This window comes from Thalassospira sp. UBA4513 (genome assembly GCF_002388495.1).
Taxonomy (GTDB): domain Bacteria; phylum Pseudomonadota; class Alphaproteobacteria; order Rhodospirillales; family Thalassospiraceae; genus Thalassospira; species Thalassospira tepidiphila.
In genome coordinates, this window is sequence record NZ_DGMR01000030.1 from 68,253 (window position 1) to 112,824 (window position 44,572).

Consider the following 44,572-nt stretch of genomic DNA (forward strand, 5'->3'; position numbering starts at 1 on the left):
TTGCCGGCGCCTATTGGCGTGGCAATTCGGATAACGAAATGCTGCAGCGTATCTATGGCACTTGCTGGGAAAGCAAGGAAGACCTGGATGCGTATCTGCACATGCTCGAAGAAGCCGAAAAGCGCGATCACCGTCGCCTTGGCCGTGAAATGGACCTGTTCCACATGCAGGAAGAGGCCCAGGGCTCTGTGTTCTGGCATGACAAGGGTCTGAAGCTTTATCGCAAGGTTGAAACCTATATCCGTGATCGCCTTGATGCGGCCGGGTATCAGGAAGTGCGTACGCCGCAGTTGGTTGATCGCGTGCTTTGGGAAAAATCCGGTCACTGGGAAAAGTTCCGCGAGAACATGTTCACCACGACCCCGGATGAAGACGATCCCGAGAAGGTTCTGGCGCTTAAGCCGATGAACTGTCCGTGTCACGTGCAGATCTTCCGTCTTGGCAGCAAGTCCTATCGTGACCTGCCACTGCGTATGGCGGAATTTGGCTGCTGTCACCGCAATGAGCCGTCTGGCGGTCTGCATGGCATCATGCGTGTCCGTCAGTTCATTCAGGATGACGCCCATATCTTCTGCACTGAAGACCAGATTGTCTCTGAAACCAAGATTTTCTGTGACCTTCTGAAATCGGTCTACAAGGATTTCGGCTTTACCGACATTCTTGTGAAATTCTCCGACCGTCCGGAAGTGCGTGCGGGTTCTGACGAGATTTGGGACAAAGCCGAAGCGGCGCTCCGCGAAGCGGCTGAAGAAGCGGGTCTGGCACTTGAAGTCAATCCGGGTGAAGGCGCGTTCTATGGGCCGAAGCTTGAGTTCGTGCTTCGTGATGCCATCGGTCGTGACTGGCAGTGCGGCACGCTTCAGGCTGACTTCGTTCTGCCGGAACGTCTTGATGCATCCTATATGGGTGAAGACGGTGAAAAACACCGCCCGGTCATGCTGCACCGCGCGATCCTTGGCTCGCTTGAACGCTTCATCGGTATTCTGATCGAAAACTATGCCGGTCGTTTGCCGCTGTGGCTGTCCCCGGTTCATGCGGTTGTCTGCACCATTACCAATGATGCCGACGACTATGCCCATGAAGTTAAGGCAGCACTTGAAGCCAAGGGCCTGAATGTTGAGCTCGATACCCGTAACGAGAAGATCAACTACAAGGTCCGCGAACACAGCCATGCAAAGGTTCCGATGATCCTTGCGCTTGGCAAACGCGAAGCCGAAGAAAAAACCGCTTCGGTCCGTCGCATTGGGTTCAAGCACCAGAAGACGTTTGGCATTGAAGAGCTTGGTGATGCGATGGCGGCCGAAATCCGCGATCGCGTGATCGAAGCCGACTTCTGATCGACGTTAGAAACACAACCAATAAAGCCCGCAAGTTAAATACTTGCGGGCTTTTCTTTTGGCTCAAGGTGACCTTATTCAGGCGGAAGTTTGGGTTTGTCCGATGGTGGCAAAGCTGATCCGCCTGCCCCGGACAGATTGAGTTTTGGCAGCCCCGTACCAGTGCTTGCTTGTTGCGCACGCGTTTGGGCGTAGGCCACGGACGGATGGCGCGCATTGCCAAACACCTGTCCAATGAACCGCCAGATCTTTGGCACCAGCCAGACCAGAAGCAGAACGAACAGGGCAAACAACACAAAGAAAACCACCGGATGGAAAGCGACCGTGTACAGCGCGCCAAATACGGCGACATCCTCGGCGACTGAGGCGATGCTGTTGCTAAACGGTTCAGGCGATGTATTGATTGCCGCGCGGCTGCCAGCCTTTGTAAAGTGGCTCCCGGCCGCGACCGTCCCGCCAACCAGCAATGCAATCGCAGTTTGAAGGCCATCGCCCATGCCGGTATCAAGGCCGCTCATGGCGCCTGCGGCAAGAAGTGCGCCGGCGGGAATCCTGATGAAGGTATGAATGGCATCCCAGACACTATCAACGATCGGAATTTTGTCGGCCACAAATTCGATCAGATAAAGGAATATCGCAAGAGCCAGCACCCACCAGCTTCCCAGAATCTGAAGCTCCGGCGGCAAATCAAGCAGCCCGAAATTGTTCATAAGACCAAGAATAACCACTGTGCCATAGAGGTTTACACCACTGGCCCAGGCCCCGCCCATTCCCAACGCAAGAGTTTCAATTACCCCCACAGATTATGCCCTTTCAAAGCCATAATTCTCACCAACAAGTGAACAGGAAAAACGTTCAGTTGTGATAAATCACACTTTCAGCGCGTCCCGACACACGTATTAATGCCAAACCAGATCACAGAAAGGTACGACGATGGACCGTAACGGTGAAACCCCAAAAATGATCAAGGCATGTGCTGTTATGATGATGCTTGCCGCCCCGCTTCTGGCAGGCAACGCTTTTGCAATGGGCAGTTCGGATAGCTGGAGTTCGGAAGGTACCGACCTTTCCGCTGTTACGGAGCTTGTTGATACCGGCATGTACGACATGGCGATCGACAAGATTGAAACCATGCTCGAAGAAGATCCGGAAAATGCAGATCTTTACAATTACCTTGCCTACAGCCAGCGCAAGATGGGTGACTTTGACAGTGCGGCGCAAAACTATGAACGCGCCCTGATGATTGACCCTGAACATGTCGGTGCTCTTGAGTATCAGGGCGAACTTTTCCTTCAGACCGGGAAACCTGAAATGGCTCAGGAAAACCTTGCGCGATTGGAACAGCTTTGTGGCATGGACTGCGAAGAGTACAAAACGCTGGCCAGCAGCATTACGAACTGATCTCTCCCGTTTGACCGTCAAGAGAACCTATTCTTTAGAATAGGTTCTTATTTTTGCACTAACACGCCATATGTCTGTCAAAGTTGTACACAAAAAACAGGAATAAAGATGGCCGACGCGGCACTTAGCAAAAGTTATACTGTGGTTTGCCTGCGCAAGACCGGGAACCTGATGGAGCTCGAACCGGTATCGGACTACAGTTCGGCCCTGAAGACTGCCAAGGATGCGATCAGCAGCAAAGGCAATTCTGAAGTACGGATCGTTGAAAACAAGTATGACCAAGATACCCGCAAGGAAAAGAAGCAGGTCATCAAGATTTTGACATCCGAGAACGCGGGCGGTGCGTTGGGTGCCTCCGGCCGATCTTCTCAAAGCCGTGGCATGACGCGTGAAACGGCAAACAAGGCAACAAAAGGCATCATAAATATCGTCATCGCCGTAACCGTGCTGATTCTGCTTATCGGGATCATGGTTCCATTGGCCATGCGGTGATTATATCTGCCTGCGGTTCCGCCCTTCCGAAGGCTATACCGCTTGCCGTCGAATTTGCTATCTCCCTGATTTCCAAAGACAGCTGATCATCATCGTTGCATTAGCAGGAGTTGTTTTTGCTGGCGATGAAAGATATAACTTTCTGCAATACAGCGATGATCAGGTGAAGCGTGAAAATCAGGTTTGCGACAACAAACACTCCCCTTCGACGCAACTGGGGAAGAATAACTGCCGCAGCTCTCTTGCCGCTCCTGACTGCTTGCAGCACTTCTGATTTTTCGGGCCTTTGGTTCGGTTCATCCACTGCCTCGCAAGAACTAAGTTCTCCATCGAACGAACAATTGCCTGCGGCGGAAAAAACAAGCTTTAACCGGGCCGCCTGTGGTTTGTTTTTCGGCCACACGGCTTCCACCGGCACCGGAATGGCGAAGGATGGCTCCACCCCATCCGAACCGATTTCACTTGATCGAAGCCCCGAGGATAACTTCCTGCAGGCAATTTCTTATGACATGGACGGCAACTATGAAAGTGCGCGCAAACTTTATGTTTGGCTGACCGCGACGCCGCCCGACGCCAAGATCGATCTTGATTGCGGCCAAGATGTGCGGCTTTCAGGCAGCATCAACAGCCTCGCCCAACGACGCCTTGTCACGCTTGATGCGTCTTCTCCGAAATATGCGCGATCCAAAGAAATAGATGCAGTTGTCGCATCCGCCACTGTTGCACCAGGTCCAGAATTACCAAACCCGCCAAAGGTCGAACGTGACCGCCGGTTTTATGAAACCGGTGGCGTGGTAGAGGCAGAACCCGAAGCGCCTACCAGTCCCGTGGTTCGGATGGAGATGGAAGTCAGCGAAAACACGGCGCGACTGACGCGTGTTGACCGACAGGCCGCTGCACCCAATGCGACGCCAGAAGCGACGCCCGTCCCCGCAGCTGAGCTAACCGATGGGCCGGCGAGCAGTGGAACGGAAACGGCAGTGTCGAAACTTGCCCCGGTTGCAGCCCCTGCGCCGGTGCCCAGTCAGTCAGTGCAATCCGCGGCACCGGTACCCGTCATTGCTGCGCCGACGATTGCCGGCGACGCAGCATCAACAGAACATAAGGGTGCAATGGTCACCTCAAACGCGCGCCCGACCGAACAGGGTGAACTTGATATTGTTGATCCTAAACCCGATGCACCCATGATCGAACTTCCGATCACCTCGACAGAGCCGGTAGCAACACAAAACGCGATGGCGCCATCAACCGAAAACTCGGCGCCAGCGCAAACTGCCGGTAGCCAAACCGCACAAAGTGATAGCCCCTACTACGCTGTTCAGCTTGCAGCGTATCGTTCGCGCGGACGTGCGGAAGATGCATGGACGAAGTTCCAAAGCGCATCGCATGGCATGCTGGCGGCCGCAGACCATGAAGTCGTCAGCATCGCGATTGAAGGCAAAGGTTTGTTCTTCCGCCTGCTGACCGGAATGTATGCTTCCTCTGGCGAGGCAACGCAGGCTTGCAACAGCTTGAAATCTGCCGGGACGGATTGCCTGGTTCGACGCGTTAGTCCTTAGACCGTTGTCTGGCGGATGCCGCCATCTTTTCAGACCGCATCAAGCCATCCGGGCGGGTTTTCCGACCGTGTCTTCGAACGAAACCGGGCATCTTTGCCAAAAAAAATTCGATCTTAGTGTTGTGCCGGTAATACCGCCAACGCAGATGCTGGATAAATCGCCGCGTTCGTTTTGATCCGGCTGCCAACAATGGAATACCAAGCGCAATAAACACCATGCCAAAAAATGGTGGTGGCAATGGCAGGAACAAAAGCCCGACCAGCAAACTGAACGCCCCCAACAGCATCAAAGCTGTCGATTTCAAATGCTTGAACCTGTGCAAAGCCATTCCATCATGCAGTTCCATGAACTTTGGGTGCGGATTATCCGCGTGATCGCGGGTGCCGCCAAAAGAATGTTCAAAGACATTTGATCAAGACGGGAATTGCTATTGTGCGCTTCTGGAGTACATTGCAGGCATGAACGCAAATTCTTCTTCGGGAAATCAAGACATGTTCTCCGTGCTGAAATCAGACAAACCCAAAATGCCAACCGCTGACACCGCGCTTCCGGGACGCGAAGAAGCACTGCCGGTTGCCGATGCCAATATCGTCACAGGCAATCCGATGAAGGGCCCCTTCCCGGGTCATCTGGAAATTGCCGTCTTTGGCATGGGATGCTTCTGGGGGGCGGAACGCCTGTTCTGGAAAGCTGAAGGCGTTTACAGCACTGCTGTTGGCTATGCTGGTGGCTTCACCAAGAACCCGACCTATCGCGAAGTTTGCAGCGGTATGACAGGTCATGCCGAAGTGGTGTTGGTCGTCTTTGATCCTGCTATGACGTCCTATTCAGCGCTTTTGAAGCTGTTTTGGGAAAACCACGACCCGACTCAGGGGATGCGTCAGGGCAATGACATCGGCACCCAGTACAGGTCCGTCATCTACACCTTTACGCCTGAACAACAGCAAGCGGCCGTTCAGTCACGTCAGGACTACAACGCTGCACTGAAAGAAGCAGGTCAAGCCGACGTGACAACCGAAGTCACCGGGGCACCGGAATTCTTTTATGCCGAGGACTTCCATCAGCAATACCTTCACAAGAATCCTGATGGCTATTGCGGGCTCGGCGGCACTGGCGTTTCCTGCCCGGGTATGTAAACAGCAATCCGACTGAGCAGGATCGCTTTGGTCCGTGGAAGAACGCCGGTCTTTAGACCGGCTTTCCTCCATATTCACGGCTCAGGTCGGCGCAGACACGGCGTATTTTAAGCCCCAATTGCTCGATATGGTCGTTTGGAATACGGGCCGCGGGCCCCGAAAGTGATAATGCCGCGATTGGCAAACCCGTTTCATCACGGACAACGCCCGCAACACAACGCAGACCAACCGCGTGCTCTTCATCATCAAGGGCATAGCCACGCTGACGGCAACGCTCCAGATCCTTTTCAAGAGCTTCCTGGGTTATCAGGGTTCGTTCGGTAATTTTTGGCAACCCGTGCTTTGCGACGACCGAATGCAGTTCTTCTTCAGGCAAAAAGGCAAGCAAGGCCTTGCCAACGCCCGAGCAGTGCATCAACGCCCGGCGACCGGGTGTGACGAGTGCGCGCATCATTTTGCGGCATTCCACCTGCGACAGGAAGATGACCTCCCCACCGTCTGCGACAGCAAGATTGACCGTTTCACCGCTGTCTTCCATGAGTGCGCGCATATAGGGGCGCGCGATCTGGCTGAGATTGCGATTTTTGGTAAACGAATTGCCGACGCTGAAAGCCTGAACCCCTACGAACCAAAGGGTGCGCTCCCCCTCGAACGATACATAGCGTTCGTGCTGCATGGTGGTCAGCAACCGGTGTGCTGTCGAGGGCGGCAATTTCACCTGATGGGAAATTTCGGTCAGGGTCATCCCGTCTTCGCTTTCGGCAAGCGCGTTGAGGATACTTAACGCCCGTACCAGTGACTGGACTTGCTGCATTCAGCGACTACTCCCTGTGTGCGGTCGATTTGACCGACCATCATTGTCGTGTTCTCTGAATGTTAGGAGATCATTGCACTGCTTGCACGGACTTTTGGCGGACCCAGACGAAAGTGGTGTACCCGACCAGATAGACCGTAGCAGCACCAAAGGCGCAAAGCGTGCCCAAGCCAAGCCCAAGAACAGGGTAACCAAGGGTCACGGCAAGGATATAAACCCAGAGCGCCCCCATTCCCCTTGGAAAGTTTCGAATAACCGTATGCACCGGTTCGGCCCCATAGGTGAAATGAAGGATCAACATCATGGGATAGAGTGTGACGGGGAAACCTGACAATAACCCTGCCCAGCGCGGACCAATCCACGCCGCCATGCCACTGATGACCAGAACGATGATGGCCGCCAGTGAAGCACGAAGCAAAACAACCCGCTTGGTCAGGCGAACCCGATTGAGAATGCGCACATTCTCGATCTTGCGGAAAAGGATGAGTGCCACAACGATCGCAACCAGCAAAATCACCGCCGCCTGCGTCAAGCTCATCGGTGCGAGCTGAAACAACCAGGAGACCGACAGATAAGTGACAAACGCCCCGAGCGAACTGAGAAGAATCTGTGGAAAGACAGGCAGGCGGACGCATTGGCGCGACACAATGAAATAGGCATACAGAAAGGTTAAGGTCGCAATCAGGCCGGGCAAGGCGTACACCGCGCTTTCACTTGCGAAGGCAACACCCTGCTCGATTGCGATGAAATACAAAAGGATGGCTGTTCCCAACGGGTAACCTGACAACACACCGGCCACACGTGGTCCTGCCCGTTCTGCAAGCATCGAAAGCCCCAGCACCGTTCCAATTGACACGGCAATTTTGGCAAGGATCAGTTCCAACAGCTTTCATCCTTTAAGGCAGATACGATGACATTTTATCAATAAAGTGACAGCATCGTTATCTCTTTTCATGCCAAGGGGCAAGCGCAAACACCTGAGCACAAAACAAAAGAAGACGGGCACTAACACAAGGTACCCGTCTTCGTTTAGCAGATCGATATCGCCGTTTTCCTGGACGTCGACGTTTAGGCGGCGGCATTTTCCGCTCTTGGTGTTTGAACGATAACCCCACGCCAGCCGAGCCCTTGATAGGTCTCGTAACCTGGTGTCAAGGCGTAGGCCACAAGGGATCCGTCTTCAAGCAGATAGGCCCCGCGAGCAGGATCATCGACCCGCAGATTAAATGTTTCGCTGAGCACGCCGCGGTCATCGGAAGCAGCAAGGACCCGATTTTTTGCGTCGATCAACATCACCCGGGTACGTTCACGTTCTTCCGCGTTGAAGTTCAGCGATTTGACGATCATCGGCGCCTGGCTTTCCCAGTCAAAGAAGACCCCCAAAACACCAATAACATCGCCATCAACAGAACCGCCCCTGCGCACGGCGGTCGCATAAGTCGGGGTTGCGGCATTGTTTAACAGCGAATTGGCTGCCACATCCGCGACGGCATAATGTCCGCCATCGCGACAGCGCAACGCTTCCTGAAACCAGCCCTGACCAGAAACATTTTGCCCCATCACGCGATAGGAGTCCGGGCGTCCGTTGGCAATAACGTTCCCGTTCCTGTCAGCCACCCAAAGATCAAGATACACAGTATAGGAATCAAGGATCACACCGAGCCGTTCCGATGCACGCAACGCAAACGCAGGGTCTTGCAGATTTTCACAAACATCGACCACGGCTGCGTCAGTTGCCCACCAGCGCACATCGCAAGATCGTTCGTACAGGTTGCGGTCCATCAATTCGACAGAATAGCGGGCAAGGTCGGCAAAACGATCACCGCGAACCGTCTGCGCTGTTTTCTCCAGATCGGAGGCAAGCGTCAGAAACATGTCTTCAAGTTCTTCGGTAATCACGTTCACACGCTGCGAGATTTCCTTGACCTCGTTGGCAACAACGCCAAAACCCCGGCCCACTTCGCCTGCGCGCGCAGCCTCGATCAACGCATTCAGTGCAAGGGTTCGTGTTGCCCGTGTAACGGCCTTGATTTCGGTAATTTTATCATTGGCTTGCCCGGAAATTGCTGTCGCAACCTGCAGAATTCTTTCTGGCATTTAAATAAAGCTCCCATATGCGCATCAGGTTTCCTCCTGGCTGCTGATCGCGTGCTTTTATTCGCCATCCATTCTGCTTGTCTTTGCAGCACTGATATCTAATAAGCCACTTATACCATTACGTAAATACAGGATTATACCCGGACCACACGGCTATCTAATGGGCATATGCCATGTCCACCCTAAAGCGAGTGGACATATAGCATCAAAACCACTGATCGATACGCCGATAGTTAGTGTGGTGCTGTAAAGTACCGCGCAAACCGATGCGATGTTCAGGCTGTAAATTCGAGGATCGAATCCGCAAGCAGCTTAATCCCGGTCAGGAACAACAGGCTGTAGCAAACCCGGTAGAACAATTTGACACTGACTTTGTCATGCGCCCACAAGCCAAGCCATGTCCCGAACAGCGCGATCGGCACGAACAAAAGTGATGTTCCGAGGTTGGATGCATCGAATTGCCCAAGCAGCGCATAAGGGATCAGTTTGACGTAATTGACGACAATGAAGAACATGACTGTCGTGCCGACAAAGATCGATTTGTCCATTCGCTGCGGCAGCAGATAAACCGATACCGGTGGCCCGCCCGCGTGGGCGACGAAACTGGTAAAACCTGCGAGTGCACCAAGAACTGTACCCTTGCCGATCGTTGCCCTGCCCGGTGCACCGGTTTCCTTCCGGCCACGAAGCCAGTGATCAAGGGTAAAGATGATCGCGATCATTGCGATGATCAATTTGACGGCTGCCTCGTTCAAGTAGCTGAAAGACAATGTCCCGACAAGAATGCCCAACAATGCAGCCGGCACCAGGATCTTCATGTTCCGGCGATCCCAGCGATTGCGATATGCCCAGACATTTGCAAGGTCCATTAGGCACAGAATGGGAAGCATGATCGCCGCGGCTCCCTGTGGTGATACCGCCAAGGCCATCAAAGGCACAGCCACAACACCGAGCCCGCCGCCAAAGCCGCTTTTTGAAACACCGGCAATCAAGACGGCGGGAATGCCGACAACATAGAAAAACGGATCCGAGATAAATTCCATCGGAAGTCCTTGTTAATTGGGGAATTCAGGGATCGCGGGCAATGGATATGGACGGCGTGCGCCTTTATTCTTCAAGAAGACGCGGCATGAGCTCGACGAAGTTGCACGGCCGATGGCGGATATCAAGCTGATAGGTCAGAATTTCGTCCCAGGCATCTTTGCATGCCCCGGTCGATCCAGGTAACGCAAACATATAGGTTCCCATACACACCCCTGCAGTCGCCCGTGATTGCACCGTGGATGTGCCAATTTTCTGATATGATATCCAGCGGAACAGTTCGCCGAAGCCCGGTATTTCCTTTTCGTAGATTGCCCGGTGGGCCTCTACCGTCACGTCGCGCCCGGTAACACCTGTGCCGCCGGTGGTAATGATCACATCGACATCCGGGTTTGAGCACCAAGCACCGAGCTGCTTGCGCAAGGCCAATTGATCGTCTTTCAGGATTTTGCGTTCATAGACGTGATGGCCCTTGGCGATGATGCGTTCACAAAGAACCTCGCCCGAGGTGTCGTTATGGAGATCGCGCGTATCGCTGACAGTCAATACGGCAATATTGATCGATACAAAGGGTTGGCTTTCGTCAATACCTGCCACGGTTATCTCCATGTCTCGTAAAATGCTGTGTCAACCTAATATGCCCAGACAGGCGTGCAAGCGTTTTCACGTGCAAGACACGCCAGCATCGCAACCCAACGAATCACGATAGAACAAAAACTGGCCGCCATTTGATATTTTATTAGTCTTGCGGGCTATTTTTATGCTCCAACCCGCAATATTTTTGAGCATCACAATTTCGTATATTTATAACTTTTAGACAGGTACTTATGAAAATAATCTCACCTTATATATGATGAAAAACAAGACAATTGGTATTACCAGTTAAGGACATCTGTGTTACTTCACTTGCTGGTCCGCATTTTTACGCCTAGAAAAGCGGTAAAGGACTACCAATTTGGCGCCCTCAAAGGATGCGCCGACGAGATCGAAACGTTCGGCAGGAAACAGAGGACTCATGATGAGCGACTTTCTTTGGCAACCGACGAAAGAACGCGTTGAAAATGCAAACGTCACCCGCTTTCGCGACTGGGTGAATGAAAAGCATGCGCTTAACCTTCAGAGTTTCACCGAACTCTATGACTGGTCCGTTGCAGAGATTGAGCGTTTCTGGCCTGCTCTTATCGAATATGCCGATTTGAAAGCGGAAACATGGGGCGACCGTGTCCTGATCGACGGCAACAAAATGCCGGGCGCCCAGTTCTTCCCGGATGCGCGCCTGAACTTTGCCGAGAACCTTCTGGTCCGTGATGACAACATCGACGCCCTGATCTTCTGGGGTGAAGACAAGGTCAAAAGCCGCCTATCCTGGGCGGAACTTAATATTGCGGTATCAAAATTCTCACAGGCTCTTCGCGTAGAGGGCGTTGGCAAGGGTGATCGCGTATGCGGCTATATGCCAAACATGTCTGAAACCGTGATTGCGATGCTGGCAACGGCAGCCATCGGGGCAACCTGGTCTTCCGCCTCACCTGATTTCGGCGTTCAGGGTGTTGTAGACCGCTTTGGCCAGATCGAACCAACCGTGATGATCACCGTTGACGGTTATCACTATAACGGCAAGCAACACGACATCCGCGAAAAGGTTCACGATGTTGTCGAGCGGATCGACAGCCTTAAAAAGGTCGTCATCGTGCCCTATGCCTTTGACGGCGCCAACACGACGGATATCCGCAGCGCCGTCACCTATGACGACTTCATTGCCCCCTTCCGGACCGAGAAAATCGTCTTTGAGCAAGTCGAGTTCAATCACCCGCTTTATGTAATGTTCTCGTCTGGGACGACGGGCAAGCCGAAATGCATTGTTCACGGCACGGGCGGAACGCTGCTGAAACAGGTTTCGGAACATATCCTGCATTGTGATGTCGCGCCCGGTGATCGCGTTTTCTATTTCACCACTTGCGGCTGGATGATGTGGAACTGGTTGATGGCGGGCCTTGCGGCCGGTGCAACCCTTCTGCTTTATGATGGCTCGCCCTTCTATCCGAGTGGCAATATCCTGTTTGATTATGCCGATGCAGAAGGCATGACGCTGTTTGGCACATCTGCCAAATATATTGATGCGTTGGCCAAGGCCGAACTCAAACCGCGAGAAACACACGATCTGTCCACTGTGCGTGCGATGACGTCAACCGGCTCGCCGCTTGCACCGGAAAGCTTCGATTACGTTTATCGCGACATCAAAGAATACATCCATCTGGCGTCCATTTCGGGCGGCACAGATATCCTTGGCTGCTTTGTGCTGGCTTGCCCCGTCCTGCCAGTCAAACGTGGCGTCATCCAGACCCGTGCCCTTGGTGTTGCTGTCGATGTGTTTGACGACGATGGCAACTCCGTGCGGAACGAAAAAGGTGAACTGGTTTGCACCAAACCATTCCCATCGATGCCGGTCGGCTTCTGGAACGACCCGGATGGTTCGCGGTATCACAGCGCCTATTTTGACCGGTTTGATAACATCTGGTGCCATGGTGACTATGTCGAGCTTGATGATGATGGCGGCATGGTCATTTATGGGCGCTCGGATGCGACCCTTAACCCCGGCGGCGTTCGCATCGGCACGGCAGAGATTTATCGCCAGGTAGAAAAACTACCTGAAATTCAGGAATCGATTGTGATCGGCCAGGACTGGGATAACGACGTTCGGGTGATCCTGTTTGTTGTGCTCCGCGACAATTACGAATTGGATACCGCACTTATCGACAAGATCAAGAAGCAGATCCGCAACAACTGCACCCCACGCCACGTCCCCGCCAAGGTGCTTGCGGTTGCCGATATCCCGCGGACAAAATCGGGGAAAATTACCGAACTCGCTGTTCGTGATGTTGTCCACGGACGGCCGGTAAAAAATCAGGAAGCCTTGGCCAACCCGACGGCACTGGAACTGTTTTCCAACCTGTCGGAACTGAAAACCTGATCAAGACAAGCCCCGCATCTCAAAGCGGGGCTTTTTCGTGCCGATCCTGTTTTGCAAGATGCTCGACCGCGCTGCTTAACGAATGCCGCTCCCGATTCCGCACTGCACCCATGCGTATTTTTTAAACAGCGTGAACTGATGCACTTTTTTTGACCATGACCGATTTTTTGGTGAAAAAAAGTTCGTGCAATTCTCGGTCTTGCCGGTGATCAGAACGAAACTACTACTAGGTTATTGAATATATGAGACAAACAAAGTTTTGTATATTTTATGTGATCGTATGTCCGCGCGATATAACCGCAGAAAAAGCCTCAATTTTTAGCCAGCACCGTAGGTTCTAATGTTGCCAAAATTTTTTCACACTTGACACAAGGCGGCCTAAAATTTCTTAATTTGGCGGTCCGATGTTCTTCGGACGAATGGATATGCGGCTGTGCATATCCAGGGTGGCACAAAAGCTAAAAACAATGCTTTGCTAATAAGGGAGCTATCTTATGAAAATCCAGACGATCCTTGCCGCTGGCGCAATGACCGTTGCAGCCGTTGCCGCGCAGAACGCACAGGCAGGTGCCGTTCTTGACGGCATCAAGGCCAAAGGTTTCGTTCAGTGCGGCGTGAACACCGGTCTTCCGGGTTTCTCCGCTGCCAATGCCGAAGGTAAATGGGAAGGTATTGACGTTGACGTCTGCCGTGCAGCAGCTGCTGCAGTTTTTGGTGACGCAAACGCCGTTCAGTACACCCCGCTGACCGCAGCACAGCGCTTCACGGCTCTGCAGTCCGGTGAAATCGACATCCTGTCGCGTAACACCACTGCAACCACCACCCGTGATGCGAAACTGGGTCTGACCTTTGTCGGCATCAACTACTATGACGGTCAGGGCTTCCTGATCCCGAAAGCTCTCGGCGTTTCCAGCGCAACCGAGCTTGACGGTGCGACCGTCTGCGTTGAGCCGGGCACCACGACCGAGCTGAACCTCGCTGACTACTTCCGCGCCAAAGGCATGTCCTTCGAGCCGGTCGTTATCGAGAACATCAACGAAGCAACCGCAGCCTTCTTCTCTGGTCGTTGCGACGTTTACACCACCGATGCTTCGGGTCTTGCTTCCATCCGTACCCAGATGGCTGAAAATCCGGCTGACTATGTGATCCTTCCGGAAATCATCTCCAAAGAGCCGCTCGGCCCGGTTGTCGCCCAGGGCGACGAACAGTGGTCGGACGTTGTTCGCTGGGCTTTTGCTGCGATGGTTGAAGCAGAAGAGTATGGCGTCACCATGGAAAATGTTGACGACATGAAAGCAAACAGCACCAACCCGGGCATTCAGCGTCTGCTGGGCGTTTCGCCGGGCATGGGTGAAGCTCTTGGTCTTGACGAAGCTTGGGCATACAACATCGTCAAGCAGGTCGGTAACTATGGCGAAAGCTATGAGAAAAACGTTACCGCCAAGCTCGGTCTTGAGCGTGGTCTGAACGCTCTGTGGACCGATGGTGGCCTGCAGTATGCATGGCCGGTTCGCTAATCGCTAGCAAACCGACTGCCTAAACCTACGAAGCTCCGCCCCACTGCCTGAACGCATGGGCGGAGCTTTTCGTTAGGTGCTTGCTGATTTTGGATACAATCTACACCTGAGGGTCATATGAGTAAGCCTCAAAATGCCCCGGGGGATGTTCGTTCCAAGGGCCTCGTTGATTATCTCAATGACGAAAACGTCCGTGCGGTGCTTTATCAAGTCGTCGCAATTGGACTGATCGTTCTTGCGGGCTGGTACCTGGTGTCCAACACCTTGTACAACCTTGAACAACAGAACATCTCAACCGGTTACGGGTTCCTTGATCTTGAAGCTTCCTTCGAGATCAGCGAAACCATGATCGACTACAGCGCCCAAAGCGACTATGCGACGGCGTTGATGGTCGGTCTTCTGAACACTGTGAAGGTGTCACTGCTTGGGATCATTTTGTGTACGATTATCGGGACAATCTTTGGCGTTGCGCGCCTGTCCTCGAACTGGATCGTTCGCAAACTTGCGACTGTGTATGTTGAAACGTTCCGGAACATTCCGGTCCTGTTGCAACTCTTCTTCTGGTACGCACTTATTCCAAGCGCTTTCCCGCATCCACGCGACGCGCTGGAGCCTCTGCCCGGTGTTTTGCTGACGTCGCGCGGTATGTATTTACCGGTGCCGGAACCTGATAACGCCTACACCCTTATGACCATTGCGGCCGTGATTGCCTGCGTTGTGATCTATTTCGTCAGGAAATGGGCCAAGAAACGCCAGGACGCCACAGGTCAGCCCTTCCCGATGCTTCTTGCCGGGATCGGTATTTTTGTCGGTCTCGTCCTTGCTGCCTATCTGGCAGGTGGCGCACCGACCGACATGAGCATGCCGGCCCTCAAAGGCTTTAACATTCAGGGTGGCTACAACATTTCGCCTGAATTCATGGCAGTTCTGATCGGTCTTACGGTTTACACCTCGACCTATGTTGCCGAGGTTGTTCGTTCCGGTATTCAGGCTGTTCCGAATGGCCAGTGGGAAGCTGCCGACAGTTTGGGCATTCGCCGTTCTATTGCGCTTCGCAAGGTGATCCTGCCGCAATCGATGCGTGTCGCGATCCCGCCACTGACCAACCAGTATCTTAACCTGACCAAGAACAGCTCTTTGGCTGTTGCCGTCGGTTATCCGGATCTGGTTTCTGTTTCCAACACGACCATGAACCAGACAGGTCAGGCGATCGAGGCCATCTCGATCTTCATGTCGATCTATCTTGGTTTGTCCTTGTTGACCTCGCTCTTTATGAACTGGTTCAACAAGAAAATGGCACTGGTGGAGAGGTAACATGTCAGAAAACGCAAAATTACCTCCTCTTCCGACCGGCACCTTTTCCGAGCGTGCCGTGGCATGGTCGAAAAAGAACCTGTTTGATGGATGGTTCAACACCCTCCTGACCCTTGGTTCGATTGCATTCCTCGTTTGGCTGATCCCGCCAATCGTCGAGTGGGCCATCATCAATGCGACGTTGGCGCCATCAATTGAGGCCTGCGCGGAAGCGACAGGTGCCTGCTGGGGGTTCGTTAATGCCAATTTACGACTGATCCTGTTTGGCACCTACCCGTTTGAAGAACAGTGGCGGCCGCTTCTTGCCATGATCCTTCTGATGGGAATCATTTGCGGCAGTCTGGGTGCGGTTAAGTATCCGAGCCTGCGCAAGGCAATCATTCCGATGTGGGTCATTGGTGTGCCGATTATTGCCATCCTCATGTGGGGTGGTGTGTTTGGCCTTACCTATGTCCAGAACAGCTATTGGGGTGGCTTGCCGCTGACCCTGATCCTGTCCTCGATCGGTGTGATCTTTGCTTTCCCGTTCGGGCTGCTGCTGGCACTTGGTCGTCAGTCGCACATGCCGGCCATCAAAACCGTTTCCGTGGTGTATATCGAAGTCATTCGTGGTGTGCCGCTGATTACGGTTCTGTTCATGGCATCGGTCATGTTCCCGCTGTTCCTGCCAGATGGGGTTACCATCGACAAGCTGCTGCGTGCGCAGATCGGTATCATCCTGTTTACCGCCGCCTACCTCGCCGAGGTATTCCGTGGTGGTCTACAGGCCGTTCCGCGTGGTCAGTTTGAGGCTGGTGACAGTCTTGCGCTGTCTTATTGGCAATCGATGCGTCTGATCATTTTGCCGCAGGCACTGCGTCTGGTGATCCCGCCGACCGTTAACAGCTTTATTTCCATGTTCAAGGACACCACACTGGTCGTGATTATCGGCCTGTTTGACTTCCTTGGCACGGTGAAGCTGGCACTGCGCAGTGACCCGGCCTGGACCAAATATTACGTCGAAGGTTATGCCTTCGCCGCGGCAATATTCTTCCTGATCTGTTTCTCGATGGCGAAATATTCCGCCTATCTTGAAAAAGAGCTTCGCAAAGGCGAACAAAGGTAAGGAGTGAGGAAAAAACAATGACTGTAGCAACTGAACCCACTACCGGCGCTGTGCCTCCTCCGTCCAAAGAGGATGTCATCACCGTCAACAAGATGAACAAATGGTATGGCAATTTCCATGTTCTTCAGGATATTGACCTGTCTGTTCGCAAAGGTGAGCGTATCGTTATCTGCGGCCCGTCCGGCTCAGGTAAATCGACGCTGATCCGCACCCTGAACCGCCTTGAAACCTATCAAAGCGGTGAAGTCTACGTCGATGGCATTTTGCTTGGCGACGATGTCAAAAACATCGAAGCCGTGCGCCGCGAGGTCGGCATGGTGTTCCAGCACTTCAACCTCTTCCCGCATCTGACCATCCTCGAAAACTGCACCCTCGCGCCGATCTGGGTTCGCAAGATGCCCAAGAAGCAAGCCAACGAACTGGCCATGCATTACCTTGAGCGTGTGCGAATTGCCGAGCAGGCCCACAAATTCCCGGGTCAGCTTTCCGGCGGTCAGCAGCAGCGTGTGGCGATTGCCCGCTCGCTCTGCATGCAGCCGAAAATCATGCTGTTTGATGAACCGACCTCGGCACTTGACCCGGAAATGGTCAAGGAAGTTCTCGACGTGATGGTCGAACTCGCCAAGGAAGGTATGACCATGCTTTGCGTGACCCACGAGATGGGCTTCGCAAAAGAGGTCGCTGACCGTGTGATCTTTATGGATGCAGGCCAGATCGTCGAAATGGCAGGTCCAAAGGAGTTCTTTGATAACCCGAAAAGCGATCGTACAAAGCTGTTCCTCAGCCAGATCCTGTCGCATTAATCGGCTATCAAACACCCAATCTTTGCAAAACGGCCCCCATTTGCGGGGCCGTTTTCATTTTTGTAAAAATGATCCTTGCCCAGACCCGCGCAATTGCCGAAACTCGGCCCAACACGTTCATCATCCGGATTGCCAATGACCACGCCTGAAACCAGCTCCGCGACCCATCCGGCCTTTATCTCGGTTGAAAATCTCAGCAAACGGTTTGGCGACAAGCTTGCCCTTGATGATGTCAGCTTGCATCTTCCCAAGGGCGAAACCATGGCCATTATTGGTCCGTCTGCCGCAGGCAAAAGTGTTCTGATGAAATGTCTGGTTGGGATTTACGGGGCCGATGCTGGCAAGATCCTTTTGGATGGCGATGATGTCAGTCAAACCAATGCACCCAAACGCGCCGCATGGGCGGAACGCATTGGCATGCTGTTTCAACAAAATGCCCTGTTTGACAGCCTGAAGGTTTGGGAAAACATCTGCTTTCGTCAGATTGAAACCGGTACTCTCAGTCGCAAGGAGGCGCGGGAACGTGCCCTTGATCTGTTGGGCCTTGTCGGTCTGGCATCGGAAAGTGCGGATCTGACGCCAAGTGATCTGTCTGGTGGCATGCAAAAACGCGTTGGTGTCGCAAGGGCGATTTCCACCGATCCGGCGATCCTGTTGCTGGACAATCCGACCGCCGGACTTGATCCGGTTCTTTCGAACCATATCGAACGCATGATTGGCAAGATTGCAGAACAACGCGGGACCACGGTGATATCAATCACCAACGATATGCAGATTGCCCGCACCCGCTATCAGAACCTGATGATGATGCATGACGGCAAAGTCTATTGGGCAGGTAAAACCAAAGATATCGATGACGCACATAATGCGCATCTGACCCAGATGCTGAACGGATCGTCACAGGGTCCGATCACCATGCGAACCGGCAAACGCGAAGACCACGTCTATAGCTAACGGCACACACACCCTGCCCCGTGCCGGTTCTAGTTGGCTGTATAGACCGAAACGTCGGCTTCGCGGATCACATCGGCCCAAACCGGCCCTGGATGACGGTCGGTAAACAGAGCGTCGATTTCGGAAAGATGTCCCAGGCGCACCATCGCACGACGACCGAACTTCGATGCATCCGTGCACAGGAATGTTTGGCGGGCGTTGGAAATAATCGCCCGCGCGACGCGCACTTCACGATAATCAAAATCCATCAGACTGCCATCCTCATCGACGCCGGATATCCCGACAATCGCATAATCAACCTTGAACTGGTTGATGAAATCAATGGTGGCCTCGCCGATGACACCAAAATCGCGCTGTCGCACAACGCCGCCAGCAATGATCACTTCAAAGCCCTGGTTCGCGGCACAGATTTCTGCAACATGCAGGTTATTGGTAATGATCTTAAGGCTTTTATGCCCCAGAAGCGCGTGCGCGACTTCTTCGTTGGTCGTTCCGATATTGATAAACAGAGACGCGCCTTCGGGGATATGTTGCGCCACCAGCTTTGCGATCTCGCGCTTGCTGCCAAGGTTCAGAACCTGACGGTCGGTATAGGCGGTATTTTCGGTGGTCGAGACACTGGCAGCCCCGCCGTGATAGCGGGCAATCAGGCCTTCCTCGGCCATTTCATTGATGTCGCGTCGGATGGTTTGTGGCGTGACAGAAAAATGTTCGGCAAGGGTATCAATGGTCATAAAGCTGTTGGAGGCGACAAGCTCCAAAATCTCTCTACGACGCCGATCCAGTTTCCCCATGCCTCTCTCCTTCTGTTTTCAATTTTCATCTTTATTGGAAAATTTTCATTCCTGATCAAAATGCTTTCTCTTGAGCCATTTGGCAAGCCTTGTCCGCCGAAAGCGAAATGCTCGCAGAACGCCAGCGGCGAACTTCGATAAGCGCAGAAAACAAAAAAGCCGGGTTTCATTCCCGGCTTTTTGCTTTTGACTTGGTGCCTATCACGCCTTTTTGCGTGCCACGATCCGTTCCCGTACAGCTGGTTCGGTACCTGTCGGATCGACATGCCCCTCGCCAATCACGATAGCTTCACGCAGCAAGGCGGTTGCTTCTTCAAGCTGTGCCTCGTCACGGGTATGGGCCAGGCATATTGGTGTCTCAGCCGATACCGGCTGTCCAACCTTGACGAAATCGGTAAAGCCGACAGCAAAGTCGATCTTCTGATCTGCCCGCGTCCGTCCGCCTTTAAGCGACACCAGCGCAAGACCGACCTTTCTGGCATCCATCGAAAGAACACGTCCGGTCTTGGCGGCCGTTACCGTGTTGATCATCGGGGCGGCTTCAAGATACTTGTTGGTGTTTTCGACAAAGTCCGCAGGACCACCAAGACTTGATACCATCTTGCCAAATGTCTCGGCTGCCTTGCCGCTCTCAAGTGCCTCTGTTGCCATACGCAGGCCATCGGAAACGTCGGCTGCCACACCACTAACGGTCAGCATTTCTGCCGCCAGCGCCATGGTGACGTCATAGACACGTTGTTCCTGGTGCTTGCCGGTCAGGAAGTCGATTGCTTCCTGCACTTCGAGTGCATTGCCAACTGTGTCACCGAGCACCTGCTCCATATCAGTCAGAAGTGCGACCGTGGGAACACCGTTGCGGGTGGCAACTTCGGTGATGCTTTCGGCCAGTTCACGGGCGCGCTCATACTCGTTCATAAAGGCGCCAGAGCCGAATTTCACATCCATGACAAGGCTATCAAGCCCGGCTGCCAGTTTCTTTGACAGGATGGACGCCGTTATCAACGGGATGCTCTCAACCGTCGCTGTCACGTCGCGAATGCCATAAAACCGTTTATCCGCCGGTGCCAGATCGGCTGTCTGCCCGATAATGGCGCAGCCGACTTCACGGGTGACCTTGGCGAATTCGTCAAGACTTGGTGTGGTGCGATAGCCCGGAATGGAGTCAAACTTGTCCAGCGTCCCGCCCGTATGGCCAAGGCCACGGCCGGAAATCATCGGCACGAACGCCCCGCAGGCACCAACAATCGGACCCAGCATCAGGCTGACCTTGTCACCAACGCCACCGGTCGAATGCTTGTCCACTACCGATCCGTCAAGGCCAAGCGCCTTCCAGTCCAGAACCGTACCGCTATCGCGCATGTTGCGCGTAAGGGCCGCGCGTTCGTCCATGGTCATGCCATTAAAGAACACAGCCATGGCAAGGGCGGCAACCTGCCCTTCGCTGATGCTGTTATCTGTGATGCCCTTGACGAAAAAGGCAATCTCAGCGTCTGTCAGAACATCGCCCTCGCGTTTACGGCGAATGATTTCTTGGGGCAGCATGTGCTGTCTCCTGCGCACGTGTCGTTAATTCAAATTAGCAGCCTTGAAGTCATGCGACTTCAGGAAGCGCTTGAAAAATATTGCAGTAATATCTTGATAAGATTGGCCGAACCGGACTTCGACATTTCCAATGTCTGCTCGTGGCTAAGCGGTGTCGCGCTCATGCCGGCGGCCAGATTTGTGATGTTTGAAACCGCGGCGACCTTGAATCCAAGACGGCGGGCCAGAATGTTTTCCGGCACGGTCGACATACCGACCGCATCCGCGCCAAGGATCTTAAGCGCGCGGATTTCCGCTGGCGTCTCAAAGCTTGGCCCTGTGCACCAGCAATAGGTTCCCTCAAACAGTTTGATGCCAAGCTTGGCCGCCGCACCATGCAGGCCAGAACCAATTTCAGGATCATAGGGCACATCCATGCCGACGAAACGGTCATTTCCGTGATACCCGATCAACGGATTGGGACCAAACAGGCTGATATGATCAGTGATCAGCATCAGACTGCCCGGCACGGCATCAGGGATCAGTGAACCGGCAGCATTGGTCAAAAGCAGACGTTCCGCGCCAAGTTCGCGCATAATTTCAAGCGGTTCGGCCATCAAATCCGATCGGCCATGCTCGTAATAATGCGCCCGGCCCTGCATCACAGCGACCGACACACCGCCAATACGGCCAAGAACAAGTGTCCCGCCATGTCCGACCACCGTGGGGCGCGGGAAGCCCGGGAGTTCTTCGTAGGCAATGCTGATCGCATCACTTACGGCGTCAACCACACCACCAAGGCCGCTGCCCAGAACCAATGCGACTTCTGCCTTGAAACCCGGCGCCCTGGCGGCAATGACATCAAGCGCTGCTTTTACATTGCTCATTTGAGGTTCTCCGGCCCGAAGGAATGGGGAATAAGTTCTTCACGGCTGAGCGTCAGAAGCGTTTCACCTGCATCATTGATGATAAAGATGGTCGCATCCGGACCGGTAAATTCGCGGATCTTCTGGCGGCACCCACCACACGGGGTACAGGCGATATCGCCCAGCCCGACAACGACGATTTCATTAAACCGGGTTTCCCCTGACAGTACCATCGCCGAAATCGCGCCGGCCTCGGCACAGACGCCTTCGGGATATGCCGCATTTTCAACATTGCAGCCCGAAATGACCTTACCCTCAGTCGTGCGCAGCGCGGCACCGACAAAGAACTTCGAATAAGGCGCATATGCCTTGTCACGAGCCGCAAGTGCCGCGTCAATCAGATCGCGCGGAGCCTGTTTATGAGCAACCATTTGTTTGATCCTGTTTTGATTACCTATCGCGCCTGACCAAAGCGCACATTTTTCGAAAAGTGGTTCGGGACTGCCTGTATGATAGGCCGAGACCCGAACCACGAAAAGCTCAGCGTTCCTTGACGTATGCCCGCCCAAGTGCCTTTGGCGGAATGGCCCGGCCAATGAAACCGGCCAGAAGAATAACCGTCAGGATATAGGGCAATGCCTGCACCAACTGGACCGGAACTTCGCCGATACCGGGCAAAACAACGCCCTGCAAACGTGTGGCCGCCGCATCTAGGAAGCCAAACAGAAGGCAAGCTGCCAATGCCGGGAATGGACGCCACTTGCCAAACACCATCGCGGCCAGCGCGATATAGCCCTTGCCTGCGGTCATGTCCTGCAGGAAGGATGCACCTTGCGCCGTTGAAAGATAGGCGCCTGACATGCCAACAAGCACGCCACTGCAAATTACAGCGCGATAGCGCATGGCGACAACACCAATGCCGGCCGTATCAACAGCGCCCGGGTTTTCACCAACCGCGCGCAGACGCAAGCCAAACCGGGTGCGATACATCACCCACCAGGCTGCCGGAACGGCAAGGAAGGCGACATAAACCAGAATGTTATGACCGCTCAGCAGTTCCGAGTAAATCAGGCCCAGAACCGGAACGTCCTGAACGGCGTCGGCACCCGGGAACGTGATCGGCTGGAAACGCGATCCTTTATCAAGCGCTGGCGTTTTGCCGCCTTGTGCGAAAAGTGCAATCCCGACAAGGGCGGTCAGACCCGACATCAGGATATTGATCGCCATGCCCGAAACCACTTGGTTGCCCTTGTGCGTGATGCAGGCAAAACCATGCAGCAGCGACAGCGCAATCGTGGTTGCAATCGCGGCCAGAAGCCCGACCCACGGGCTTCCGACATAGAAGGCAACCGCAGCAGCCGAAAACGCACCGCCCAGCATCATGCCTTCAAGGGCAAGGTTAATTGTCCCGGACCGTTCGGAAAACATCCCGGCCAAGGCCGCAAGAATAAGCGGTGTCGAGGTCCGCAGCGTCGCATCAAACAACAGGATAATTAGCTGAAATGTATCCATTACGCGGCCTCCCCGGCATCCTGGCGCAGACGCCAGGCTGTATAGATCTTTGTCACACGCGGACGGAACATGTGTTCCATCGCACCGGTAAACAGGATGACAAGCCCCTGAATAACCACAACCATGTCATTCGAGATGGTCGGAATTTCAAATGAAAGCTCCGCCCCGCCCTGATAGAGCATCCCAAACAACAATGCTGCCAAGAAGATGCCAAATGGATGGTTGCGCCCCATCAGCGCCACAGCGATGCCGACAAAGCCATACCCGGCGGTAAAATCAATCAGCAGGCGGTGCTGAACACCCATGACTTCGTTTAGCGCCACGAAGGATGACAGCGCACCTGAGATCATCATCGCAATGATAATAAAACGCCCGGGTTCAAGCCCGGCATAGGTTGCCGCCACCGCATTGGCACCGACTGTCCGGATGGCATAGCCCCAACGGGTATGCCAGATAAACAGCCAGACCATGACGCTGATGACGATGGCATAGACAAATGACAGGTTCAGCGGGCTTGACGCCATATCAATGCCCAGCGCGCCTGCAATGTCATGAATGAATGGCAATCGCAAATGTTCGGCGATCTGTTCGCTTTCGGGCGTCATCGAGCCTTCCGGACGAAGCACATTGACCAGCAGATACACCATCAGCGATGAGGCGATGAAGTTGAACATGATCGTCGTAATAACGACGTGCGATCCGCGACGCGCCTGCAAGTAGGCCGGGATATAAGCCCACGCCGCGCCAAAAATCATCGCCGCCAACATCGCCACAACCAGCATGATCGGGAATGGCAGGAAGTCGAGATAAAGGGCTGCCAAAGTTACACCAAGGCCACCGATATAGGCCTGCCCTTCGGCACCGATGTTAAACAGCCCGCAATGGAACGCGACGGCAAAGGCAAGGCCGGTAAAGATGAAGTTGGTGGTGTAATAAAGCGTATAACCCCACGCCTCTTCATAGCCAAACGCGCCATAAAGCAGGATTTCAACCACCTGAACCGGGTTTTCACCAATCGCCAGAACCACAAGCCCGGACACAACAAGAGCAAGCAGCAGGTTCAGTAAAGGTAATGCGCCAACATCAATCCAGCGCGGCAGTTCGACAGTCTTGCTCATGCCTGCCCCTCCGCTGCCTTGGCTTCATTTGGGTCAACGCCCGCCATCATCAAACCAAGCACGCGTTCGTTGGCCTCGGACGCAGCGACTTCACCAATGATGGCACCATCGCACATCACCAGAATGCGGTCGGCAAGCGACATAATCTCGTCAAGCTCCACTGACACCAGAAGGACGGCTTTGCCAGCATCCCGCATGGCGACAATACGTTTGTGAATGAATTCAATGGCACCGATATCGACACCACGGGTCGGCTGGCCCACCAGAAGCAATTCCGGATCACGCATGATTTCACGCGCCAGAACAAGCTTTTGCTGATTGCCGCCCGAGAAATTGGCAGCTTTCAAATCCGGATTGTCCGGACGAACGTCAAATTCCGACATCATATTGGCTGTGGCAGCTGAAATAGCATCCCAATCCAGAAGCCCGCCCTTTTGATAGGCAGGATCATCTTCATAGCCAAGAATGGCTGCCTCTTTGGCTGAAAAGGCCGTGACCATTGCCATGCGATGGCGATCCTCGGGCACATGCGCGACACCGCGACGACGGAGCTCTGCGGCATCTACCCCTTTACCGGGCGTTACATCTTGCCCGTTCAGTTCCACGGTCCCTTCGCTGGCAGATCTGATTCCACCAAGCGCTTCAAGCAGTTCGCTTTGCCCGTTACCGGATACCCCGGCAATGCCGACGATTTCGCCTGCGCGCACCGTAAAGGTCGCATTTTTGACCTTGCGAACGCCCTGCGCATTATCAACGCAAAGATTATCGACTTTCAGCACCGTTGCCGCCGGATTGGCTTCACCTTTTTCCAAGCGCAACAATACCTTACGGCCGACCATTAATTCCGATAGTTCTTCCGGGCTGGTTTCGGCTGTCTTGCGATGTGCCACCATTGCGCCTTGGCGCATGACGGAAACATTGTCCGTTGCGGCCATGATTTCGCGCAGTTTGTGGGTAATCAGAACAACCGTCTTGCCCTGTTCTTTCAGGGTATCAAGAATTCTGAAAAGATGATCTGCTTCTTGGGGTGTCAGAACACCGGTCGGCTCATCCAGAATAAGAATTTCCGCCCCGCGATAGAGCGCTTTTAGGATTTCCACACGTTGCTGGAGCCCGACCGAAAGATCACCCACCGTGGCATCGGGATCGATGTTGAGCGAATATTCGCGTTCAAGACGTTTGAGTTCTTCGCGTGCCTTTTGCACACCATCGCGCAGAACAGCACCGCCTTCGACGCCAAGAATAACGTTCTCAAGCACCGAGAACGTCTCAACCAACATGAAATGCTGGTGAACCATCCCGATCCCGACCGCAATCGCGTCTTCTGATCCGTTGATTTCACAGAGCTTGCCATCGACGTGAATGGTTCCTGCATCGGCCTGATAAAAGCCATACAGAATACTCATCAGGGTCGATTTACCAGCCCCATTTTCGCCCACGATTCCGTGGATAGTTCCTTTGTCGACCTTAAGGTCGATTTCTTTATTGGCATGTACCGCACCGAACCGCTTGTCTATACCGCGCAGTTCAATAGCGGGTTGCACGGCACCGGTTTCCCCGGCGCCGTGCATTTGATGCATCGTATCCGACACGACAAATCCCCGATTTGCTTTGACGTCTGCCTTACATTGGGCAGGCGCTATCGCTCATGTAATCGTGTACTTCAAGGTTACCGGAAATGATTGCTTCCTTGGCCTCGGCAACGGCTGCTTTCATTTCGTCGGTGATCAGGCTTTCGTTGTTTTCATCAAGTGCCCAATCAACGCCGCCCTCTGCAAGACCCAGAATGGTCAGGCCCTGCTCCCAGGTATCGTTGGCAGCAGCCTCGAAAGCTTCGTAAACAGCAACGTCAACGCGTTTCAGCATAGACGTCAGAACCGAACCCGGATGCAGGCCGTTCTGGTTGGAGTCCACACCAATACCGAGTTTACCGGCATCTGCAGCAGCCTGAAGCACACCAACGCCAGTACCACCTGCAGCATGGTAAACAACATCCGCACCACGGTCGAACTGCGATTTCGCAAGTTCACCACCCTTTACCGGATCGTTCCAGGCCGCACCGGTGGTACCGGTCATGTTCTGGAAGACTTCCGCATCACCGTTCGAATACTTCACGCCCTGTGCGTAGCCGCAGGCGAATTTGCGGATCAGCGGGATGTCCATACCACCAACGAAACCGACTTTGCCGGTTTCAGATGCCATAGCCGCCAGAACACCGACAAGGAACGAACCTTCATGTTCCTTGAAAACCACCGACTGAACGTTCGGCAGGTCTACAACCATGTCAACAATGGTAAATTTGGTTTCAGGGAATTCTTTAGCAACTTTTTCAAGTGCAGAAGCCTGGGAAAAACCAATCGCAACAATCGGATTCATGCCGCGGCGCGCAAAGTTGCGCATTGCCTGCTCGCGCTGTGAATCGTTCTGGATTTCGAAGTCACGATACTCAGTACCGGTATCTTCCTTGTACTTCTCGGCACCCGTGTATGCCGCCTGGTTGAATGAGCGGTCAAAACGACCACCAAGATCGTAAACCACAGCCGGATTGATTTCTGCAGCCGAAGCAACGCCTGCATAGCAAGCAACAGCCGCGACCACCGAGGTCAGAAGCTTTTTCATTCCGATGCCCTTCTTTGTTTGAATTCTGATTATCTTTCCGCCAATGCCCATCTTGTTTGGCGGAACTCCCTCATCGAAAACACATGTCTCGCAACATAAGCAAAGCGGCGTTGGTCAAGGACCAATGCAGCGCAGTTTGGCATGCTGCGAATGCTCATGGTAACTACAAAATATAGTGCCCTGTAAATAGCTGAGCACGCAACACGTTGCACAGACCTGTCCACTTGGTCAGCACCAATGCACTACAACCGGAACTTCAAATCGCATATCTGCGGGGTTTCCCTTAGTTTCGGACCAATCAGGCTCAAACCTGAACCAACCTTTTCTGCACGTTAATTTATCTTTGTCGATACGCGTAAATGGCATCAAATCGGGACCATTGAACCTCGAATGACTGAAATTGGTGCGTTTCCGATTCTTCCCGACATAAATGAACCGGTGCGGACCTAAGACCACAACCGATGTGTAATTTTAACCACACCGTCAACAACCGGACATACCGTTCGCGAAAGTTTGGTGCTAGCATTCCGCGGGGCAAAGATTTTCCGACCCACAGATTTGCGTTTTCATACTTTCCCTCCCGATCGGGACAGGAAGAGTGGATTATTGTTGGAGAACAGGAATGAAAAGAACAATTGCAGGGCTGCTGTCGGCCTGCACCATGCTGAGCCTTGGTGCCGGAAGCGCGTTGGCCGATTATGATTTGCGTCTGATCCATACCAATGACGTCCATGACCGCGTTGAATCGGTCACAAAATACAATAATACTTGCAGCGCCGAGGACGACGCCGAAGGCAAGTGCTTTGGCGGCTATGGCCGTCTTGCCACAGCCATTCGTGACGCCCGTGCCGAAGGCGGCAATGTTCTGGTTGTCGATGCAGGCGATCAGTTCCAAGGGTCCCTTTATTACTCGACCTACAAGGGTTCGCTGACGGCTGAACTCATGAACCTTGTTGATTATGATGCAATGGCGGTTGGCAACCATGAGTTTGATGATGGCCCGGACGTTCTGGCAAGCTTCATCAAAAAAAGCCTTACCCCCATTTTGTCGGCCAACATCGAAGCCACCACGGATGGGCTGAACGAACTAATCAAACCTGAAACCATCATCACGGTTGGTGGTGAACGCATTGGTATCGTCGGGCTGACAACGCCGGAAACCGCCGACATTTCAAGTGCGGGTCCGAACGTCAAGTTCAACGACCTTGCGCAATCACTGCAAAGCTCAGTCGATCGCTTGACCGCCCAGGGCATCAACAAAATTGTCGCTCTCAGCCATTCGGGTTCATATGCCGATTTTGAGTATGTCAGCGATGTCACTGGTGTTGACGTGATTGTCGGCGGTCATGACCATCTTCTGTTTTCCAACAGTGATGACAAGGCATCCCATCCCTACCCGGTCGTCAAAAATGGTGCCGATGGCAAACCTGTTCTGATCGTCCAGGCGTATGCCTACAGCCGTTACCTTGGAGACCTGAACGTCACATTTGATGATGCAGGTGTGGCAACCGCATGGTCGGGTGATCCGATTGCGCTTGATGCCAGCATCAAACAGGCCGAGGACGTTCTTGCCGTTATCGCAGAGGCCAGCGGTCAGGTTGATGCCGTTCGCACCCTTGAAGTCGGCAGCTTCACAGCACCTGCAGATGGATCGCGCGAAATCTGCCGCAAGATGGAATGTTCCATGGGTTCATTGGTTGCTGACGCGATGCTCTGGAAAGCCGGTGATGACTATCAGATCGCCATCCAGAATGGCGGCGGTGTACGTGCAAGCATCGATGAAGGCACGGTTACCATGGGTGAAGTCCTGACGGTTCTTCCGTTCCAGAATGCGCTGGCAACCTTCAAGCTTTCCGGTGCGGATATCGTTGCATCGCTTGAACATGGTGTATCGCTTGTCGAGGAAGGCAAAGGCCAGTTTCCGCAGGTTGCGGGCCTGAAATTTGACCTTGATCTTTCGCAACCTGCCGGATCGCGTGTTTCAAACGTCATGGTTGCCGAGGGCAACGGCTTCGTACCGATCGAGACCGGCAAAATGTATGGCGTTGTTTCCAACGACTTCATGCGCAATGGCGGTGATGGTTACGCCCTGTTCCGGGATAATGCCACCGATGTCTATGACTTCGGACCGAACCTTGAACAGGCTGTTGCCGACTATATCGGGCTTAACTCGCCAATGACCCCGACGACCAAGGGTCGCATCAACCTGAAATAAACAGGTTTTCTGCGCGATCAAGCGACCGAAAGGCAGTCCGTAACGGACTGCCTTTTTTGTTTTCCTTGCCTTCATGCGCGCTTGAGGCTTATCAACATCGCTTACAGCACATGACCGTCACCTGCGTGACGTCCCACGACAAAGAGCACCCGTTCTCTATGACGCCTAATGCTAACATTCTTTGCTTTGGTGCCGCCCATTTCGACCGCACCTTGCAATGTACCGAGACTTTTGTGCCCGCTGCCTCGAACCCGGTTCGGACATTGCATCGCAAACCTGGCGGTGTCAGCCGCAACATTGCGGTGCATCTGCGGCTTCTGGGCAATAATGTCGCGATGCTTGGTGCTGTCGGGGATGACGGGGATGGCGATCAGGTCATCGAGGCGCTGTCCGAACTTGGGATCGACACCCGTCATCTGATGAAGATCAGTGGCATGGCAACGGCCGGTTACACGGCCCTTCTTGATGAAACCGGCGAACTCGCGCTCGGCATGATGAATGCCGAGGTCTATGACCTGCTGACCATTGATCGCCTTGAACCGCATCTGGCAAACCTTCAGGCACGGCCATGGTGGTTGGTTGATGCGAACCTGCCGACCGAAAGCATCATGTGGCTTGCCGAAAACAAACAGACGACAAAACTGTGCGCAGCTACCGTTTCGCCCAGCAAGGCAGTAAGGTTCAAGCCGGTGCTTGATAAACTGGACCTACTGATTGCGAACCGCGCAGAAACACGCATCCTGACCGGCATCGAGATCAACGATCTTGCGCAGGCAAAGGTTGCTGTCGAGCTTTTGCGCGGCAAGGGTATCCCGGATGTCGTGATCACGCTTGGTGCACAAGGGGTTGTGTCCTCGTCAGCATCGGGGACGGCGTTCTGGCATCCGTTGCCCACCAAGGTCAAAGACGTCAATGGTGCGGGTGATGCCTTCTATTCCGGTTTTTTGTCGGCTTACTCGAAACCGCATACAAGCTTTGACGATGCAATGGCATCGGGCCTCGCGATGGCCAGCCTGACGGCAGAAACCGAGGGCACCACTGTTTGGGATCTGACGCTCGACGCAGTCACGGAACGCGCAGCAAAGGCCGAAAGCAAAGCCCTTTGACCCAAAGGGGCCAAACCAAGATCCTGCTTGATGATTGCATGGAACATCCAACGCAGGTAGCTTGTCCTGAATTCAACATCAAACCGGAGCCGATCCGATGCATCCATTTTTCATCTTTGTGAAATGTGAACTTGGCAAAGCCTATGACGTCGCAGCAGCGCTTGTTGAAGAAGTCGAAGGCGTTTCCGAAGTCTATTCCATCTCCGGCCCGTTTGAATTGTTGGTCAAGGTATATATTGATGACGGACAGGATATTGGGCGCTATGTGAACGAAAGTATCCACAAGCTGCCTCATATCAAGGACACCCAGACCATCATTACCTTTAACGCCTTCACCTGAGGGGCAAACGGCCGAAAAACAAGCTTGCAGAACCAAAAGCGGCGCCAATCAGGCGCCGCTTTCTTTCTGTCGGATGCAGGCAACTCAACTTAGTTTCTGGCAACATCCCGGATCACATCAAGAATGATCTCGGTCCCCTTTTCGATCAGCACAACATCGTCGCCAACGATCTGACGCAGCGCACCGTCCGTGCGCGCAGGAAGTCGCGAAATCAGGTTATCTGGCAAATCGCGCTTGGCGATGCCGGGCGGCAAGGTACCACCGCGCTCAAGCTTCATGGCAATACCGGGCGGCAAGCCTTTATTGCCTTTACCCTTGTTACCCTTGTCCTTTTTGTCGCTATCTTGGTCAGACTGCCCGGTCGCAACATCAAGCACATCGCGAATAATGAGCCGTTCTTCATCACTGAAAATACCGCCACCTTGGGCAAGTTCGACGACGGTGTGGTGATGTTCCTGATTGGCCGGATGTGACTGTACAGGTGTTGTCAGAGCAAGACTGGCACCCACAAGAACAAAACCGGTCGTAATTTCTTTGACCCAGCTGGTTGTGAACGGCATGGCGACCTCTGTCATCGTGAAAAACATCCAAACTCATGTGGGGACTTTGCCCAAAATTGCGACAAGCCCAGTAAGGATAACGTTTCACCAGCCACCTTTATGCCATACAGCAGAGAATATTTTTCTGGATTGGTCACCGGGCAGATCACGGCAATACCAGATGACGCATTTGACCTTGTCATCAATACGCCTTGGGCTTTTCAATCCGCGATGATGTTCGACCGAAAACACTGGTCGATTTAACGCTATCATATTGTTTTCATAGACAGTTCATTATGTGATACAAATCACTCTGTCATCGCGAAAAGCGACGGCAACCAAGTTTCATTAGAACAACAGAATTAATTTCCAATATGGCATCCGGTAGATTTTCTGTTCATCTTGCCAAGACCAAACAAGACCTGAAAGCGGCGCAAGAACTTCGCTTTGAGGTCTTCTTTGGCGAATTTCACGCCAAAGCCATGACCGAGCAACACTCGGCCGGCCTTGATAGCGATAAATTCGACGCGTTCTGCGAACACTTGCTGGTCGTGGATAATGAAAATGACAAGAAAGTCATCGCCACCACCAGATTGCTGCTTTCGCAACAAAAACCCGCAGATCTCTCATACATCGCGCAGGAAGAGTTCTCTATTCCCCTGCTTGGCGCTGTGAAAGACAACTGCATGGAAGTCGGCCGATCCTGTGTTCACAAGGACTATCGCGATGGCAAGGCCATTCAGCTTCTGTGGCGCGGTATCACCAAGCTGATTTTCAATCATGACATTCGCTACCTGTTCGGCTGCGCAAGCTTCCATGCGACCGATATCGACAAGATCGCCTACGAACTGTCATACCTGCATCACTACCGATTGGATGATGAACCTCATATTGCACGCGCACTCGATTATCAGTCGATGGAACGCATGGCAAAAGACGACATTGATCCGGACGAGGCCCTTGCGAAATTGCCACCCTTGATCAAAGCCTACTTGTCGCTGGGTGGCGTTGTTGGCGATGGCGTCGCACTTGATCCCGATTTCAAGACGCTTGATGTATTGATTACGGTAGATGTCGCCAAGGTCCCTGACCAATACTACAGATTCTATAAAAAGCAGGCTGATCGCCTTGATCTCACGCCTCTAAACGCGTGAGTGCGATTACTGTTAAAAGAAACATCCGTGACGTCAAACAAGGGTTTTCAAGCGCTTTGGACCAGATGGCAACACCCCACATCACTGCACCGATCACACCAGCACAGCACGTGAAGGCAGGGCTCAAATTCACGACGCTGATGGTCTGGCTGTTTGCGATGCTGATCCCTTTCCTGATCCTTGAAGGTCTCAAGCTCCGGGCCAGTTCCCAGATTGTCCGCATCTGGCACCTTGGTGCCCGCAAGATCACAGGCATCAAGGTCGAAGTCACTGGATCGCCAAGCGAAACCCTTCCTTTGCTGCTGTTGGGGAACCATACGTCTTACCTCGACATTCCGGTGATCAATGCGCTGTTCACCGTAAATTTCATCGCCAAGTCCGAAGTTCGCGGCTGGCCAGGGATCGGGTTCCTTGCGCGCTGTTGCCAAACCATTTTTGTTGAGCGCCGGGCCATCAAATCCCACGAACAGATCAAGATCCTGCGCGACAAGATCCTCCCCGACCGTCGGCTGGTTCTGTTTGCCGAAGGGACAAGTACGGATGGAAGTGTCGTCCTGCCGTTCAAATCGTCGCTGATGGAATTTGTGTTTGACGAAAAGATCGCTGAAGTTTGCCACGTTCAGCCGATAACCGTTTTATGCCTGAAAGACAGCGCGAGTGGATCTTCGCCAGAACCGGAAACGGTTCTTTACCCCTGGTTTGACGACACCACCCTTGCCTTCCATTTCTGGCGCTTCATGGCAACGTCGGGCTGTACCGTCAAAGTCCATTTCAGTCCAAGCCGTCGGGTATCCGAATTTGATAACCGCAAGGAACTGACCCGATGGGCCCATGCGGGGGTTCAAAACGGCTATGACATCATCCTGAAAAAGTCTTGAGGCAAGCCTCAAGCCTTTCGCGCACGGGCGTGTGCCCAGTCTTCCTTCATCTGATACCACTTCTTTTCGCCAATCATCTTGCCGAGATACTGGTCAATGACCTTAAGCTTGAAGATGCTGGCAAGACCCGCCGCACGCGCAGGCCAGGTTTCAGGCAAGGCGCGCAATGTCAGGCTGATGCCAGCCGTGCTGTATTCGATGAAATGCCACCAGCGGCTGGGGATAAAGATGGTATCGCCCGGCTCCAGAATGCATTCATAGCCGTGAATATCTTTAAGCTTCGGATAGCGTTCCAGATCCGGGTTCCGAAAATCAATATTGCACGAAACAGTCAGTGGATGCTGATACAGGTGCCGTCCATTTTCGCTTCCATACAGGATCACACGTTTGGTGCCGGTCATCTGCGTCAGGAAAACATGGCTGTGATCAAGGTCGTAATGGATATCGACATAGGCGTCCTGACCACCAACAAACAGGAATGGATGATTTTTCAGGAACGTAACGCCAAGGTCAGTATATGAAAAATCCTCGCGCAGTTGTGGCATATGCTTGAACACATTGAACAAAAACATGCGAAGCGGTGTCGGCCCCGCCTGAATAAGATCAAGATATTCGCCAAAGGGCATGCTTTGGGTTGAATCGAGATAGTCGTTATCCGAGTTTGCAAATGCCTCGCTGTAAAGCGGCACCTCGACATCGCCACAGCCCTGCTTCAGGTAGTCATAAGACCATTTTTCCAATGCAGGCCAGTTTGCGGCGAAACTGCGCATGATGACGGGACGTTTGGGCTTAAGATATTGGTCAATAAACTCTTCTCGGCTCAGATCATCTCGTCGATCAATGCTCAGATAGCTTAACTGGCTCGTCATTCCGGCCCCGTCTGTTTTCTTGTTTTGCTGCATACCAGAACGCTCAAGCCTTTTTTCTGTTCCACCTTCAGCTTGGAGCTTCTCAGATAGATCATAGGAAACAGACGAAATCAAGCTGGCTGCGCCGGTGGCACTATGGACTAAACAGTTGTAATTTTTGATCTCTTGCGATGAGCCAACGTGATTTGGGAACCGATCTGGCTTCACCATAATCAATCGCGTCGGCCACGGCCCAAATGCGCGGGCTCGAAACGAAAAAAGCACCCTTTTGGGGTGCTTTAATCAATGGCGGGCAAGGAGGGATTCGAACCCTCGATAGGGCTTTTGACCCTATACTCCCTTAGCAGGGGAGCGCCTTCAGCCACTCGGCCACTTGCCCTTTATGTCCTTGGTGTTCCCTGCGGAACGACGCCTTTCTTAAACATCGCCATGGCGCATGTCAATGCCCGAAACCAGCGTTAAGGTCGTTTTCTTTTTAACAGTCCTGCCAAATAAAACCAGCAGCTTTTTGACTGCATTGCTCACTGCATTTCACGGTTGATTGGGAAAAGAGTCTTCAAACCATCACATGGCTGTCATCGGACAGAAAAAAACAGCTGTCATAACGGTGTGGTCGATTGGTTTTTCACCGTCTTTTGACGTAAATGCTGGTTGGAGAAAAATGCGTACGATCTATCAAAGCACGGATGATCTCGGTCATACCCTTCGCGCCCTCAAGATGACCAAGGAAGGTCATAACGATCCTGTTTACATGGGGCTGGTCATTCAGGACCGCGAAGTCCTGTTCCGTACCCGCGAAAATAGTTCACGCGATTTCGTTTTGCAGAAGATCAAGGAATTCGTCGCAGGCAATGCGACAAGTTTGGTATCCCAACCGGCCTGATGGCCGGTTTTTTATTGCCTGTACACACGCACCCTAACCGTTCGCGTCCATCCCGAACGGCTTGGGGTGCAAGCGACTTCAGTCGCGCCGGGGCGGCGATCCCCGTTCGCCCTGCAACTTCACCGCCGGTCGTCTTGACCGGCGGTTTCTTTTGATTTCATACGCCTGCGGTTGCTTGCTTTGCGGCATATCCCCGCCACATCAAAATCAGTGCAACACCCAAAACCGGTAACACACCAAAGTTGATCAGGCTCCAACCAGCACCGGCGATCAATGCCCCGCTGGCAATTGTGGCGACTGTCGCCGTCCCACTGTTGCCAAGTTCCATCAGGCTTTGCGCATGCCCGCGTTCCGCCGCATCATGCCCCTCGCCCAGCATCGTCGTCCCCGCCAACAGCATCATGTTCCAGCCAATCCCCAGAAGGAACGAACTGACCAGGAAAGCGGCAACCGAAATGCCCGAGACGGCAACGCCAACACTTATTACCAGCGCAAACGCCCCGAATGATGCGACCCGGCGTGGCCCAAACCGGTCGATCATTGGCCCGGCTACGAAGGCCGGCAAGAACATCCCGATCAAATGCCAACGGATCACGTTGGCCGAAACATCCACATCAAAGCCACAATATTTCATCGCAAGCGGCGTCGCTGTCATGACCAGAACCATAATCCCCTGGCCAGCGGCACTGATGGCGATCGCGCCACGAATGACTGGGCGGCGCAACAAATCGGACATAACCGCCCTGCTCGACCCGGCACGTTGCGGAATGCCGCCGTCTGGCAACATGATCATCAAGGATGCACCCAAGGCTGCGAGACCTGCCAGCGCCACATAGGCCCCGGAAAACGGAACTGGAAGTAAACCTTGGCTCGCAACAGCAATCTCAGGGGCAATTAGCGCGGCCAGAACACCCCCGCCCAGAACAAGGGCGGCAGCACGCCCCTTTTCGGATGGCGCGACAGTTTCCAGCGCGGCGTAACGATAATACATAGCCGACGCCTGATAGGTGCCAATCAGTGCAGCGGCAAACGTGACCAGCCAGAACGATCCGATATAAATGCCGTAAGCCACCATCAGGCCACCCAAAACTCCAAAGAGTGCCCCGACAAACAACCCAACGCGTCGTCCACGACGCTGCATCAACATGGCAAGCGGATGAACAGATACGAGGTTTCCGACCATAAGCATTCCAAGTGGCAAAGTTGCCATGGATGGCGCGGGCGCAAGCGATACACCGACAAGCGATGTCAGGGTAATGCCGATCAGTGAACAGGACCAATACAGCGCTTGTGCGAAGAAAAGCAGACGCAATGATCCATTGGTCAGCAACAACATGTTCCCAACTCCTGAAATTCAGACTGTGATGAAAGCCGTCAAACCGTTGTTAGTTTGCGGTGACTAATGATTTGCGGGCAAAGCGCTCCGCATATTCCTGGGGACTGACAGAAAGATGGCGCTGAAACGCCCGGCGCAGCGTTTCCGGATGACGGAAGCCGCACAACTCGGCAACCTGTCCAATCGCAAGGGCTTCGTCCTGCAACAGCGCACGGGCGGCTTCTACCCGAACCCGTTCGACATAACGCGCCGGGCTCATCCCCAGATCACGCGCAAACACCCGTGAAAAAGTGCGCGGTGTCATCCCGGCACGTTCGGCAAGCGTTTCAAGCGACAAATCCTTGGCGATATTGCCGGGCAACCATTCAAGCAGATTTGCAAGCCGTGCTGTGGCACCTGTTTCAGGGATAAGATAGGCGCTGAACTGTGCCTGCCCGCCGGGCCGTTTGAGGAACATCACAAGCCGGCGCGCAACGGACAAGGCCAGGGCACGCCCAAAATCGGCCTCCACAATCGCCAGTGCCAGATCAATCCCGGCGGTGACACCAGCTGATGTAAAAACGTGCGGATCGCCATCCAAGCCCGCGGGATCATAGCTATGCAGCCGATCGCCCATCATTTGGATTGCCGGGTAATCCCGTGCCATTTGTTCGCAACGCGACCAGTGGGTTGTGGCCATTTTGCCATCAAGCACCCCCGCCTCGGCCAGAATAAGTGCACCTGAACAAATCGAGCCTAGCCGCGATACGATGCCTTCGGCCTTTCTGACCCAATCAAGGATTTGCGGTTCTTTGCATTCTGTCAGAACACCGACACCACCTGGCACCAGCAAGGTATCGACCGTTTCCAGATCAAGGTCGCGCCACGCCATATCGGCATATATTCGCACACCACAGGATGTCTGTACCGGCCCACTCGCCCCGGCCACAACGATCCCGTCGTATCCTTGTGGCCGTCCCAGCGCGGAAAGCTCGTCATTTGCCGAGCCAAACACCTGAAGCGGCCCGATGACATCAAGACTCATGACACCATCAAAGGCGTGGCAGGCGACTAATTTCGGGGTATGGGGCGAGTTGGACATCATCGTAGCTCCTTGTCAGAGATACATCATGCCCAATCCCGAATGTGGCAACAATGACAAACACCCCACGAATCTTGCCAACTGGCTTTCGTGGGGTGGTTTGGTCATTCAACGCCAAAAGGATGTCTTCGGCTCAGAACCCGCTTCGTTGCAACAATGCATAGAAATCGCGGATCGTGCCTTCCTTGGTCGTCATGTCCTTGATGTCATCGACCAATTTGTCGGTAAAGTTGGGCTGTTTCAGATACCCGACCACCCTTTTCCGGGCCATGGCAGCCGATTTGCCCTCAATCAGAACACCACTTGAACAGAACTGAACCAGCATATAGGCGCGTTTGCGCAAATGCAGGCTCGGATTATCAATGCGTTCAATCACCTTCTCGCGGACAAGATACTCTGCCAGCCCGTCATCAAGCTTGGCACCGATTTCCGCCTTCTGTTCGTCAGGAACGTTTGATGCCGCAAGCACGTCGTTCATATGTTTGACGGTCGCCATTTTGTCGCGTGGCTTGGCGTCCGGCTCACAGAACGCGCGCAAAGCACGCATATCACCAACAGCGTCGCGCATCATTTCGTAAAGTTCGTCGGCAAAGTCTTCGACGATCCCGCTATTGGCAACCGCAATAAGCCAGGTCAGCTTCCGGAAGTTGGGGATCAGGCGACTGTTGATTTCTGCGACACCTTCGATCAGGGCCCGTGGGCCACCAACATTGCGCAACCGAGCACCACGTTCAGCAATCGCGCTGACCATCGGCGTGCCATAAATCACGCCCTGCTCTGTGATCAGGCGTTCAAGGATACCGTCAAGCGGATCCGGATCGCTTTCGTGGCGTTGCAGGCTATTGGCACTGCGCAGTTCGCGAACGATGTAATCAAACATCGCTTCCTGACTGTTGGCCAAAAGGCCAGACCCAAACAGCGGGTTCAGAAGTTCCAGAATGTCATCGGCAGCACCGCGATTGCCCTTTGCCCGACCAAGTGCGAGGTCAATGTGCAGGGTCACCGCTTCGCCAAAGCTGCGCGAACCGCCAAGCAGTTCCTTGAGTGCGACGGGAGAACCGAGAATATCGGCAATCACGTCATCAATCATCTTGCGGGCAGCTTCGTCCTTTTCATCGCCCTTGACCTTAAGCGCGAGGTCAAGCTTGCCAACCCAGTTACGGGTCGAGGACAGCACACGCGTCAGCGCAACCATGGTCAGGAAGTCGGTATCTTCCGCAAGGTTGAGGCGTCGGATTTCGTCACGCACTTCCGAAATGGTGGCGTCTTCGAATGCCGGCAGATCGACCTTCTCAACTTCGCGGGCGCGCGCAGAAAGCTGCTCAATCGCGCCATGAAGGTTGTTCATCGCCTCAATGTGATCGCCATCCGTCGCCTTGGCATGAAGCCCGGCAACCTTGTCGACCGCGGTCGGCATCAAGGTGTCATGGAACATCAACTTGCGCAGGTTCTGGTAATTGTACATTACCTCGCAAGGCGTCAGAATTTCCTGTTCGAAATATTTGCGCAGCAACCGGTTGATGGTCGCGCGGCTTTCTTTCTGCAAAAGGTCGTTATCCGTCTCGCACAACGGCGCTTCGTCGATCGAAGTTACCCGAACGTCATCGTCCTGGTCATCGCCAGCACCTTGTTTTTCGAGAAGTACCTTTTCAATATGACGACCGTCGCCGCGTTCCCAGTTACGAATAACGCGCACGGCAGAGATCTTGGTTTTCACAAGCTTTTCAGCTTCTGTAACCGCCTCCTGTTCGACATCAAATGTCGAATGGATTATCCAGCGATCCCCACGCTGGACCATAACTTCAAATGTCGTATCCGACATGACGCGCTCTGGCTCCCTAACTTCCTGTTTGGGCGGCATAAGTCTGCCGTTTAACTAGTCAGGCGCGTGTCCCAATTTTTATATTTATTCTTACTTATACTGCTATTCGGGTTCCTAAAACAATAGTTCGATGCAGATGTTTTATATACTTTCGGGTATTTCTTTAGAATTTCCTGAATTCCCCTGCCCTTCAAGCTGGGAAATTCTGACAATCGAACTGCGTATTCGCCCTTCAACCGTCCTTTTGTGACGGATCACGGTATCCGCGCCGCAATTTCGGCTGTCAAATCGGCCAGCAGGCTGCTCATGGCGATAACGGTGTTGTCGAGTGTTTGATCGACTGGTGTGCTGACCTTGTCATATTTGGCTGCTGTGACGATTTCCCCACTTTGGAAACGCACAAGCTTCCAGCGTGCTGTGAGGTTAACATTGCCATCGGCCTGCAGTTCAAAACGGTCAATATCGACAACCACCTGCCATTCCACCATGTCCCGTGAGTTCCACGGAAAGACTTCCAGCCGTGCTGCAACCCCGGTCCTGTCGAGGTTATCCATAAGAACACGATTGATGTTCTCGCCCAGCGGTTCGGCCCAGCGGTAACCGGAATTGACCTCCGGTCGATTGGCGGCACTACGCGTGACGATCGTCGATCGGTCGAGATAGCTCGGAATTGTCACCGGACCCACGCCAATGACTGTCGTTTCACCGGATGCCGGCGACACCGGCTGCACCATTGGTGACAGCAAATAATATTGGTCAGGAACCGAGGGTGACGCGCAAGCGGCCAAAAGCGGTGCAACCAGCAGCACCCCCCATCTGGAGATCATTTTCCGGACTGTGTGTCGCATCATTTATTCTCCTCCGGGCCGCTCTTGCCAAGGATAAGGGCACTCGGGTTCTGTTCGAGGAAATCGGTCAGTTCACGCAGGGAACGCGCCGTCGCACCGAGTTCTTTCAGGGCCTGTTCAAGGTTGTAACGCACAGGTGACGTTGGCGCCGTGACATCGCGAACACCGCCAAGTGCCTCGCGTGCTGCATCCAGTGCGGTCTGGGTTGCGGGTAACACACTCGCATCCAGATTGGTAACAAGCGTATTTATGCCCGCTGCGGCCTGTTGCAGGCTGATCATCCCGTTATTCAGGGCCGGCGACGTTACGATATTCTCCATGCCCTCCACGGTCCCAAGCAGGCGAATTCCGATTTCTTCAATCGGGAAGGTCTCGACCTTTTCAAGAAGACTGGTTAGCGAATTTGCAATTTCGTCCAACTTTTGCGGCAATGTCGGAAGTTCCGGCAAATTGCCCTCTTGATTGCCAAGATAGCGCGCCGGGGAAACCGGATGCATGGACAGGTCGACAAACAACTGACCCGTAATGAAACTTCCTGTCTTGAGGCGGGCACGCAGGCCATTATCAATCAGGGTTTCAATGGTTTCCTGCGGGTCGACATCCCCCAGGCGCCCACCAACGATACTTACCCGTTCGGGTTCAAGTGTGACTTCAACCGGCACACGGAAGGCATGCTGTGTGACGACATATTCCAGGTCGACACTTTCGACTGTCCCGACACGGATACCGTTAAATTCCACAGGTGCACCGCGCGAAAGCCCGCGAACCGAGGAATCAAAATAAAGCATGTAGCGCTGGCTGTATCCCTCGGCAAGCAACTCGGCCTTCTCAAGGCTTTCATGCAGGCGGAATACCGTATCTGCGGTCGCCATTTCGTCGTTTTCATTTGCAGGCGGCGTATAAAAGTTGATCCCGCCCGCCAAAACAGAGCGAACAGACTGCGCGCGCACAGAAAAGCCTTCGGCATTCAGATCAAGGGCAATCCCGCTTGAATCCCAAAATCTGGTTTGGCGTTTAACAAGCGCATCGAAAGGTTTGCGGATAAATATGGGGATTGAAACACCATCCGCATTGGCATCCAGTTCGGTATCAAGCACCTCTCCGACCTCGATCCCGCGCAGAAGGACCGGTGTCCCCTCACCCAGGGAACCAAGTTCTTCTGCGGTCAGGACAAAACGCGTGCCGTTTTCTTCATCAGGGATAAATTGCGGCTCTTCCTCGCCAACAAATTGGCGTGCCTTTTCCCCCGACTTGTCAGGTATCACTTCAATGTAGGCCCCGGAAACAATGGTTTCCAAGCCGGTAATACCCCTCGCACTCACGCGTGGGCGCACAACCCAAAACCGCGTTTTATCTGTCAGGTAATCGCTGAAATCTGCGTTCATCCGGATCGTCAGAACAACATGTTCCATATCGTCGGCAAGATTTATGGCTGTTACCTGACCGACATCGACATCGCGATAACGCACGGCTGTCTTACCGGCAGACAGACCTTCGGCCGCTTCAAACGTAACGGTGATTTCAGGACCCTTTGAGACGATATCACGCCACAACAGCCAACCACCGACGATCAAGGCCACCAGCGGCACCAGCCAGATAATTGAAAAACGGCCCCAACCTGTTCGGATGTCGGGCTTTTCCGGCTGTTGATCCGGTTCTGAACTTTTCGCGTCACTCATGACGGAATCCCCTGATTTTGAACGCGGTCATGATCTGTCTTCACTCTTGCCAATCTTGGTCGCTTGACCGTTTGCATACCGGCGCGATCCCAAATCAAACGCGGATCAAAGGCCATGGCCGACAGCATTGTCAAAATAACCACCCCACAGAATGCCACAGCCCCGAAACCGGGTTGAACTGTTGCGATATTTCCAAGTTTCACCAGTGCAGCAAGGATCGATACCATAAACACATCAACCATCGACCATCGCCCGATCAGCTCCGTGATACGATAAATCAATGTGCGCTCCTTGAGTGGACCAGACAACCCCAAGGCGGTCGCAATATAAACCCACCCCAACAGCAGGATTTTGATGATTGGCACCAGAATGCTTGCAGTAAAGACAACGATGGCAATTGGCCACTCTCCGGCCCGGACCAGCGCGCTGACGCCGGAAAGTATTGTGTCTGCCTCTGCCCGGCCAAGATACGTCACGGTCATGATCGGAAAGACATTTGCCGGCACATACAAAATGACAGCAGCCAGCAATAACGCCCATGAACGCGACAGGCTGCGTGGTTTTCGGTGATGCACCATCGCACCACAGCGCGGACAATGCACATTTTCATGCCCGCCGCCCAGAACAACCATGGAGCATGTGTGACAGGTCAGAAGTGCTCTGTCTTGCTGATCTGAACCTTGTTGGTTGCCAATATCTTCAGATGTCGAATAACGCAGGTTTGCCGGTGCCAACCGCCGCCAAACGTAGCGCGGATCAAGCGTGATATTCATCAGAAGAACCGTCGGGATCAGACAGCAAATCGCAAAAAACGCAGGACCGGCAATGACGTCAGCAAAATCCGTCAGCTTGGTCAAAGCCACCAGCAACCCGATCAGGAAGACATCCAGCATCGACCAGGGCCGGATGATCGCCAGAATGCGCCAGACCTGCTGCATGCCGGGCACTTGCCGGTTCAAGCTGATCGGCAGCAATACATAGATGTGCGCCGTAATCAGGACCAGCGGTGCCAGTACAGATGTGACGGCGACCATAATGGCCAAAAACGGAAACCCTTCACGCCAGAACGTCAGCACGCCACTGCTCAGTGTGTTGGTCTCAACCCGGCCTTCCATGGCAAAGGTCAATACCGGATAGCTGTTGGCAATCAAGAACAACAGAAAGGCCGTAACAGCCAGTGCCAACGGTTTGTCAAAGCGCACCTGTGCCGCGCGGTACAACGGCGATCCACATCGAACGCAATATGCGACACTGCCCGTCGGGATTTCTTCCTCGACATGGAGATAGTCGCAATTTTCACAGGCGATCAGTCGATGAGACATTGTTTTCCTGTCTTTACAATCCGTTATACGGACTGGTTCGCACATCAAAGTAAGCGACACTTTTGCATGCAAGTCAAATCGGGTCACTTGGCAGCGGTGAATGTCCTTGGCAAATAAGACAAAACAATGTTCAGAGAGACATGATTTTACTGCGAAATTTCCGGCAGATGACGGCGCGCCTCAGACAGGACGATATCGTTGACCTGATCAAGAAGCCGACTGTTGATGGTTTTGTGATGCCAATATAATGGACGATCAATTTCAAACGGACACGGCCGAACCAGCTTTCCGGTGAGAAGCCCCTCTTCCGCCTGATGCTGTTCAACGACGGCGTAGGCGACACCCTGTTCGGCAAGGGTCACGAACCCCTGTGAACTTGGGACCGTGTGGGCGGGGAATTCCCCGGGGTTTAGTCCGAAATATTGATGAAGGAACTGGTTTTGCAGTTCATCATGTTCGGAAAAATTCACCGCTGGACAGGCGCGCAAGGCATCCGAGGTTACGCCATCCTTGAAATAGCGTTCCTGAAATTCTGGTGAAACCACCATAAAGTAACGCATGGAGCCCAGGGGCCGCACCCGACATCCCTGAATGGGTGTATTGCGCAAACTGACCGCACCGAGCACGTTTCCTTCCTGCAAGGATTGATGATTAAGCGATTCATCATCGACGACCAAATGCACCAGAACCCCAAGTTTCTCGAACAGAAGCTTGGGCACATCAACAAACCAGGTCGCCAGACTGTCGGCATTAACCGCAAGCGTTACCTGACCAAATTCGCCTTCGGCGCGCAGCTCTGGCAGTTCTGAACCCAGATCCTGTTCAAGCAGTCGCACACTTTGATAATGCGCAAGCAACCTTTGGCCTGCAACGGTTGGGACAACCGGCTTGGCGCGCACCAACACTGGCTGACCAAGTCGCTCCTCCATCAGCTTGACCCGCTGGGATATTGCAGACTGAGTTAGTCCAAGCGCCCGCGCCGCCTTCTCAAAGCTTCCGAAACGGATAACCTCCGCGCAGGCCTCAACCAATTTGTAATCGAGCATGACCAACCATTAATTTTACTAATCCATGTTTAGTATAATTCGATTTTCTTAATCCACAAAGGTGCTATCAACGGCGGACCACTGTACAAGGAATGCCACAGAATGCTTTTAACCTATGCCACCGGATTTGGCCTTGGCGGCGGGCTGATCATTGCGATTGGCGCTCAGAATGCCTTTGTTCTCGGTCAGGGATTGCGGCGCAATCATCCGCTGATGGTGGCCTTCGTCTGTGCCTTGTGCGATGCCGTTTTGATTGCAGCGGGCGTCGCAGGGCTTGGAACGCTGATTGCTGCCTACCCGCTCCTCACAAAGGTTGCGGCCTGGGGCGGCGGTTTATTCCTGATCTGGTATGGATTTGGTGCTCTGCGACGGTTGTTTGAAACCGAGACATTGTCGGAAAAGGCGATTTCAAAAACTGGCTGGAAGGCGGTTCTTACGACCACCCTCGCGGTCACGCTTTTGAACCCGCATGTCTATCTTGAT

43 protein-coding genes and 1 tRNA gene are annotated in these 44,572 nt (G+C 53.5%); 18 read left to right on the top strand and 26 right to left on the bottom strand.

From position 1 onward, the window contains the following. A partial coding sequence (gene thrS, locus B2T33_RS11905; RefSeq protein WP_286792082.1) for a threonine--tRNA ligase occupies positions 1-1,337 on the top strand: 1,337 nt, incomplete at its 5' end. A 74-nt stretch (positions 1,338-1,411) separates the two neighbouring features. On the opposite strand, the gene B2T33_RS11910 is transcribed toward thrS, so the two are convergent. Next, complete coding sequence (locus B2T33_RS11910) at positions 1,412-2,137, bottom strand: DUF4126 domain-containing protein (RefSeq protein ID WP_286792083.1); 726 nt, start codon at positions 2,135-2,137, stop codon at positions 1,412-1,414. Between the two features lie 133 nt (positions 2,138-2,270). Here B2T33_RS11910 and B2T33_RS11915 point away from each other — a divergent pair, with 133 nt between their 5' ends. Together B2T33_RS11915 and B2T33_RS11920 are read left to right on the top strand one after the other, a co-directional pair. After that, positions 2,271-2,738: a tetratricopeptide repeat protein gene (locus B2T33_RS11915; RefSeq protein WP_286792084.1), complete on the top strand. Its 468-nt coding sequence runs from the start codon at positions 2,271-2,273 to the stop codon at positions 2,736-2,738. A 108-nt stretch (positions 2,739-2,846) separates the two neighbouring features. Continuing rightward, positions 2,847-3,230, top strand: a complete 384-nt coding sequence (locus B2T33_RS11920) for a hypothetical protein (protein WP_286792085.1) — start codon at positions 2,847-2,849, stop codon at positions 3,228-3,230. A gap of 100 nt (positions 3,231-3,330) precedes the next feature. Here the strand turns inward: B2T33_RS11920 and B2T33_RS11925 are convergent, their stop codons facing one another. Further along, the gene (locus tag B2T33_RS11925) at positions 3,331-3,672 is read right to left on the bottom strand and encodes a hypothetical protein (protein WP_157097734.1); all 342 of its coding nucleotides are present in this window, start codon (positions 3,670-3,672) and stop codon (positions 3,331-3,333) included. Here B2T33_RS11925 and B2T33_RS11930 point away from each other — a divergent pair. Beyond that, a complete protein-coding gene (locus tag B2T33_RS11930) occupies positions 3,653-4,789 on the top strand; it encodes an SPOR domain-containing protein (RefSeq protein ID WP_286792086.1) in 1,137 nt (378 codons plus the stop codon). The two genes, B2T33_RS11925 and B2T33_RS11930, sit on opposite strands and share 20 nt — an antisense overlap. Here the strand turns inward: B2T33_RS11930 and B2T33_RS20400 are convergent. Then, positions 4,779-5,135: a PGPGW domain-containing protein gene (locus B2T33_RS20400; RefSeq protein WP_083997050.1), complete on the bottom strand. Its 357-nt coding sequence runs from the start codon at positions 5,133-5,135 to the stop codon at positions 4,779-4,781. The genes B2T33_RS11930 and B2T33_RS20400 overlap by 11 nt on opposite strands. Positions 5,136-5,280: 145 nt before the next feature. On the opposite strand from B2T33_RS20400, the gene msrA reads away from it, so the two are divergent. Then, positions 5,281-5,925: a peptide-methionine (S)-S-oxide reductase MsrA gene (msrA, locus tag B2T33_RS11935; RefSeq protein ID WP_064781049.1), complete on the top strand. Its 645-nt coding sequence runs from the start codon at positions 5,281-5,283 to the stop codon at positions 5,923-5,925. Between the two features lie 52 nt (positions 5,926-5,977). Here msrA and B2T33_RS11940 read toward each other — a convergent pair whose 3' ends face one another. The 5 genes from B2T33_RS11940 to moaB all read right to left on the bottom strand — a co-directional run bounded on the left by B2T33_RS11940 (position 5,978) and on the right by moaB (position 10,474). After that, positions 5,978-6,739, bottom strand: coding sequence for an IclR family transcriptional regulator (locus B2T33_RS11940; protein WP_008890731.1), 762 nt, complete (start codon positions 6,737-6,739; stop codon positions 5,978-5,980). 70 nt (positions 6,740-6,809) lie between these two features. After that, positions 6,810-7,622: a hypothetical protein gene (locus B2T33_RS11945; RefSeq protein ID WP_286792087.1), complete on the bottom strand. Its 813-nt coding sequence runs from the start codon at positions 7,620-7,622 to the stop codon at positions 6,810-6,812. A gap of 185 nt (positions 7,623-7,807) precedes the next feature. Continuing rightward, on the bottom strand, positions 7,808-8,836 hold the full coding sequence (locus B2T33_RS11950; protein WP_286792088.1) for a methyl-accepting chemotaxis protein: 1,029 nt from the start codon (positions 8,834-8,836) through the stop codon (positions 7,808-7,810). Positions 8,837-9,111: 275 nt separating this feature from the next. Further along, positions 9,112-9,879: a sulfite exporter TauE/SafE family protein gene (locus B2T33_RS11955; RefSeq protein WP_286792089.1), complete on the bottom strand. Its 768-nt coding sequence runs from the start codon at positions 9,877-9,879 to the stop codon at positions 9,112-9,114. 64 nt (positions 9,880-9,943) lie between these two features. After that, on the bottom strand, positions 9,944-10,474 hold the full coding sequence (moaB, locus tag B2T33_RS11960; protein ID WP_040823811.1) for a molybdenum cofactor biosynthesis protein B: 531 nt from the start codon (positions 10,472-10,474) through the stop codon (positions 9,944-9,946). Positions 10,475-10,895: 421 nt separating this feature from the next. Between moaB and B2T33_RS11965 the strand changes: the two genes are divergently transcribed. The 6 genes from B2T33_RS11965 (at position 10,896) to B2T33_RS11990 (ending at position 18,541) form a co-directional block, all read left to right on the top strand. Further along, positions 10,896-12,848, top strand: coding sequence for an acetoacetate--CoA ligase (locus B2T33_RS11965; protein WP_286792090.1), 1,953 nt, complete (start codon positions 10,896-10,898; stop codon positions 12,846-12,848). Between the two features lie 494 nt (positions 12,849-13,342). Beyond that, positions 13,343-14,365 (top strand): amino acid ABC transporter substrate-binding protein, encoded by a 1,023-nt coding sequence (locus tag B2T33_RS11970; RefSeq protein WP_008890737.1) that lies wholly within the window; start codon positions 13,343-13,345, stop codon positions 14,363-14,365. A gap of 117 nt (positions 14,366-14,482) precedes the next feature. Beyond that, entirely contained in the window at positions 14,483-15,679 is a 1,197-nt protein-coding gene (locus B2T33_RS11975) for an amino acid ABC transporter permease (protein WP_008890738.1), read from the top strand. Between the two features lies 1 nt (position 15,680). After that, on the top strand, positions 15,681-16,784 hold the full coding sequence (locus B2T33_RS11980; RefSeq protein ID WP_063089713.1) for an amino acid ABC transporter permease: 1,104 nt from the start codon (positions 15,681-15,683) through the stop codon (positions 16,782-16,784). Positions 16,785-16,801: 17 nt separating this feature from the next. After that, positions 16,802-17,587, top strand: a complete 786-nt coding sequence (locus B2T33_RS11985) for an amino acid ABC transporter ATP-binding protein (protein WP_286792091.1) — start codon at positions 16,802-16,804, stop codon at positions 17,585-17,587. A 135-nt stretch (positions 17,588-17,722) separates the two neighbouring features. Beyond that, positions 17,723-18,541 carry an ABC transporter ATP-binding protein gene (locus B2T33_RS11990; protein WP_063089715.1) on the top strand — a complete coding sequence of 273 codons (819 nt, stop codon included), beginning with the start codon at positions 17,723-17,725 and terminating at the stop codon, positions 18,539-18,541. A gap of 29 nt (positions 18,542-18,570) precedes the next feature. Here the strand turns inward: B2T33_RS11990 and B2T33_RS11995 are convergent, their stop codons facing one another. The 8 genes from B2T33_RS11995 to B2T33_RS12030 all read right to left on the bottom strand — a co-directional run bounded on the left by B2T33_RS11995 (position 18,571) and on the right by B2T33_RS12030 (position 26,971). Further along, a complete protein-coding gene (locus B2T33_RS11995) occupies positions 18,571-19,335 on the bottom strand; it encodes a DeoR/GlpR family DNA-binding transcription regulator (RefSeq protein WP_008890742.1) in 765 nt (254 codons plus the stop codon). Positions 19,336-19,536: 201 nt separating this feature from the next. Next, on the bottom strand, positions 19,537-20,877 hold the full coding sequence (deoA, locus tag B2T33_RS12000; protein ID WP_286792092.1) for a thymidine phosphorylase: 1,341 nt from the start codon (positions 20,875-20,877) through the stop codon (positions 19,537-19,539). Positions 20,878-20,936: 59 nt separating this feature from the next. Further along, positions 20,937-21,743 carry a purine-nucleoside phosphorylase gene (locus B2T33_RS12005; protein WP_286792093.1) on the bottom strand — a complete coding sequence of 269 codons (807 nt, stop codon included), beginning with the start codon at positions 21,741-21,743 and terminating at the stop codon, positions 20,937-20,939. After that, on the bottom strand, positions 21,740-22,153 hold the full coding sequence (locus B2T33_RS12010; RefSeq protein WP_286792094.1) for a cytidine deaminase: 414 nt from the start codon (positions 22,151-22,153) through the stop codon (positions 21,740-21,742). The genes B2T33_RS12005 and B2T33_RS12010 overlap by 4 nt, the downstream gene beginning before the upstream one ends. A gap of 109 nt (positions 22,154-22,262) precedes the next feature. After that, positions 22,263-23,234, bottom strand: a complete 972-nt coding sequence (locus tag B2T33_RS12015; RefSeq protein WP_197147555.1) for an ABC transporter permease — start codon at positions 23,232-23,234, stop codon at positions 22,263-22,265. Next, positions 23,234-24,352: an ABC transporter permease gene (locus B2T33_RS12020; protein WP_197147556.1), complete on the bottom strand. Its 1,119-nt coding sequence runs from the start codon at positions 24,350-24,352 to the stop codon at positions 23,234-23,236. Before B2T33_RS12020 ends, B2T33_RS12015 begins: the two co-directional genes overlap by 1 nt. Further along, complete coding sequence (locus B2T33_RS12025; protein ID WP_414716640.1) at positions 24,349-25,932, bottom strand: ABC transporter ATP-binding protein; 1,584 nt, start codon at positions 25,930-25,932, stop codon at positions 24,349-24,351. The genes B2T33_RS12020 and B2T33_RS12025 overlap by 4 nt, the downstream gene beginning before the upstream one ends. A 43-nt stretch (positions 25,933-25,975) precedes the next feature. Further along, positions 25,976-26,971 (bottom strand): BMP family lipoprotein, encoded by a 996-nt coding sequence (locus B2T33_RS12030; RefSeq protein WP_197147557.1) that lies wholly within the window; start codon positions 26,969-26,971, stop codon positions 25,976-25,978. 622 nt (positions 26,972-27,593) lie between these two features. Here B2T33_RS12030 and B2T33_RS12035 point away from each other — a divergent pair. From B2T33_RS12035 to B2T33_RS12045, 3 genes are all read left to right on the top strand, one after another. After that, positions 27,594-29,186 (top strand): bifunctional metallophosphatase/5'-nucleotidase, encoded by a 1,593-nt coding sequence (locus tag B2T33_RS12035; protein WP_197147558.1) that lies wholly within the window; start codon positions 27,594-27,596, stop codon positions 29,184-29,186. Between the two features lie 158 nt (positions 29,187-29,344). Then, positions 29,345-30,292: a carbohydrate kinase family protein gene (locus B2T33_RS12040; protein ID WP_197147559.1), complete on the top strand. Its 948-nt coding sequence runs from the start codon at positions 29,345-29,347 to the stop codon at positions 30,290-30,292. A 97-nt stretch (positions 30,293-30,389) separates the two neighbouring features. Next, positions 30,390-30,632, top strand: a complete 243-nt coding sequence (locus B2T33_RS12045) for an Lrp/AsnC ligand binding domain-containing protein (protein WP_063089733.1) — start codon at positions 30,390-30,392, stop codon at positions 30,630-30,632. Positions 30,633-30,721: 89 nt separating this feature from the next. Here B2T33_RS12045 and B2T33_RS12050 read toward each other — a convergent pair whose 3' ends face one another. Continuing rightward, the gene (locus B2T33_RS12050; RefSeq protein ID WP_197147681.1) at positions 30,722-31,192 is read right to left on the bottom strand and encodes a hypothetical protein; all 471 of its coding nucleotides are present in this window, start codon (positions 31,190-31,192) and stop codon (positions 30,722-30,724) included. Between the two features lie 353 nt (positions 31,193-31,545). Here B2T33_RS12050 and B2T33_RS12055 point away from each other — a divergent pair, with 353 nt between their 5' ends. Together B2T33_RS12055 and B2T33_RS12060 are read left to right on the top strand one after the other, a co-directional pair. Next, a complete protein-coding gene (locus B2T33_RS12055; RefSeq protein WP_197147560.1) occupies positions 31,546-32,325 on the top strand; it encodes a GNAT family N-acetyltransferase in 780 nt (259 codons plus the stop codon). A 65-nt stretch (positions 32,326-32,390) separates the two neighbouring features. Further along, entirely contained in the window at positions 32,391-33,203 is an 813-nt protein-coding gene (locus B2T33_RS12060; protein WP_197147561.1) for a lysophospholipid acyltransferase family protein, read from the top strand. A gap of 8 nt (positions 33,204-33,211) precedes the next feature. Here the strand turns inward: B2T33_RS12060 and B2T33_RS12065 are convergent, their stop codons facing one another. Both B2T33_RS12065 and B2T33_RS12070 read right to left on the bottom strand, forming a co-directional pair. Continuing rightward, positions 33,212-34,072, bottom strand: a complete 861-nt coding sequence (locus tag B2T33_RS12065) for a cupin-like domain-containing protein (protein WP_286792095.1) — start codon at positions 34,070-34,072, stop codon at positions 33,212-33,214. 286 nt (positions 34,073-34,358) lie between these two features. Beyond that, a tRNA-Ser gene (locus B2T33_RS12070) sits at positions 34,359-34,451 on the bottom strand. A gap of 282 nt (positions 34,452-34,733) precedes the next feature. Here B2T33_RS12070 and B2T33_RS12075 point away from each other — a divergent pair. Then, complete coding sequence (locus B2T33_RS12075) at positions 34,734-34,955, top strand: hypothetical protein (RefSeq protein ID WP_008890757.1); 222 nt, start codon at positions 34,734-34,736, stop codon at positions 34,953-34,955. Between the two features lie 157 nt (positions 34,956-35,112). On the opposite strand, the gene B2T33_RS12080 is transcribed toward B2T33_RS12075, so the two are convergent. From B2T33_RS12080 to B2T33_RS12110, 7 genes are all read right to left on the bottom strand, one after another. Beyond that, a complete protein-coding gene (locus B2T33_RS12080; RefSeq protein ID WP_286792096.1) occupies positions 35,113-36,291 on the bottom strand; it encodes an MFS transporter in 1,179 nt (392 codons plus the stop codon). Positions 36,292-36,340: 49 nt separating this feature from the next. Next, positions 36,341-37,375: a GlxA family transcriptional regulator gene (locus tag B2T33_RS12085; RefSeq protein ID WP_286792097.1), complete on the bottom strand. Its 1,035-nt coding sequence runs from the start codon at positions 37,373-37,375 to the stop codon at positions 36,341-36,343. Between the two features lie 130 nt (positions 37,376-37,505). Next, positions 37,506-39,194, bottom strand: coding sequence for a hypothetical protein (locus tag B2T33_RS12090; protein WP_008890760.1), 1,689 nt, complete (start codon positions 39,192-39,194; stop codon positions 37,506-37,508). A 254-nt stretch (positions 39,195-39,448) separates the two neighbouring features. Continuing rightward, positions 39,449-40,045, bottom strand: coding sequence for a PqiC family protein (locus tag B2T33_RS12095; protein ID WP_286792098.1), 597 nt, complete (start codon positions 40,043-40,045; stop codon positions 39,449-39,451). After that, positions 40,042-41,721 carry an intermembrane transport protein PqiB gene (locus B2T33_RS12100; RefSeq protein ID WP_286792099.1) on the bottom strand — a complete coding sequence of 560 codons (1,680 nt, stop codon included), beginning with the start codon at positions 41,719-41,721 and terminating at the stop codon, positions 40,042-40,044. Before B2T33_RS12100 ends, B2T33_RS12095 begins: the two co-directional genes overlap by 4 nt. After that, complete coding sequence (locus B2T33_RS12105; protein WP_286792100.1) at positions 41,718-43,043, bottom strand: paraquat-inducible protein A; 1,326 nt, start codon at positions 43,041-43,043, stop codon at positions 41,718-41,720. Before B2T33_RS12105 ends, B2T33_RS12100 begins: the two co-directional genes overlap by 4 nt. Positions 43,044-43,189: 146 nt before the next feature. Continuing rightward, a complete protein-coding gene (locus B2T33_RS12110; protein ID WP_286792101.1) occupies positions 43,190-44,089 on the bottom strand; it encodes a LysR family transcriptional regulator ArgP in 900 nt (299 codons plus the stop codon). A 102-nt stretch (positions 44,090-44,191) separates the two neighbouring features. Between B2T33_RS12110 and B2T33_RS12115 the strand changes: the two genes are divergently transcribed. Continuing rightward, the coding region (locus B2T33_RS12115) for a LysE/ArgO family amino acid transporter (RefSeq protein WP_286792102.1) at positions 44,192-44,572 on the top strand (381 nt) is incomplete at its 3' end.

Bases quoted from the DNA above. Each gene is read 5' to 3' on its own strand.
- B2T33_RS11915 (WP_286792084.1), top strand. From the start codon at position 2,271: ATGGACCGTAACGGTGAAACCCCAAAAATGATCAAGGCATGTGCTGTT.
- B2T33_RS11920 (WP_286792085.1), top strand. From the start codon at position 2,847: ATGGCCGACGCGGCACTTAGCAAAAGTTATACTGTGGTTTGCCTGCGC.
- B2T33_RS11930 (WP_286792086.1), top strand. From the start codon at position 3,653: ATGGCGAAGGATGGCTCCACCCCATCCGAACCGATTTCACTTGATCGA.
- B2T33_RS20400 (WP_083997050.1), bottom strand. From the start codon at position 5,135: ATGGAACTGCATGATGGAATGGCTTTGCACAGGTTCAAGCATTTGAAA.
- msrA (WP_064781049.1), top strand. From the start codon at position 5,281: ATGTTCTCCGTGCTGAAATCAGACAAACCCAAAATGCCAACCGCTGAC.
- B2T33_RS11940 (WP_008890731.1), bottom strand. From the start codon at position 6,739: ATGCAGCAAGTCCAGTCACTGGTACGGGCGTTAAGTATCCTCAACGCG.
- B2T33_RS11950 (WP_286792088.1), bottom strand. From the start codon at position 8,836: ATGCCAGAAAGAATTCTGCAGGTTGCGACAGCAATTTCCGGGCAAGCC.
- B2T33_RS11955 (WP_286792089.1), bottom strand. From the start codon at position 9,879: ATGGAATTTATCTCGGATCCGTTTTTCTATGTTGTCGGCATTCCCGCC.
- B2T33_RS11965 (WP_286792090.1), top strand. From the start codon at position 10,896: ATGAGCGACTTTCTTTGGCAACCGACGAAAGAACGCGTTGAAAATGCA.
- B2T33_RS11970 (WP_008890737.1), top strand. From the start codon at position 13,343: ATGAAAATCCAGACGATCCTTGCCGCTGGCGCAATGACCGTTGCAGCC.
- B2T33_RS11975 (WP_008890738.1), top strand. From the start codon at position 14,483: ATGAGTAAGCCTCAAAATGCCCCGGGGGATGTTCGTTCCAAGGGCCTC.
- B2T33_RS11980 (WP_063089713.1), top strand. From the start codon at position 15,681: ATGTCAGAAAACGCAAAATTACCTCCTCTTCCGACCGGCACCTTTTCC.
- B2T33_RS11985 (WP_286792091.1), top strand. From the start codon at position 16,802: ATGACTGTAGCAACTGAACCCACTACCGGCGCTGTGCCTCCTCCGTCC.
- B2T33_RS11990 (WP_063089715.1), top strand. From the start codon at position 17,723: ATGACCACGCCTGAAACCAGCTCCGCGACCCATCCGGCCTTTATCTCG.
- B2T33_RS11995 (WP_008890742.1), bottom strand. From the start codon at position 19,335: ATGGGGAAACTGGATCGGCGTCGTAGAGAGATTTTGGAGCTTGTCGCC.
- deoA (WP_286792092.1), bottom strand. From the start codon at position 20,877: ATGCTGCCCCAAGAAATCATTCGCCGTAAACGCGAGGGCGATGTTCTG.
- B2T33_RS12005 (WP_286792093.1), bottom strand. From the start codon at position 21,743: ATGAGCAATGTAAAAGCAGCGCTTGATGTCATTGCCGCCAGGGCGCCG.
- B2T33_RS12010 (WP_286792094.1), bottom strand. From the start codon at position 22,153: ATGGTTGCTCATAAACAGGCTCCGCGCGATCTGATTGACGCGGCACTT.
- B2T33_RS12015 (WP_197147555.1), bottom strand. From the start codon at position 23,234: ATGGATACATTTCAGCTAATTATCCTGTTGTTTGATGCGACGCTGCGG.
- B2T33_RS12020 (WP_197147556.1), bottom strand. From the start codon at position 24,352: ATGAGCAAGACTGTCGAACTGCCGCGCTGGATTGATGTTGGCGCATTA.
- B2T33_RS12025 (WP_414716640.1), bottom strand. From the start codon at position 25,932: ATGCATCAAATGCACGGCGCCGGGGAAACCGGTGCCGTGCAACCCGCT.
- B2T33_RS12030 (WP_197147557.1), bottom strand. From the start codon at position 26,971: ATGAAAAAGCTTCTGACCTCGGTGGTCGCGGCTGTTGCTTGCTATGCA.
- B2T33_RS12035 (WP_197147558.1), top strand. From the start codon at position 27,594: ATGAAAAGAACAATTGCAGGGCTGCTGTCGGCCTGCACCATGCTGAGC.
- B2T33_RS12040 (WP_197147559.1), top strand. From the start codon at position 29,345: ATGACGCCTAATGCTAACATTCTTTGCTTTGGTGCCGCCCATTTCGAC.
- B2T33_RS12045 (WP_063089733.1), top strand. From the start codon at position 30,390: ATGCATCCATTTTTCATCTTTGTGAAATGTGAACTTGGCAAAGCCTAT.
- B2T33_RS12050 (WP_197147681.1), bottom strand. From the start codon at position 31,192: ATGCCGTTCACAACCAGCTGGGTCAAAGAAATTACGACCGGTTTTGTT.
- B2T33_RS12055 (WP_197147560.1), top strand. From the start codon at position 31,546: ATGGCATCCGGTAGATTTTCTGTTCATCTTGCCAAGACCAAACAAGAC.
- B2T33_RS12060 (WP_197147561.1), top strand. From the start codon at position 32,391: ATGGCAACACCCCACATCACTGCACCGATCACACCAGCACAGCACGTG.
- B2T33_RS12065 (WP_286792095.1), bottom strand. From the start codon at position 34,072: ATGACGAGCCAGTTAAGCTATCTGAGCATTGATCGACGAGATGATCTG.
- B2T33_RS12075 (WP_008890757.1), top strand. From the start codon at position 34,734: ATGCGTACGATCTATCAAAGCACGGATGATCTCGGTCATACCCTTCGC.
- B2T33_RS12080 (WP_286792096.1), bottom strand. From the start codon at position 36,291: ATGTTGTTGCTGACCAATGGATCATTGCGTCTGCTTTTCTTCGCACAA.
- B2T33_RS12085 (WP_286792097.1), bottom strand. From the start codon at position 37,375: ATGATGTCCAACTCGCCCCATACCCCGAAATTAGTCGCCTGCCACGCC.
- B2T33_RS12090 (WP_008890760.1), bottom strand. From the start codon at position 39,194: ATGTCGGATACGACATTTGAAGTTATGGTCCAGCGTGGGGATCGCTGG.
- B2T33_RS12095 (WP_286792098.1), bottom strand. From the start codon at position 40,045: ATGATGCGACACACAGTCCGGAAAATGATCTCCAGATGGGGGGTGCTG.
- B2T33_RS12100 (WP_286792099.1), bottom strand. From the start codon at position 41,721: ATGAGTGACGCGAAAAGTTCAGAACCGGATCAACAGCCGGAAAAGCCC.
- B2T33_RS12105 (WP_286792100.1), bottom strand. From the start codon at position 43,043: ATGTCTCATCGACTGATCGCCTGTGAAAATTGCGACTATCTCCATGTC.
- B2T33_RS12110 (WP_286792101.1), bottom strand. From the start codon at position 44,089: ATGCTCGATTACAAATTGGTTGAGGCCTGCGCGGAGGTTATCCGTTTC.